This is a genomic window from Clostridiaceae bacterium HFYG-1003 (assembly GCA_024579835.1).
GTDB lineage: Bacteria > Bacillota > Clostridia > Clostridiales > Clostridiaceae > JG1575.
The window spans coordinates 2,710,562-2,768,232 of the sequence record CP102060.1 but is presented as its reverse complement, the minus strand read 5'-3'; the positions used below and the strand labels follow the sequence as shown (position 1 = coordinate 2,768,232).

Below are 57,671 nucleotides of genomic sequence, written 5' to 3'. Positions count from 1 at the left end.
CATATTGTGGACAAGAAATGCCGGGCCGGCGTCTGCCAGGCGCTTAAGACGATCAAGATTGATCCTCAGCTGTGCAAGGGCTGCAGCAAGTGTTCCCGGATTTGTCCGGCGCAAGCGATCCACGGAAAAATCAGAGAACCCTATGCCATTGACCAGGACAAATGTATTAAATGTGGCGCCTGCATCGAAACCTGTGGCTTCGGTGCCATCGCGGAGGTATAAATCATGGGAAGCATGATCATTGATAACAGAAAAGTAGAATTCAGCAGCGAGAAAAACGTGCTGGAAGTAGTGCGCAAAGCCGGCATTGATCTGCCGACCTTCTGCTACCACTCAGAACTGAGCATCTACGGCGCCTGCCGGATGTGCATCGTGGAAGATGAGCGCGGAAAGGTGTTCACCTCCTGCTCCACCCTGCCCAAAGAGGGCATGACCATTTATACCCAGACCCCGAAACTGCGCAAGTACCGCAAGACAATTCTGGAGCTGCTCCTGTCCAACCATGACCGGGACTGCACCTCCTGCAACATCACGGGACGCTGCGACCTGCAGAAACTGGCCCGCCGCGTTGGCCTGGAAGAAATCCGGTTTGAGGAACTGGACCGCAATCTGCCCATCGACCGGTCCAGCCACAGCATCGTCCGCAACCCGAACAAGTGCATCTACTGCGGTGACTGTGTCCGGGTCTGCGAGGAAGTCCAGGGAGTCGGTGCCATCAGCTTTGCCAATCGCGGATCCAACCTGCTGATCACCCCTGCCTTCAACAAGGGCATTGGAGAGGTCAACTGCGTGGACTGCGGACAGTGCCGCGTGGTCTGCCCCACCGGAGCCATTACCGTCAAGGATGACCGCAAGAACTTCTGGGCTCTGCTGGAAGATAAGAAGAAGCGCGTAGTCGCTCAGGTCGCTCCGGCTGTCCGGGTCGCCCTGGGAGAACGTTTCGGAATGGATGGCGGAGAAATCACCATTGGCAAAATCGTCGCGGCCTTAAAGATCATGGGCGTCGACGAAGTCTATGACACCGCCTTTGCCGCGGACATGACGGTCATTGAGGAAAGCGCCGAGTTTGTGGACCGCCTGACCAAGGGGGAAAACCTGCCGCTCTTTACCAGCTGCTGCCCGGGCTGGGTGAAATTTGCCGAAAACAAGCATCCCGACCTCTTGTCCAACATCTCCACCTGCAAATCGCCGCAGCAGATGTTCGGCGCTGTGGTCAAGGAGTATTACAAAGCCAAGGATCAGGCCGACGGCCGGGAAACCGTCATTGTCTCCATCATGCCCTGTACTGCCAAGAAAGCCGAGGCGGCCCGCCCGGAATTCGAGACCGAAGGCATTAAGGATGTCGATGTCGTTCTCACCACTCAGGAACTGGCCAGCGCCATTAAAGAAATGGGCATCGTCTTTGACGAGCTGGAGGATGAAGCCTTCGATATGCCGTTTGGACTGTCCAGCGGAGCCGGTATGATCTTCGGCGCCACCGGCGGTGTCACCGAAGCGGTGGTTACCCGTCTGCTCAGCCAGAAGCCGGATCAGCATGCCAAGCCTGTCATCTTCAAGGATGTCCGCGGTCTGGAAAACATCAAGGAAGCCACCTTCAATGTGGACGGACTGGAAGTTCGCCTGGCCGTCGTCCATGGACTCAAGCACGCCGATGAACTGGTCCGCCAGATTAAATCGGGTGAAAAGAACTACCACTTCGTGGAAGTTATGGCCTGCCCCGGCGGCTGCGTTGCCGGCGGCGGACAGCCTTCACCGGTCAATCATGACTTAAGAGCTCAGCGCGCCAGCGGACTGTACAAAATTGACCGCGGCTCCCTGATCAAGAGCTCTGAGAACAATCCGGAAGTCACTCAGATGTTTGAAGACCTTCTGGCCGACAACAAGCACCTGATTCACGTACACAAGCACTAAGCCCGAGCGCTGGAGACCTGACCATGCATACCAAAATCAACCGCTGCATTGAACTGATTGATCGTCTGGATGAATCCCATACCCTGACGGGGGAAGAAATCCAATACCTTCTGGAGCATGTCGAGGAGACCAGCCGGGACTACCTGACCCAAAAAGCGGATGCGACCCGTCGCCGGATTTACGGCGACCGGGTCTTCCTGCGGGGACTCGTGGAAGTCTCCAATTTCTGCATCCGTCATTGCCAATATTGCGGAATCAATGGGCTTAACCCCAACATTCGCCGCTATCGACTGAGCCAGGAGGAGATCCTGGCCAGTTGTCGTGGCGGCTATGAAATGGGCTTTCGGACCTTTGTCCTGCAGGGGGGAGAAGACCCCGCTTTTACCGACGAAGTGCTGACGGAGCTGATCCGGACCCTCAGACGGGATTTCCCGGATGCCGCCGTCACCCTGTCGCTGGGAGAGCGCAGCCGCGAGTCTTACCGCCGTCTGCGTGAAGCCGGAGCTGACCGATACCTGCTGCGCCATGAAACCAGGAACCGGGATCTGTATCAGAAAATCCATCCCAATTCTGACTTCGACGAACGGACCCAGTGCCTGAGGGATCTGAAGGAGCTGGGCTACCAGGTGGGAGCCGGCTTCATGGTCGGCATTCCGGGCCAGACCAGGGCCGACCTGGCCCAGGATCTGCTGTTCGTTAAGGAGCTGGACGCTGAAATGGTTGGCATCGGCCCGTTTATGCCGCACCATGACACGATATTCAAGGCGGAACCGGCGGGAAGCCTGGCCGATACGCTGCTCCTACTGTCACTGACCCGGCTGCTGCTGCCGCAGGCGCTCATCCCGGCTACCACCGCCCTGGCCAGTGTGGCTGACGACGGGCGGGAACTGGGACTCAAGGCCGGCTGCAACGTCATCATGCCCAATCTGTCCCCGCCGGGGGTTCGGGCCAGCTATTCGCTGTATGACGGAAAAGTCAGTTTCGGCAGTGAGGCTGCCGAAGGAAAAACGTTACTGGAACAAAAAATCAAGGACGCCGGTTATCAGACCGACCTCTCCAGAGGGGACCATGCCACATGGAAAATAAAATGATTATCAATGAAGCCTATATTAACGACCTGCTGGACTCAACCCAGAATCCGACGTTGGAAGATATTCGCCAGGTTCTGGCCAAAGCCGGCAAAAAGCAGACGCTGACCCACCGGGATATCGCCCTGCTCCTGCAGACGGAAGATCCGCAGGTCATGGCTGAAGTGTTCCGGATTGCCAGCCAGATCAAGCATGACATCTACGGCAACCGCATTGTCATCTTTGCCCCGCTCTATTTGAGCAGCTACTGCGTCAACAACTGCCGGTACTGCGGCTACAAGGTGACCAACCAGATGCCGCGGCGCAAGCTGACCCGGGCGGAGATACAGGAAGAGGTCCGGCTGCTGGAGCGGATGGGCCACAAGCGGCTGGCGCTGGAGGCCGGTGAGGATCCGGTCAACTGCGACATGGACTATCTGGTGGAGGCCATCAAGGCAGTCTACGACACCCACAGTGATAACGGCGCGATTCGCCGGGTGAACGTCAACATTGCGTCCACCACGGTGGAGAACTACCGCCGCCTCAAGGATGCCGGCATCGGAACCTATATCCTGTTCCAGGAAACCTATCACAAGCCCACCTACGAAGCCATGCATCTGGGCGGACCCAAGCGCGACTACAACTATCACCTGACCGCCTTCAACCGAGCGATGGAAGCGGGCCTGGACGATGTGGGCGCGGGAGTTCTGTTCGGCCTCTATGACTATAAGTTCGAAGTGCTGGCTCTGATGCTCCACAACAGCTATCTGGAAGAAACCCATGGCGTGGGCTTCCACACCATCTCCGTGCCTCGAATCAAGCCGGCCAAGGGGATGGATCTGGCCGAGTTCCCGCACCTGGTCAGCGATGACCAGTTCCGGAAAATCGTCGCCATCCTGCGCCTGGCCGTTCCCTTTACCGGAATCATCCTGTCCACCCGGGAGAGCCATGCCATGCGCCGGGAGGTCATCGAGTACGGCGTATCCCAGATCAGCGCAGGATCCTGTACCGGCGTCGGCGGCTACAAGGAAAGCGACGCCCGGAAAGAGGAGAGCCAGTTTGAGGTGGCCGATGACCGCAAGCCCATGGATGTGCTCAAGGAGCTCATTCTGGAAGGCCACATCCCTTCCTACTGCACCGCCTGCTACCGCACCGGCCGGACCGGGGACCGCTTCATGAGCCTGGCCAAAAGCGGCGAAATCCACAATGTCTGTCAGCCCAATGCGCTGATGACCCTGCTGGAATACGCCCTGGACTACGGCGACGCGGAATTCCGCAGTGCCGTTGACGCCCTGGTAGAACAGGAAATGGATCGGGTGACCCGCCCGGCGATCCGCGAGAAGCTCGTGGAAAACCTTGATAAAATCCGTCAGGGACAGCGCGACCTGTTCTTCTAGACGCCCGTGACGCCTTCCTTAAATCATTCCGAGAGCATTTCTCGGATGATACCGCGCCCCGTCCTCGGATGATACCGCGACCGTCCTCGAATGATCCCGGGGCGGAATCACGGGACAGCCAAACGAAAGAATAAATAAATAAAGACGGACCAAAGCCCGGCAAGCTTCGGTCCTGATGGAAAGCAGGTGCCTCTAAGTGGAAACACCCAAAGCCAATCGAAAACATATCGTATTATACGGAAAAACCAATGCCGGCAAGTCTTCCCTGATGAACCGGCTCATCGGCCAGGAGATCAGTCTGGTGTCCGCTCAGAGCGGAACCACCACCGATCCGGTGGCCAAGGCCGTGGAGCTGATCCCGTACGGACCGGTGGTGCTGGTTGATACCGGCGGCATGGAGGATGAAAGCAGCCTGGGCGAGATGCGCATGCACAAGACCAGGCAGGCACTGGAGCAGGCGGACCTGATTCTGTACGTTATGGAGATCAGGGAAAATCCCGCCCGGCTGGCCTCTCTGCGGGAAGAAATCGCCCGGCGGGACATTCCGGCCGTTCTGGCCATCCATAAAACGGATGAAGCCGATGAAGCGGAACTGACCGCGGCGGTGCAGGCTGCCAGGGCACTCTGGTCCGGCTGGGAGGTTGTACCAACCTCCATTCATGATGACCAAAGCATCGAAACGCTGCGCCATGCCCTGGGTCGCCGCCTGGGTCCGGCGGATGGAGAGGAACCCCTGGTGGGGGACGTCATCCCCCGGGGCGGAAGCTGCATCCTGGTGATTCCCCTGGACGCGGAAGCGCCCAAGGGTCGGCTGATCCTGCCCCAGGTGCAGGTGCTGCGTGATCTTCTCGACCATGGCATCCGTACCACGGTGGTGCGGGAGACCGAGTTGCCCGCCGCCCTGGCGGAACTGGGGCCGGTGGATCTGATTGTAACCGATTCCCAGGTCTTCCACCAGGTGGAAGCCATGGTTGCGCCGGAGCAGAAGCTCACCAGCTTCTCCATCGCCCTGGCCCGGCAAAAGGGTGACCTGCGGGAACTCCGTGAGGGCATCCGGCGCCTGAGTGAACTGTCGGAGATCGAACAGCCCAGCATCCTCATCATGGAAAGCTGCAGCCACAATGTATCCCATGAGGACATCGGCCGGGTGAAGATTCCGGCACTGATCCGGAAGAAACTAGGCCGGGAGGTCCGGTTCGACTACGCCATGGGCAATGATTTTCCGGAGGAGCTGGCCCGGTATGACCTGGTGGTTCACTGCGGTTCGTGCATGTTCAATCGCCGGACCATGCTCAACCGGATGCGCCGCTGCCGCGAAGCCGGCGTGCCCATTACCAATTACGGCATGGTATTCGCCTACGGCACCGGCATTCTGGACCGCGCCATTGAGGTGTTCCTGCCCTAGCTTGGGGCAAGGCGCAATCCGGTTAAGATCCCGGCACCACCGGTGAAGCAGCATCAGATATGCGCCGATCCCCCCGAACCGTCAAATCCCTTCAGAAACTTCATGAAGAAAATCCAACCATAAAAATCAACCAGAAAACTTAACCAGAAAACCCCTGCGCCTTTCCACCGAAAGGGCAGGGGTTTTCTGGTTGGGTTCAGCGAAAGACTCGTACGGACAGCGCTTTGAAGACGGCATACAGGGAATCGCCGACCGCAAAGCCCAGTTCACGGAGGGACCGCGGGGTGATATGGGCGGTCAGCGGGAAGCCGACATCCAGGAGGATCCGAACCTCTCCGTCCTCCTGCTCAATCGACCGGACAATGCCCGGGAGCACATTGCGGGCACTTGATTTCAGCGGGTTCAGGCTCAGGATGACATCATCCGGGGAAATGGCAATCCGGCCGGGCCCCGTCAGCGGAGTGCTTACCCAGATCCGGACATCCTGAACCAGCGCCAGGGAATCGCCTTCCTCCCGGATCAGTTCGGCGGCAAAGAGATTGTCATATCCTCTGGCCTTCATCAGGTAGAGCTGAAACTGGGCATCGGAGATCCGCAGGTGGCGGCCCAGGCGGTGTGCGGACAGCTCGCCCCGCTTGATCATTTCATAGACGGTAAATTTGGTGATTTTCAGCCGGTCGGCGATTTCTTCGGGAGTATAGAGGACATCCTGAATCATGTTACGGTTCTCCTTGAGAATTGATTTCCTTCAGCAGCAGGATATGCTCCGGTGCAATATGAACATACAGGGGCCGGTCCGGAGCGCGGAATCGATGCATCTGAGCCGGGGTGAGGGGCAGTCGGAGGAACAGGGGGGAACAGCCCGGGGCATCGCCGGCGGCAACCTGGATCGACCCGGTGAAGGGGTCCGGTTCCTTCTCCGTCAGCCGGACCGGGAAGCAGTTGACCTCAACCGGTGCCTCCAGAAGCTGAAGCGCCTGTTCCGGCAGAGAGACATGGCAGGCACCGGATGGAATGTCCCGGGCGGTGGTCAGCCGGATGCCCCAGGCGGGGGCTTCCAGCGTCCGGGAATCCAGAACCTGGATGGGCGAGATGTTTTTATGACCCGTCAGGCGGGCTGTTTCAACCCAGGCGGGGTGCCGGAACATGGCCTGGGTTGGACCGATTTCGACCAGGGTGCCCTGATGCACCAGGGTGGTGTGCTGGCAGAAGCGCCAGATTTCGCGGATGCTGTGGGAGACATACAGAACCGTGCCTTGATACTCCTTCAGAATCGTCAGGAACTCCGGTTCCAGCTGATCCCGCAGATGGCTGTCCAGTGCCGAGAACGGCTCGTCCAGCATCAGAATTTCCGGATCCCGGGCCAGCATCCGGGCCAAAGCCACCCGCTGCTGCTGCCCGCCCGAGAGCTGCCAGGGGTAACGATCCCGCAGTTCTTCGATCCGGAGCAGTACCAGATAGCGGTCGAGCAGTTCCCGGCGGTTGGCTTCCCTGCGGTCAGACAGACCCAGGGTAATGTTCTGCGCCACCGTCAGATGGGGGAACAGCGCATAGTTCTGAAACATCAGGCCGATGCGGCGCTGCTGGGTCGGAAGATTGACTCCCGCAGCTGAATCATACAGGGTTTTTCCGTTGAGGACAATCCGGCCTTCATCCGGCGTCAGGATCCCGGCGATGCAGTGCAGCGTCATGCTTTTGCCGGATCCGGACATGCCCAGCAATCCGATCCGCTCATCCTCGACGTCCAGGTCGACGGTCAGGCGAAACTCGCCCAGATTTTTTTTGAAATGGGCCGACAGACTCATGAGCGCCTCCCCCGGGTCCGATCTTTTTCCCGCGCGCTGAAATAGTTCAGAATGCCCAGAACGATCAGAGAGATGATCAGGATGATTCCGGTCCAGCGAATGGCAATTTCATCCTTGCCGGCGGCATTGGCAAAATAAATGGCGAGGGGAATGGTCTGGGTCACCTTCGGGATATTTCCGGCGATCATCAGGGTTGCTCCGAATTCTCCCAGAGCCCGGGCAAAGGCCAGGATGGCGCCCGAGATCAGACCGGGCCAGGCCAGGGGCACCAGAATTCGGAAGAAGATCCGGGTTTCGGTCAGTCCCAAAGTCCGGGCGGCCCAGATGTAGTGGGGGTCGACCTGTTCAAAGGCTCCTTTGGCGGCACGATACATCAGGGGAAAGGACACCACCACCGAGGCGATGACGGTGGCCGGCCAGCTGAAGATGACCGTTGTGCCCAGAGCGGCCAGAATCTTTCCCAGGAAGGAGTGCCGGCCAAACAGGATCAGCAGCAGAAAGCCGATGACGGTCGGCGGCAGGACCAGGGGAAAGGTGAAGAACACATCCAGCAGCCACTGGACTCTTTTTCCCGACCGCATGGCCAGGCGCGCGGCAGCCACCCCGAGGCAGGCCGTGATGATGACCGCCAGCAGCGAGGTTTTCAGCGAGATAAGCAAAGGGGAGTAATCCAGTTCCATCATGAGCAGCCTCCGGGTTCTGATCCAGCGTCCGAAGCGATGCCCCGGAGAAGAATTCGTTTCTATTATTATATCAATACTGAGGGGTGAAGCCATACTTAACAAAAACGGCTTTGGCTTCGTCGGTGAACAGGAAATCCACAAAGGCTTTGGCCAGATCCGGCTGCTTCGCCGCCTTGACTGCGCCAGCCGGATAAACGATGGCCTTGTGGCTGCCTTCCGGTGCTTTCAGGACAATCTGGACCTTGCTGCTGATTTTGGCATCTGTTTCATACACGATGCCATAATCCACCGCCTCGGTTTCGACCCAGGCAAGCACTTCCCGGACATCCTTGGCAAACACGAATTTCGGTGTGAGCGGCTCAAACAGCTGCAGGTTCACCAGGACTTCCCGGGCATACTGTCCGGCCGGCACGCTGTCGGGATCGCCGATGCCGATCTTTTTGACGCTGTCCTGGCCAAGATCCTTGAACTCCTTCAGGGAAGCGGCGGACCAGGGAGCAATCAAAACAACCTCATTCTTTAAAAGCGGCTTCACCGTAGATGGATCCATCAGACCGGCGTCAGACAGGGCGGTCATCTGCTTCTGACCGGCGCTGACAAACACATCAACCGGAGCACCCTGTTCAATCTGCTGCTGCAGAGCTCCGGAGCTGCCGAAGTTAAAGCTGATGTCCGCACCGCTGTGCTTTGCCAGGAACAGGGGCTTGAGCTCTTCCATGGCATCGCTCAGGCTGGCCGCGGCGGAAATCTGCAGTGTGCCGGAAGCAGGCGTGCTCGTCAGACCGCTTGCCGGGACCGATCCCCCGGTGGTTGACACAGTGGCAGGGCTGCAGGCTGTCAGGGACAAACCGAGAACCAGGAGCAAAGACAGGGTGCTAAGACGTTTCATACGAAATCCCTCCAGTTGAATTGACCAAAACGTAACCGATCCTGTTTCATTGATTTGAGTCCATTTTAGTTCGGTTTTGTTTTGTTTATTTGAATAATACAAGTTTAAAATACTCCAACTCCAACGCTCTGTCAATCACATCGCCCGGTTCTTGCCAATGGTCGGAAGCAGCCAGGCAGTCAGTTGAATTTCCCGTCTCAGTTTTGAGCTCGCCCCAGAATGCCGGGCTGGAAGAACCCTTCGGAGGGCGTTCCGTTTCCCTTCTGTCGGATCCAGGTTCCATTTGTCGTCGGACTCCAGTAGAATGAAACTGACACCATGGGAACGGGAGTCTTCTTCACTCGCCGGGATCCCTTGTTTCGCAGACGATTTTTTACCAGAAGCAGCTCTGAAAACTTCATTTGCTAATGAGACTCAGCTCTGAAAATTTCATTCATTAAGGAGAGACGCATACCATGGAAGAACGCCTTATTTCACTGGCTCAGGAACTGATCCGGATTCCCAGTCCGTCAGGACAGGAACAGCAGGCTGCCCTGGCCATCGAACGGACGATGAAGGAACTTGGATTTGATGAGGTTGTCATCGACCGGTACGGCAGCGTAATCGGCCGGATCAGAGGGCGGTATCCCGGTCCCACGGTCCTGCTGGACGGCCACATCGACCACGTCGACGTCATCGATGCCGCCGAGTGGCTTCATGATCCCTTCGGCGCTGAAATCGAGGAGAACAGGATTTATGGCAGGGCGGCCTCGGACATGAAGGGGAGCGTGGCGGCCATGATCATCGCTGCCGCTGAGTTTAACCGGTCCACCGGCGGGGCGTTTGGCGGCAGTGTATGTGTGGCCGGAACGGTCCATGAGGAATGCTTTGAAGGGGTGGCGGCCCGGGAGGTCAGCCGGGTTCTCCGTCCGGATCTGGTCATCATCGGGGAAGCGACCTCAGGCACACTGAAAATCGGACAAAGGGGCCGGGCGGAAGTCATTGTTGAGGCGGAAGGCCAAAGCTGCCACTCGTCCAACCCGGAAAAAGGCATCAATGCGGCTTATCATATGGTCAGTGCGATCCAGGCACTTCGCGGTCTCACACCGCCAAGCCATCCGATCCTGGGGAAGGGCATATTGGAACTGACCGACCTGATTTCATTCCCTTATCCCGGTGCATCTGTCGTCCCATCCCGCTGCCGGGCCACCTTTGACCGACGGACGCTCCCCGGTGAGGATCCCGAAGCGATCTTAAGCCCGATCCGGAAAATTCTGGAAACCGTCAAGCAGCAGATTCCGGAGCTGAAGGCCACGGTCCGGCTCGAGCAAGGTCAGGCCACATGCTGGACGGGTGAAACCATTGCGGCTCAGCGGTATTTCCCCGCCTGGCTGATGGAGGAGGACAGTGAACTTGTCCAAAAGTGCCGAAAAGGCCTGCGTCAGGTGGGAATTGACGCACCCCTTTCCCACTTTTCCTTCTGTACCAACGGCAGTCACTATTGCGGGGAAGCCGGGATCCCCACCATCGGATTCGGACCTTCGCTGGAGAGTCTGGCCCATGTCCGGGATGAATCCATCGAGATCCGGGAACTGGTGACGGCCTGCCGCGGGTTCATCGGTATGCTCTCCGAGCTTCTGGCCTGTCCCAAAGAAGAACCGGAACAGTAAACCAGTGAGACGAATGGGGGGAGAACTTGATGCCCCGGCCGATCACAGCGATCGGCCGGGGCATTGAAATGGGACCAACCCAGGGGCAAAAGAATGAATGGGAGATCGGATCAAGACGAGATGGAATCAAAGGGCGAATGCCTCAAGGATTGATACCGTTCAAGGAAATCAGCGAACCTTCCGGCGCCACTGCCAGAATTCATCCTGCCCCTCCGGAACAAAGCCCAAGGTTTCATAAAACGGCTGATCACCGCCCAGCATTCCCCGTGCCGGACCGATCTTGCGCACCCGATTGGCCGCTTCCCAAAGCAGAGCCTTTGCAACCCCTTTGCGCCGGTGCCACCAGACTACTCCCAGCGGTTCCAGCTCACAGTAGGGCATGGCCTCATGGTACCAGATGATCGCCATGCCAGCCGGCTTGCCCTCGGGATCCAGTGCCACCAGTTCCAGTTCCGGACGATAGTCCGGCATCTGCCTCAAATGGTTGAAGGCGGCTTCTCCTGTCTCCGTGTGGGGAAGGCCGTACTGAAAGGAAAAGGCGTGGACATTGGACAGGTAGAAGGCAGGGGCCGTTGTGCCATCAATGATTCGAAATCCCGCGGGCAATTCTACTTCAAACGGTCCTTCCGGGAAGGTCAGAATGTTCTGACGGTCATGAATGCCTTTGAACTCATAGCCTCGTTCCCTGGCATAATCACGCAGGACGGGGCACTGAACCGGCACGTGCAGATCCAGAATCCGTTCCCCCGTGGTTGATTCAAAGCGGGCAATGTGGGTTTCGGCATGGAAAAGCATCCGGTCCAGAAGTTCGCGGTCATTCATTCGGCTGACCCGGTCAAAGAGGAGGAACGCGCCGCCATCGTAATTCCCCTCACTGACCACCGCTGCCGCCAGATGTTCCCCTTCAAACCAGAGCCCGTTGGTGTGGCGCCAGCTGCCGGGAGCTCCGACAAACGCCGGATGCAGTCCCCGGCAGAATTCATGGCGGCTGATGCTCCAGGCCGGAACCGACCATTGATAACTGGCCAGCACCAGTTCCCGGACCTGTGCGTCATCAGATTCCCGATAATAACGGAATGAATACTTCATCAGATTCACCTGCTTTCCATCAGATTTCGTTCCGGCAGGCCAGGTCAGAGACCAAACACAGCCCTGCATAGTGATCCCCTAAATCGAATTTGAAATCGGCCTGCTTTTCTCCTTTATTATCCGTTTCCGAATTCAGGAGTACAAGAGAACAGTTGATGAAAACCTGTCAGTTCAGTTTCAATTCCTGCACCGTCTGTTCCACGCGTAAGCTGACACGACCCTAACCCGACCCTCAATCGGGATCTCCGGATCCCGGACCCTCAGGCTTTCAGGTTCTCTGCCATTACATGTAATCTGCTCATACTTGACTTGCTCTCTGTTTCCTCAGCAGGACATTTTAGACATCGAACCCTTTCCGGTCACCGGGACTGGATCTATTCTCACGGATCTTTATCACCAAGCCACGCGATCAACTATAATAATAGTAGAGATACCATGAAGGATGCGCCGGTGGGCGCTGTATTGAACCAAAAGGAGCAGCCATGGTCTACCTGAAATCTTTCTATGCATTTTCCCGGAAACTGAAAATTCAAGCCATCATAGGGCGGAGTCTGCTGATTCTGACCCTGGCTTTTCTGATCCTCTCGGTCTGGCAGGCACCCGATACGATGACTTTGCTGGCGGTTCTCAGCTTTCTCCCTGGAGTGTTCCTGGGCATTGTGAAGGGAGACAAATATGTCGTGACCAGAGATTCTTTGGACGTCCTGAAGAAGAACTTTCCGCCGGGCTTTGACACCAGGGATCTGTACCTGCACCTGGACTGGGTCTGGCCAACCATTGAAACCCATCTGAAGGATAGCCACCTCTTTATTATTCAGCCGGATCATTTTCTGGTGGAGGATCTGAACGAAATCGACTGGATCTACACTTCCTATGGTTCAGGCCGTTCCATGTATTACTTTTTTCTGGAAATCATCCGGAAGGATCAGCGGCATCGGATCGTTCGTCTGCCGCATACGACCGATATGGACTGGTCCGGGGTTTCGCGCACCAAGGATGATCTGCTGGATCTGATGGAGTTCCTGCGCCGCAACTACCCGCATATCCGGATCGGCTATACCAGGGAGCGACGGGAAGCTTTTCTCAGCGGACTGCCCTGGTATCGCAGGCTGCTCGAACGGCCCCGCTTCGCAGGTGCGAAGGATTTCATCGCCTTGAACCCGGATCCGGCCAGCGGAAGGGATGCCTGATTCGGCGCATGGTCAAATAGGATTGAAACAGGAGCAGGAATCACACGTACAGTCAAGAGATTGAACTTCAGAATTGGTATGATGAACTCAGACACAGGGAAAAGAGGTGACGGGAATGGGATCCCGGGATACAGTGGAAGCGGTACAGCGGATGCAGGATTATATGGAGGAGCATTTATTGGTTCCCATTACGATGAAGCAGCTCGCCCGGGCGGCGGGGTATTCTCCCTGGCATGCCGCCAGGATCTTCCGGGAGGAGCTGGGCAAATCACCCTTTGAGTATCTGCGGGCGCTTCGGCTCAGCCGGGCCGCACTGAAGCTGCGGGATGAGCCCGTGCGCGTTCTGGATGTCGCGCTGGAGTTTGTGTTTGATTCCCACGAGGGCTTTACCAGAGCCTTCAGCCGGACCTTCGGCGTGACGCCCAGCCGGTATAAGGCTCACCCCCAACCCATCGGGCTGTTCATGCCCCATGGGATTGCGGACTACTATCGATTCCTGGAAAATGAGGTGAAACAAATGAAATCGGATCACAATGCTGCCGTTCAGACTGTGTTCGTTCAGATCGTGGAACGGCCGGCCCGAAAACTCATTCTGAAACGCGGCATCAAAGCGGAACATTATTTTGACTACTGTGAGGAAGTCGGCTGCGATGTCTGGGGGCTGCTGACCAGCGTCAAGGAGGCTCTGTACGAACCGGTTGGTTTGTGGCTGCCGGATTCCCTGATCCGGCCCGGCACGTCCCGATATGTGCAAGGCGTTGAAGTCCCGGCAGACTATACGGGCATTGTGCCTGAGGGGTATGAACTCATTGATCTGAAACCCTGCACAATGATGGTCTTTCAGGGAGAACCCTATGAGGACGAAACCTTCGGTGAGCGGATTCAGGAAATCTGGCTGGCCATGGAGAACTATGACCCCACGGTATACGGCTATGCCTGGGCAGATGATGAAGCACCCCGCTTCCAGCTCGAACCCCAGGGTTTTCGCGGATACATCGAAGCTCGCCCCGTTCGCCGACTGATCCACGATCAGACCGGAATGACAGCCATGACACCGTAATCAGAATTAAAAATCCTTGAGCTTTCGCAGCGGGCGGAGAACTCAAGGATTTTTTCTGCTTTTGACTATTTCACGAAGTAGTTTTTTCGTTCATTCAGTAAAATTTGGCTTGGACGAAGTGCCAGCCCCAATCTTCCGGACTGTCGGAGTGCCGGAGTGCATCAGAGTCTAAAACGCTCATAGGATAAAAGATACTCAGCAACAGCAGTATAAGGAAGGTGGAAAAAATCGATTAAGAGTCGTTTGTCCGTTTGTTAAGTTCCTTTGATTTCCCTTCGGACGAATGACGGTTATTCCGGAAAGGATGGAGGATCGGTTTACCCGGTCGAACTGGAAGATGAAGAAGGACGGCACGGAACCTGACTTCCTTAAGTCAAGGCAATCCAGTCCGCATCTATCCAGAGAGGGGACCCGTATAGCAGTGACTAAGAAATAGGAGTAATATAAAGGTGTAAAAGTATCCGAAATGGAACCAAACTCCGGAAAGTATTTGTACCAATACGAACTTACTTAAAACCAACCACATGAAGATTCGGTTTGCTTTTTTCGACCATTACGCCCGTGCTTCCTTTCTATAGCAATATTTCGTGGAATGTGCACACAGTATGTAGATCCTCTGATGAAACGCTCTGTTCAATATCTATATTATGAGGAGAGATTCCCATGAAACGGAAACCTATGAGAGCCTGCTCTGTTCTTCTGGTTCTCTTCAGCCTGCTGATCGTCGGATGCAGTGGGGAACCGAAGGAGCAGACCAAATTCGGCAATTCAAACCAGAACATCGACAATGCCGGTCTGTCCGTCACAGAAGGTGACTGGATCTACTTTACCAACATCTCAGCCAAGAATGCTCTGTACAAGATAAAAAAGGATCGCACCGGGGAAGCCATGATCACGCCGGAGGGAAGCTACAGCCTTAATTACTATGATGGCTGGATTGTCTATTGCAGCGCAGAGGACAATAAAATCTACCGGATCAAGCCGGACGGTACGGAAAAACAGAAACTGGGCGAACAGGCTGCCCAGAACACGATGGTGTATGATGGCTGGATCTATTCCATTAACCGGACGGACGAGACAAAAACCGAAGAGTACTCCAGAATCTACAAAATGAAGCTGGATGGCACCTCGTCCCAGACGGTCGGATCCGCCAAAACCGGAAAGTTCAATATCACGCAGGAAGGGATCTACTATTCGGATGGAGAGACCATTCACCGGATGAAACCGGATGGCAGCGAGGATACCGAGTTGGGGAAGGCGTCCTTCATCTCCCTGCAGGTGGTAGGAGATCACATTTATTACATCACCCAGGAAGCAAACAACATCTGGCGGATGAAACTCGACGGAACGGGTCCCCTCAAATTGTCGGAGGATAAAGTCAGTGCCATGAACGTGAGCGGGGATTGGATCTACTATGGCAATACAAAGGCAGAAACCATGGGGATTGAGTTCAAAAAGATGAAGCTGGACGGATCGGAGCCAACCGTAGTCAATAACGAAGGACCATTAATGCTCAACATCCACGAGGACATCATGGTATACCTGACCATGGATTTTGCCAGCTTCAGCATGAAAGAAACCATCATGAACACGGATGGGACCAACCGAAAAGACTACCTCATGACGCCGCCGACCTCAGAGAATACGGAAACCTCCTATGAAACATACGGGCTGAATGAAACGATTCCCTTCGATCAGCTCACCGCAAAGTGTCTGTCGGCATTTACGTCCAATGTAATGGCCAGGCCGGATGAAAATCGCGATCCCCTCAATGATCGGATCACGGGCGACCGGTGGCTGTGTGCTGCCTTTGAACTGACCAATCAGTCAAGTGAAGCGGTGATTCTGAAGGAACAGCTCCGCCTGATGCTGCCCGATGGCGGCTGGATTGGAGGGCGGTTCGCAGTCCTTGAAACGGCTGACAATCAGCCGCCGTCTCCGGTAAGCGATCTGCTGCCGGAAGAAGACTACCAGGACAGCATGATTCTGGAACCAGGCAAAAAGAGTCTCATTCAGGCCATCTTTCTGATCCCTGAGTGGGACAGTGAACAAGAGGCGAGGATCGGGCTATACGGGGGAGCGGAGCACCCGATGGCTGCCGTTGCCATGACTCCGGTGCAAGGCCACAACCTCATTCCCCACGAGCAAATCAATGACATGGTTCAGAGTAAGCTGTTCCCCAAAAGTGAAGTATATGCAGACGTGCCGATCACCGTTCCGAATGATGATACCGGGAAACTGGAAGTCTATTATGTCTATATCGTCACCCGGCCCGAGGGCAAGAAAGAGTATTATCTGATCAGGCGGGGGAACAATGAGCTGTTTGAAGGAAAACTGGACGGCAACTCCATTGTGCCGGTGAAGCAGCTGGAGTTCAAAAATTACGATGATTAGCGGGTGAAACGGCAATGACTCGGTCCTGATGAGGCGATAGCGAGAAACGGGTTATTGAACACGAATCCGGGGTCCGGGAGAAAGCAACTTAGCTCCGGAGTTCATAGGTCGCCGGCAGGAACGATATCGGGTAAATCAACCGGTATCGGACAGGATATCAGCTAATTAAGCCAATAGAACGGATATGAGATGAAAAACTGGTGACCAGTAAAAAACAGGATCCTGAGATCAAGCCAGTCTCGGGATCCTGTTTTCAAAGTGATTCAAAGTGATTCAAAGTGATTTGGAGTGAGTTGGGTGAGATGATATCCATCCTGCTCGGGCAGAGCTTATTTCACTTTAGAGCTAATGATTTCATAGCCGACTTTGCGGATGGCAGCTTCGATGGTTTCGATGGACAGCTTGGTTTCATCAAACTTGAGCTTCGCCTTGCTGGTGTTGAAGGATACACTGGTAGCGTCCTGGTCGATGCCGTCCAGGGTTTTCAGAGCACCCTCAATTTTCAGCATACAGGATGGGCAGGTCAGAGTTTCTAACTGGATGGTTGCAGATTTCATTTTTTTCTCTCCTCTTTCGAATTGATGTAATTTTATGATAAATGGGCTGGGGATGCAAGCGGGATCTGGATTCAAGCGGGAGTCCGTTCAGTTGGTCAGATTGATAGCAGTCCGGATTAGTTCAGCTGATAGCGCATGAGCCGCATGCCGTTGAGGATAACAGCCAGGATGCTGGCCTCATGAACGAGCATGCCGATGGACATGCTGACCCATTCACTGAACAGCACGCCGGCCAGCAGCAACACGACGACGCCTACCGCGATGAGGATGTTCTGCTTCATGTTCCGGGCGGTGGCTTTGGTCAGTCCCAGTGCATGGGGCAGACGGCCAAAGTCGGAGTTCATTAATACCACATCCGAGGTTTCGATGGCCACATCCGTACCGCTGCCCATGGCGATGCCGATCTGGGCGAGAGCCAGGGAGGGGCTGTCATTGACGCCGTCGCCGACAAAGGCGACAATCTGATGTTCCTTTTCAATCAGATTGCGGACATACTTGGACTTATCCTCCGGCAGGAGATTGCCGATGGCTCGGGTCAGTCCCAGATCGCGGCTTACGGCATCCACCGTGCCCTGGTTGTCGCCGGAGAGCATGATCAGATTCTTCACACCCAGTTTTTTCAGCCGGGCCAGGTCTTCGCGGATTCCGGGCCGGAGCTGGTCCCGGATTCCCATAAGGATCTTCAGTTCGCCGTCCACTGCGGTCAGCACCAGGGAGTTTCCATTCCCTTCGAAGCGCCGGATATCCGACCGGACCTGCTCGCTCAGAACAACTTCTTCTTTTTCCATCAGGGCGACATTGCCAACGGCCACGCGGTGTCCGTCGACACTGGCAACAATGCCTCCGCCCTTGAACACTTCGGTATTGCTTACGGGATAAGTCTTGATTGGCCCGATCTCCTGAAGGACAGCCTTGGCCAGGGGGTGGTCGGATTCGTACTCGACACTGGCCAGATAGGCCAGGGACTCGCCGGGTTCACCGTACCCGGCTTTTTCAGCCACCGTCGGATTGCCGACGGTGAGGGTCCCGGTCTTATCAAAGACCATCGTCTGCACCCGGCTGAAGTCACCGATGACTTCACTGCCTTTGAGCAGAATGCCGTGACGGGCTCCGTTGCCGATGCCTGCTACATTGGATACCGGGACTCCAATGACGAGAGCACCGGGGCAGCCCAGGACCAGAATGGTGATGGCCAGCTCGACATCTCTGGTTGCGAGCCAGACGATGAACGCCAGTACCAGAACCGCGGGGGTATAGTATTTCGAGAAGCGGTCGATGAACCGTTCCGCTTCGGATTTGGAATCCTGGGCTTCTTCCACCAGTTCGATGATCCGGCCAAAGGTGGTATCTTCACCCACCCGGTCAGCCACGATCTGAAGGGTGCCGTTGTCGAGGATGGTTCCCGCAAAAACGGTGGAACCCTTCTCCTTGCTGACCGGAAGGGATTCTCCGGTGATGCTGGCTTCGTTGATGCTGGCTTCGCCGCTTTGCACGGTTCCGTCCACCGGTACCTTGGCTCCGGTTTTGACCAGGAGAACATCGCCCACATCGACCTCATCCACATCCACTTCCTCGAACTCGCCGTTTTCCATTTGCTTCAGCGCGCTCTCCGGAGCCATTTCCGTCAGCTCACGGATGGCGGATCTGGTTTTATTCAGCGTCCGCTGCTCCAGGTATGCTCCGAACAGGAAGAGAAAGGTTACGATGGCAGATTCCTCAAAGTTACGGATGACAAAGGCACCGGCCACAGCGATGGTAACCAGGACATCGATGCTGACCACCTTGACTCGCAATGCCTGATAAGCCTGGATTGCAATGGGAGCCACTCCGATGAGGGATGCGATGATCAGCGCCCAGACCAGGACGATTTCCTGATGAAAGAGCCATTCAGCCAGGAACCCGATCGCGATCAGAATCCCGCTGAGCCATGTGATTTGATTTTTGTGTTTTAGAATATACCGCTGCATAAGCGCAACTCCTTTCCTTCTCCAGGCGATGTCTTCATTGACTCCACTTCAAAAAAGTTCCTCTTCCCGGCAGATGCAAAGAAGAGGAGTCCCGCTTTATCCGTGATAAGCTTCATCCAGCTCGGACAGCATGACATAGACCGCTTCATAGCTCTCACAGACATCACCGGGAACGGTATAGCGGTCCGTGAGTTCCCTCAGGCGGCTGAATTCAGACTCAAGATCCGGGGCTTCCGAATCAGATTGATTGATTTTTGCGATCATCTCATCGTATACTTTCCGAACTTCATGGAATTCAGGGTGATGTTCCCCGTGAACCCGGGCGACCACCGGTACAAAAAGCTTGAGCTTGTCCAGATTCCGTTTTTTTGCTTGTGCGAATGTCATCATTTTTTATTCCTTCCTTTATTACCTGTATTTTTATCAGAGCGGCTTTTCCGCGTGAACCGAAGGAATAGGCCTGTCTCTGATATCCGATCTTCTGATTCTATTCTAGTCGAACTCTGCCCGGTAAACTATGATTCAAATCAACTTTCAACCAAGTTCTAAGGATAAAACAAGTTGAGGCGGACTGTAGTACTGAATTCAGCGGGCTGTCGTCAGCTTGGGAAATAATCAGAGGATTCATGAAACCGGAAGTAAATCCTATTGTAGGATACCTAGGATCAAATGATTGTAAAGTAAAAATCTCCGGCGACTGTTTCGATCAGCACAGGAAACCTATTCCGGTGTTATCAAGGTAATTAGTATACTACCTGGAATATGCAAAAGCTGAACTTAAAAAGGAGGAACGAGTCATGATTGATTCTGCTGTCAGCATTGAACTTCCCAATAAAGTAAAGATTTCCTGCTTTGAGAGGGGGTCATCGGAAGGCGTCCCGATGATTCTGCTCCATGGACTAGGCGACTCCTGGCATATCTTTGAACTCCTCATGCAGGATCTGCCCCAGTCAATCCATGCGTTTGCCCTGTCGCAAAGAGGCCATGGGGATTCAAGCCGGCCGGACTCAGGATATGACACCGGGGATTTTCAAGGGGATTTGGAGATGGCCATGGATGCCTTGAATCTTGAGAAAGCGGTTATTCTGGGGGCTTCCAGCGGAGGTTTTCCAGCCAGAAGTTTTGCACTCAGTCACCCGGATCGCACCCTGGCCCTGATTCTTCTGGGAGCTCCGGCAACCCTTCAGGGTAATCCGGCAGCTCAGGAGGTATGGGAGTCCACCCTTTCAAAATTGACAGATCCGGTGGAAAGGGATTTCGCAGAACGCTTCTTATTGAGCACTCTGTCAAAGCCGATTGCCCAAGATTTCCAGGAGATGTTACTGAGGGAAAATCTGAAAGTGCCGGCAAGGGTATGGCGGGATACGATGGAGGGCATGATGAAGGAGGCATTCCCAGGGGGGTTAAGCAAAATCAGTTCGCCTACCCTGATTATCAGGGGAGACCAGGACAGACTTCTCACCAGAAGCAGTCAGGAGGAGCTGGCGAAAGTGATCCCCGGGTCTCGGCTGGTTGTACTGAAGGACGCCGGGCATTTGCTTTACTGCGAGGATCCCAGAGGCGCTGCAACGGCTATTGCCCGTTTCATCGATAAAGTGAACCAGAATACAAGGTGAGATAACCCGGTCTGAATCAGATCACCGAGGATCAGCTGGCGCTGGTTCACATCTCGTCCCAAGAAGGAAATAAAAGGGAGTTCGCCGGAGGGAAATCTGCCTGGAATCAGATTCAATCAGACTTCTGTGGACCGTCAGAGGAGAGAATTCCTGCAGATTTCACAGGGATGAACACTGTTATCTGATCCATGCTTCCGTGGGAGCATAGGTGAAAATAGGACATGGCAATGCCTGAATGAGTAGGATCATGGTGGAAAGTACTTTTCGCAAGGTGTAAGCTTAAGGTGAAAAAATACACCATACGAAAACATATGCATCTTGTGGTTTGCACTTAATGTTTGTAAACGCTTGGTTATGTCCATATCAAATGAGGAGATGAAGATCATGAAACGGATGAAATGCCTCCTGGTCGGGATGATGGGAAGCATACTGCTGCTCACAGCCTGTCAGGGAACTCCTGTTTCAACGATCGGAGGTACTCAGCCGGTAATCTCCGGATCAACCCGGCCGGCGACCGTTCCGGGCACCCAGCCGGCGACCATTCCGAGCACCCAGCCAGGGACGAGCCCCACTTCCACTACTCCTGGAACGACAGTTCACAACATGGGAAATCTCAACCGAAACTATTCGAACAGCGGATTGTATGCTGAAAACGACGAGTGGGTATGGTTCTCCCAATTGCCGGAATATCGGCTGAGCCGCATGATCAAATCAGGCTCGCAGGTGACATCCTTTGAAGCGGTGCACGTCATGCATATCAGTCTCGTTGGTGAGGCGGTCTATTATGTCGCAATGGATGAGGAAGGCGTAGAGATGGGCGGATCGCTATTCCGGATGAATCAGGACGGGACGAATCTGACAAAGATCAGCCCGGTCCAGGTGAATGTCCTTGGAACCTGCGTCATCCTGGATGACGGGATCTACTTTACGAATGCCGAGGATGGAGATCGCCTCTATCGAATGGATTTGGATGGGAAGACTCTCACGAAAGTAAATGACTCGCCGACCTGGATGGCCAATATCGATGAGGAATGGATTTTCTATCTGACGAGCGTCATGAATCAGGGGGAACAAGTGCTGGAAATCCATAAGATGAGGCTGGATGGGTCTGAAGATTCAGTTCTGGTTAGACCGGCCGGACGAAATCTGATGGCCGATCGCGGCTGGTTGTATTATGCGGATGACGCAGGCAGCCTGTTCCGCATACCATACGATAAAGCCCAGAGCAGTAAAATCGTTGCGGGACCCATCATCGATTACACCATCGATGGAGATACTTTGTATTTCATTGATCAGAAAACCGGAAACCTTATAACAAGCAGCTTGGATGGCTCTAAGGTCAGAGAACTGCTGACTTATCCAGTCCAAGGAGTTCAGATTACCGAGTCCTGGATTTATGTGCTTCATCGGAGCGGTCGATTGTATCGCATCAAGGCGGATGGCTCCAATTTAATGGAAAAAGCCTATGCGCTGAAGATGGTTCAACCAGATCCCCCTGGAACTCCGGTGGTGGAAGGACTGGGTTCCCTGAACGCCAATCAGAAGTATCGATCAATGTTCGTCTCTCAGGGAGACTGGATTTACGGCATTGATGTTACATCGCCGGAAAGCAGTCTGTTCAGGATGAAGCGGGATGGTTCCCAGCGGAGCGTGCTTGCTCCCAAGAGCGTGAGATATTTGAATCTGGTCGGAGACTGGCTCTACTTTATTGATGGTGATGCCTATAGCAGCATTGCCCGCATGAAAATCGACGGGACTTCCTATGGAGTCATCCATGACAGCAGTGTTTCCGGAATGATTGTGCGGGACGGGTGGATTTACTTTACCGACCGGGATCAAGAAAATCAGATCTGGAAGATCCAGACCGACGGCACTGAATTGACAGTTCTAAACAAAGGGCAGGCCATTCTTCTAGCCCTGGAGGGAGACTGGGTCTACTGGTCTCATCCCCGAGAGGACAACTGGGGCGTTAAGGATATTTATCGGACGAAGACCGACGGCAGCGAGGAAGAAATGCTGCTGAAGGGAATCGTCCAGCACATGACCGTCGGCGAAGGCTCGATGTTCTATGCGCCCGATGAAGACTGGATGGGAAAAATCAAATCCGACCCGGCGGGGATCTATCGCTTGAATCTCGACGGAACCGGAAAAGAAAAAATTCTGAGCGAGGATACCCTGACTTTAATCGGAGTTTACAAAGGCCATGTCTATTATTACAACGGGATGGAGGCAGCCGGGCTCTACCGGGCAAAGCTGGACGGAAGCAAACGCGAACGGCTCATCGGTCCGGGAGATTTCACCTGGGTACACTTCCTGGACGATCAGATTCTTTTCTTTGACAACTCCACCGGAGCCTACCGGATCATGAATCTCGATGGATCGGATGTTAAGAATCTGAAAAAATAGAGGACGACAGCAGCTATGTCCTGACAAAGAACTAGCATTCTCCGGGACAAAAGATCGTGTTCATCTGAAGATCTCCTTGACACGAAATCAGTCTCTGCAAAACAAGGCATGAAGTCAGGCAGCCGGGATATGAAGTCAGGCGGCAGGTGGTTTGCAGAGCTTATTTCAGCCACTTTGTGCAGAGTAATCTGACCTTCCGGTGGAACATTGGAGCGAACAATGACAAAGACCGTCGAATCGACCGCCTGCTTCAGGTGATCGATTCGACGGTCTTTTTACTTCATCCGATGCTCATCAGGCACCATGCGATTCGAAAGCTATTCGAGGATTTCGGCTTTGCGCAAAAAGAGCTTAGTTGACCGGCACGCCGTAATAATGGGTGTTGATGGAATTCTGGCACATCTGGAGGCAGATGCCTTCTTCCTTGCCGCCGTTGTAGTAGATATCGATGAGACTGACCCCGTTATTGAACTTGAGATAGAAATCATTATTGGGATTGCTTTTCACATCGATGATCTTGTAGGTTCTGACCTTCCCGTTCAGATCAGAGACCGATACCAGGGAACCTGTCTTGACATTGATCATATAGTTGAAAACCCCCGAACCATGACCCAGGATCATTGTGGTCTTGTTGTCGTAGTTGTACAGAGCCGGACCCCAGGTTACCAGAAGTCCTTTGTCCAAGTAAGTCTGCAGGGTGGATCCGCTCATATAGTTATGTTCGCCCCAGGACGGATCAAAGTAAGGCCGCAGATCGGCGATTTTTTTGTGCAGCCCTCCCAGGTAACCGATGCTGTGCACCGGAACGCTGGTCGTACCGGTGGACTCACTGGCGAGTTTCAGATAGGAAGCAGAAAGATAGCCAACGGTGCCATTGACGCTCACTTTGTACCAGGTGGAGCTGTATTTGGAAATTAGTGTGGCGGAGGTGCCGGCGGATAGTTTGCGGATGACAGAATAGGCAGTGGAAGGCCCGGTCCGGAAGTTGACCGATCCAGTGGTTACATAGACAGAAGCTGTTGTCGGCAGTGCTGAGGTTGTTGCTGCTTTCAGATAACTGGCGGAAAGATAGCCGACGGTTCCATTGACGCTTACTTTATACCAGGTGGAACTGTATTTGGATATCAGTTCCACCTTTGTGCCGGCGGACAATTTACGTATGACGGAGTAAGAGGTGGAGGGCCCGGTCCGGAAATTTACAGAACCCGTGGTCTGGTAGATCGCACCGGTATCCGGCAGGGACGGGACTTCCTGAGTTCTGGCGACCGGAGCCATCATCGGGGCGTTTGTCTGTGACTGACCCGCGGGAAGAGCAGTCTTGACTGAGTTTGTCTGAATGACTGAACCAGGATCCGTTGGCGCTGACTGAGGCGCGGAGAGTACAGCGAACTGTGAGATCCCGAGTATGATGGCCAGGGTGACAAGTGATTTACGATGTTTCATTCCATTAAACCTTCCTTAAGCGTATTCTTTTGATTAGTAAATTAGGTTAATTTCACATATCTCAAATAATACCATGTTTTGTAAATAGAAATTCCGCATTTAAATATGGATTTTATTAGTTATATAAAGACTTGAAGTAAAATTAAATAGAATTAAAATCTATAATGAATCCAACTTGCTGTGGCTGCTGGCTCAGGATAAGGACTGAAAGAAGTGTCATCCGAGAGAGTTTTCTAAACCTGAACAGAAAACTGCTGTATTGATCCTTGTTATTTTTTAAAAGAGGAATATAAGTCAAACGGATCGATCGAAAAGATTAAAAGAAAGATTATATGCATCATCCAGACACCGTTCAACATATCCTCACTGAGAATTGTATGCCAGGAGCGAAAAAACAGGAAAGCAGTCGATATTTACAAATGGCCAAAATATAAGAGAGAGGTCTTAGGTAATGAATCATTGCTGAAAAATGAGGTAAGCAAAAGACAGCAGAACCAAGAAATGTCATACTTTCTCGGTTCTGCTGTTTTGGTTTTTGGTGTGGTGGAATAGCGTTCAGGTGTAGATTGCTGATTGAATTTAAGTTAAATAAAGGAAAGACGACTCATGCGAGTCTTCTTTCCAGTCAGTGGTTATTTGTTCAATCATGTATTTTCCCCAGTAAGGAGCTGTTACTGCAATAAGTTGTTTAAGCCATCTTATTTCCGCTTGATCGTTATCGATACGGTTGCAGTATTGGAGTATGTACTTCCATCCCGTACCCGACAGGTGAATTTATCCGTGCCTGTAAAACCGCTATTCGGAACATAGGTGGCAATATGATCCGCAAGGGTGACACTGCCGCTGCCAGGTGGAGCAACAATTTCGTAAGTCAGAGGATCCCCGTCCACATCAGCACCCTTCAGTGTGACTTGAATGGTTGCGTTTCTTTTTGCAGTCACTGAAACATTGCCGGCAGTGGGGGGATCATTGACCGGCGTTACCGTAATGCTGATTGTGGCAGAATCGGAGTATGCTTTTCCGTCATAGGCTCTAAATGTAAATGAATCATCTCCGAAGTAATTCAGCGCTGGTGAATAAACGAGATTCGGAGCTGTTCCTTTCAGAGTGCCATGAGAGGGTCCCGAGGCAATCTGGAACGAGATAGTATCTCCGTCAGGGTCGCTTCCCGTCAGAACAATGGATTTTGGGATGTCTTCAGGGGACGCAACAGACTGGCTGACTGCGAACGGCCGATTATTAGGGGAAGGTGCGCCGCTTAGCGCGGCAGCAGCATCGATGAGGCCCCAGCCGAAGGTATTGTCTCGTCCGGAAGATCCAAGGTCATAAGCAGTACTCTGGAGGATATTCTGCACTTCAAGGGGCGTCACTGCCGCTCCGTACGCAATTACCAGAGCAGCGGCGGCTGCTGCATGTGGAGTCGCCATGGAGGTTCCCTGGAAGAAATAATAATTGAAGCTGGACGGATTCTTGGAGGTCGGATCAAAAGTATTCTGCAGGATACCGTCCACATAGCCATCTCCGTTTTTATCTGCACTGGTGTCTCCGCCTGGAGCAACCAGATCGACACTGGATCCGTAATTGGAATATGGTGCCAGATAACCGCCATAGCCTGTCGCGCCGACTGCGATCACGTAATCATCATAGGCTGCGGGATAACCGGTGAAGCTTGATCCCTCATTACCGGCAGCCGCTACGATGGTAACGCCTTTGACATCATGGGCATATCTGATAGCATCCAGGAGGATCGAGGAATCATCTGGCCCGCCCAGACTCATGTTAATGACCTTGGCTCCGTTGTCAGCAGCATAATAAATTCCGTTCGCAATGGCAGCATAGGATCCTGATCCTCGTTTATTCAGTACTTTCACCGGCATGAGAGTGACTCCGAATGCTGCGCCGGCAACGCCCAGGGAGTTGTTGGTGCTTTGGGCCACCGTTCCGGCCACATGCGTTCCATGACTGTTATCATCATTGGCATGAGCATCATTGTTGATGAAGTCATATCCCTGCATAAATTTGGTGTCGGCGAGATCCGGAGCTCTGTAATAGTTTCCGTAGTTTTCGTAGGCAATGCCCGTGTCCAGGATCGCGACAACGACATTGCTGCCCGTTGTTTTTTCCCAGGCCTGCTCCAGCTCGATGCCGCCCTGTGCTTTGTCTTTAAAGTTCCACTGATAGCTGTAGTAAGGATCGTTCGGAACCATGTATGCCTGAGCAATATAATTAGGTTCAGCATACTCCACATTGGCTTGCTTCGAATATTTGGCCACTTCGTCCTTCACTGAACCGGCCGCAACTTTGATTGTTCGGAAGGGATTCTTGTCATTACGGAATTTCACATTGATTTCATCAGGCACGAATTTCAATTCATTCTTTCCCAGAGAGTCGTTCACTTTGAACTCTTTGTCGGCGGCTCTGGTAGGGAGTCCCATGAAGGTCATACTAAGCAGGATTGCAGTAATCGCGGATAACCATCGTTTCATCCAATTCACCCCCAGGCTTGATTTTTTAAAGACATCCAGCTGGTTACAGAAGACCCTGTTCAAGGGATATCTATTTGTAAAGAATTATAAGTCTAAGATGTGAATTAAACAGAAATAATTGAAGATCACTAAACATTTGGTTAAAATGAACTTATGATCCTGTCAACTTGAAAAAATGATAATAAACCGACCTTCAGAATATGATGCAACCTTCAGGATCGTAATTTGAGGAGTGTAGTAAAAGTGTAGTAAAAGTAAAAAAATAGCTGAATCCTTGAAATCGTTGATACGACAAGGATTCAGCTATTTTTATCAGTATTCTATGGCGGAGAGTCAGGGATTTGAACCCTGGGATGCTTGCACATCGCCGGTTTTCAAGACCGGTGCCTTAAGCCACTCGACCAACTCTCCATGTGACTATATTATATTACCAATTGGAAAGTTGGATGTCAATGATAATGATTTTAGGGCTTTATAGCAGTTTTTATGGCTGGAACTGGTGATGGGTAGCTGTGTCGTATCGGATGAAAGCATCAGCTCATAAGCAAATTAAGGGAAACAGGAACTGGAGCGTTAGATGACAGTTCCTGTTTCCCATTTTCATGCCGGTGAGTTCATTGTTATTGTCAGATGGTCAGGCGCGATCGACAGCGACCAGCAGATCCATAACCGTTTTTCCCTCGACTGTCAGAACTTCTTCCAGGCAGGGGGCCTGGGAATCATGCTTGAAATCCGGATCTTTGAAGTCGTGCTCTTCGAGCCAGGCGACGAGTGCCTGCCATCCGCCTGGAATCCGTTCAAAGGGAGCGGCAAAGGGATCGGTGATGCGTAGGATAGCGTACCGCAGAGAGGGAATCTGCTTTATTGTCAGGGGTGTATCTTCAAAGACGAGTGAGGCGGGAAGCTGACCGACCTGAGTCGGGTCGATCACCAGCCAGGCTTCGTATCTCCGCAGGGCAGTAACATCTTCCGATCCCTCAACCGGTGAATCAAAACCAAACCGACGGCTGACCTTCAGATTCCAGGCTTTCGCCAGACGATCCATGCGGCCGAGGATCTCGTCTTCTGGTTCTGAACCCATGGCGATTCCACAGACAACAGTCATGGCTGGCAGAATTTCATAACGGACATCACTTAAATAATCTTGCATGCTTGATACTCCTTGTTCAATGGTGGGCAGCAGCGGGCGAAAGGCAGGGGGTAAGCCCTTCAAAATTCTTTGCGGATCGATTTGAAGGGTTCTGTCATAGGACTTCAGACGTCGGATCCGAATGGGCGGATCCATTCGAAAGGCACTGGGAGGCTGACCGAAGGTTCTCCGAACTGCCCGGGAGAAGGCTTGTTCCGACCCATAACCGGCATCCAGTGCTGCATCCAGGATGCGGTTGCCGTCTTTCAAGCTGATCAGGGCTTCCTCCAGACGACGGCGTCGGAGGTAGTCCATGACGGTATATCCCGTTTCAGCCTGGAACAGGTGAATCAAATAATACTTCGAGAGTCCGGCTTCGGCGGCCAGCTGATCAAGAGTTACCGGATCATTCAGGTGATCCTCCAGATGTTGAAGAATGGATTGAAACCGATGATTCAAGGGGAACCTCCTTTTCGGTCTGATGTTAGGATAACCCGTCTTATGAAAAGATACCCAACCAAAATTGCTATTACCGGTCGGTTGAAGAATTTTTTTTCGCTTTTTACGTCGTCGGATCAGGATTCTCATCCCTGTCCCAGACTTGCTTCAGCAGAAGCCGTTCCTTGAAAGCGCCGCGTTCTTCTGCTTTCTTCTGACGCAGAGCTTCCAGTTCTTCCATGGAACAGTCCTGGAGTTGGGCCAGAGCCCGGATGACTTCCAGGAGATCGGCCAGCTCCTCGGTGTTTTTGGCTTCCAGGTACTCTTTGGTTTCTTCCATAAGTTTTTCTTCCAGTTTGGCAGCGTATCCTTTTTCCGACAGGATCTCAAAGTCAGCGGATTTACCGGTCGCCTGGATAATCTCCGGGATCCGGTCGCGCACCAACTTGTTGTAAAGTTTCATCAGCAAGGTTCCTCCGTTTCAACTGCTTGCAATACAGCTATGTTCACTCTGATATTATTATACCCCTTGAACCATCCATGGAGCAGCGCCCTGGTGAGAACCATACGCTGGTGAAAACAGCCAGCAGGCTGCCCATGGGGCAGCCTGCTGGAAATCATTTTTTTGTGAAGTCAGTTTATTGGACGACATAGGCTGATGCGTCAAAGGCATGGATCAGCGTCTGTCTCGGAAGGCTCCGAATATACTGAGCCAGCTTGTCACGGACCGGAATGAAAGTATCCACAACATCAATGGCACCGGTGAAGTTGTACTTGTCTCCGCCGGTGTATACAAAGTCCAGCGTGGAAACGGAGTACAGGGCTGCATTGTCGATGGGATCACCGTTTTGCAGAGTCATCTCCACAATGCGGGAACCATATGGTTTGGACAGATCTACTTTGACCTTGACGCCATAGAACTGTCCGTCCTTGAAGGTTCCTTCCTCAATGCCATGCTCGATGAGTTCGTACAGCTTCGCTCCGGTGACTTTTAGGGTCACCAGTGTATTGTCAAAGGGGAACAGTTTATACATGATGCCCATGGTGATTTCTCCGGCCGGCATCGGTTCACGGATTCCGCCGCCGTTGATGATCGCGATCTGAGTGCCGCCTAGTTCTGAGAGAGCTTTGGCAGTCCACTGTCCCAGCGGGGTCAGTCCAAGAGGTCCAGTTGTATCATGTTCCAGGAGCTGGGCATTCATTCCGACATACTCATTCAGGACATCTGCCAGATCGGCCTTGTAACCGGCTACCAGATCCGCTACTTCCTGGTTCACCGGAAGGCTGGCGATCCGGGTGGAGATCGGGTCGATGAACCCGTCAATGGATTCAAGCTTGGTGTTGCGATTGTTAAAGGTGAGTCGGGCCACCTGGAGAGAGCGCCCGTTATATCGGCCCTGCAGAATCTGAATGCCATTTACGACGGCATCGATGGTCTGGTGGGTGTGTCCTGAGAAAATCAGGTCGACGCCGGAAATATGATCAGCATAGTCCTTCAGTTCTCCGGTTACTTCACCGGTCGAGCTGTCCTGGTATCCGCCAAGATGAGTCAGAGCAACCACCGCGTCAACTTTTTTAACTTCTCGCAGGTATTTGACCCAGTGTTTTGTTGCCTTGACCGGGTCGGTAAACTCGATGTCAGCTACGTTGGCGGCAGCGGTCTTGGTGGCCGTTTCCGGGGTGGCGATTCCAATAATTCCGATTTCTACGACTTTGCCGCTGGTGAGGCGGACTTTCTTGATCATGTAAGGATCCGCATAATCCACCGGCTCGCCACTGTCCTTATAAACAATATTGGAAGCCAGGAAAGGATAACCGCCCTCTTCGGACCAGTCATACATCATATCCTTGCCCCAGTCATATTCGTGGTTGCCGATTGCAGAAGCTTGCAAATCCATCAGCTGGAACGCGTCATTGACGACTTTGCCGTGGGTCAGATTGGATATGGCCGTACCCTGGAAATTGTCTCCGGCTGAGAAGAAGAACGTGGGATATTCGGTCTTCATTTGATCGAGCACACCGGCAATCTTGGCGATTCCGGGGTTGCTTCCAAGAGACTCGACATTTCCGTGAAAATCATTAAAAGCGACAAACTGAATGGTTTCGTATTTTGAGCGCTGTCCATTCGAATAGGCATTTCCGCCCTTGGCAATGGCATTTTCGGTTCCGGTGGCGGCATAGGTGTTAGAAATTCCGGCAAACAAAGAAACGACGAACGCAAGAATCAGCAAGAGTGACTTCAGTACCGTTTTCCTGTTCCTCATTACGTACCTCCTGTCCATATCAATGGAATAGATTGGATTCAATTGTAAAATCATCATAACAAACAAATGTTAAGCTTCCGTTCAATCTTCGTTTACATTTTAAGAATATCGCAGTGTAGAACCTTGATATCACGGTTCATTTTGGAATTATCTATGGCAGAAGCCATTTTTGTGCGTTATTAATGAAAAATTTTCCGTAATTTTTAAACAGAAATGTTTTCATAAATTATTTATTTTTTTCAAGATAAAAAGATCGAATTATGATTGGAAAATAACGAAAGTCTTCGATATAGTTTACACTATCGCTTATAATAAAAATATGTATAGCTATTAGAACTGAAATTTGTTATTATTAATTTTAAATACATCTACAGTCACAGAATAACATCAGATTATTTCTGCTTGATTATTTGAAAAGGTAGTGAGGTCTCTTCCACGCTATCGCAACCGGTATTCTTGAAGCTGATAAATTCTAATGATTCACTAAAGTTGAAAAGCTGTTAAATCAATGCTTTGATAAGTGTGTTCCCCGCGTGTGCGGGGTGATCCTAAGTCCATGATGTTGTCTAACATCGTCCCCGCGTGTGCGGGAGGTACTTTACTGGGAAATGATCCCGAAAAATCACAATGACAAAGAAGGCAGGGTGTATATCCCTGCCTTCTTGCTGTTTGTTGTGTGGATTTCATTGGTTGGAGCTTAATTGAGGTACTTTTCGAACCAGTTGGTGATTTCGGTGAGGCGGCGGATCCGGCCTTTGGGTTTGCCGCTGCGGGAGAGTTCGTGGGTTTCACCGTGGAAGACTGCCATGCGGGCTTCACAGCCGTGCAGCTTCAGAGCGATGAACATCTGGAAGGCTTCGGGGATCCAGCAGCGATAGTCCTGATCGGAGTGGATGAAGAGGGTGGGGGTGGTGCACTGATCAGCGTATTTCAGGGGGGAGAGCTCCCACATCTTTTCCGGATTCTTCCAGGGCCAGGCATCGTTTTCGTTGGGGGCAAAGAAATAGCCGATGTCGGAATTGCCAAAGAAGGACATCCAGTTGGAGATGGAGCGCTGGGATGCAGCACAGCGGAAGGCCTTGCTGTGGCCGATGATCCAGTTGGTCATGAAGCCGCCGTAGGAACCGCCGGTCACTCCGACGCGCTTTTCATCGATATCCGGATAGGTATCCAGCACTTTATCCGTGAAGTCCATCAGGTTTTCATAGTCGACGGAACCGTACCGGCCGCGGATGTCGGCAAATTCATTGCCCTTGCCGTCCGAGCCCTTGGGATTGCAGAAGAAGACAAAGTAACCAAGGTTTGCCCAGACCTGCATTTCATGATAGAAGACGGAGCCATAGGCAGTTTTGGGGCCGCCGTGAATGACCAGGATGCCCGGATATTTTTTGCCTTTTTTGTAGTCGGCCGGTTTCAGCACGAATCCATTGACGATGTCATCGCCTTCGCCGCGGGAGCGGATGGACTCAGGAATCAGAACCTGATGGTTTTTCAGGTAGTCTTCGTTAAAGCTGGTGAGCCGGACCCGGGAACGTTTCTCCACCCGGTAGAGTTCCTGCAGACCCGAAGTCTCCATTCCGACAAATACGATGGTGCCGTCACTGGATACATCAAAGGCATCCACGGAGCCCGGTTCATCCATGAGCACTTCAATCTTCCCGTGACGGTCCATCCGCTTCAGAAGGGAATCCGTGTCATTGGTTTCGACATAGTAGATCCAGCCGTTTTTTACGATCAGGGAATGACCGCCGCCGTAGCGCATGTCGGAATTAATGGAGGAGCCGATGGAGAAATCCTGGTCTTCCAGAATCGGCTGGAGCTCCAGGCTTTTCAGGTTTAGCAGGAAGAACTTGGGGTTTTCGTTCAGTCCGAAGCGTTTTCCTTCGCTGATCAGAAGAACCGCCGTTTCATCATCCAGGAACTGAGCGTCATAGATCCGGTGCTTGCCGATTTTTACCTCGCTCACTTTTTTAGCGGCGACGTCGAGAATACCCAGCTTGGATTCCAGAGCAGCAACGCCCTTGTTTTCATCGATGGTCACCAGAGCCAGCGTTTTGGCCTCATTGAGCGAAAAGTCATGGATGGACGTTTTGCCCTTATTCAGAGCGGTGATCTTCCTGGTTTTGGCATCATAAAGGCACAGGCGTCCGCGTTTGCCAGCCGTAAAGCCGCCGCCGTTGCTCCAGAACGGAATCTCTTCGATGGTCTCAAAATCCTTTTCCGCTTCCCGGCGGTCCAGTTCCTTCTTTTTCTCGGCTTCATCCTTCAGGATGTGCAGGTCCTGACCCTTCAGGTCGGTGGACATGGTGAACAGGTAACGGGATTCGTCGATCCGCTCGACTTTTCCGGCTTTGGCCGGAAGCGTAATGAATTTCTCCGCCTCGCCGCCCTTGAGGTAGATGCGGTAGAGATTGGTGAAATCATCCTTCTTGGCCTGATCCTTGTCTTTTTGCTTGCGATTGGCGGAGAAAATCAGGTGGTCATTGCCGTCCCAGACAAAGCCGGTGACTTCGTCGGAGGCGGTGAGGCGCCAGCTCTCGCCCTTTTTTACATCATGGAGCCAGATGTCCGACTGATAGCCGTTCTCCTCCAGATCGGGCTGGGTTCGGATAAAGGCCAGCCAGGTGCCCGCTTCATTAAATTCCGGAGCGGATAAAAAACGAATGTCTTTCAGGTCTTCAATTAGTACTTTCTGCATGGAATACCCTCCGTACTGCTTTGCGCATGATAACTCCAGTGTACTACAAAACGGCAGTGCCGGATGCCTGCCCGGCTCAGGTTCTGTTCTGATTCAGTCGCTTTGTGATGTGTTTCACCAGACCGGAAACCCGGCCGTCTTTCGACAGCCGGGTTTCGGATCGGACGTTCTGCCGATATTTTTTGAGTTTTGACTTATTTGCTGTAGTTGTCGAAGTACCCCTGAATGTAGATGACCGGGGTGCCCTTGTCGCCCGAACCGGAGGTCAGGTCGCACAGGGAGCCGATGAGGTCGGTGAGACGGCGCGGCGTGGTCCCCTGGGATTCCATGCTGCCGGTCAGATCCGCTTCCTTGTGGTTGATGTGGTTGGCAATGGCCGCCTTGAGCTCGGTACCGGACAGGTCGCGGAAATTGTTGTCTGCCAGATACTTGATCTTGATCTCATTGGGCGTGCCTTCCAGCCCGTCGGTATAGCCGGGAGATACCACCGGATCTGCCAGTTCCCAGATGTAGCCGACAGGATCTTTGAAGGCGCCGTCTCCGTAGACCATGACTTCCGGCCGTTTGCCGGTCAGTTCTTGGAGCTTGGTCTGGATGCCTTCGACCAGACGCTTGCTGTCCCGCGGGAACAGCTTGACTTCCTCTTCCGTGGACTTGTTCGAGCCCAGCAAACCGTATTCCTCATTGTAGCCATGGGCATCGGACGGTTCGCTGAGGATCTCATCCAGGGACAGAACCCGGTCGGCGCCGGCCTGAAGCAGAATCCGCTTGGTCCGCTTGCGCGTATGGATATCGCAGTTAATGACGGTTTTGGTGTAATCCAGGATGGTTTGGGCATTGTTGGCGAAGACCACTTCACACTCACAGCCTTCGCCTTCGATGATGCTCCGGTAATACTGGACATAATCGACGCCGGTGAAGGTATGCTTGGCCTGACCGAAAGCGGTCCGGAAATCCAGCTCGGACAGGACATCCGTCCACGGATTGACTCCGGATTCATCCAGCTTGTCCAGATAGATCAGGTGATTTCCGACTTCATCCGCAGGATAGGACAGCATCAGAACGATTTTTCTGACCCCCCGGGCAATGCCCTTGAGGATCATGGCAAAGCGGTTGCGCGAGAGAATGGGGAAGATGACGCCGCAGGTCTCGCCTCCGGTTTTTTCCCGGACATCCCGGGCAATGTCATCCACCGAGGCGTAATTGCCCTGGGCTCTGGCAACAATGGATTCGGTCATGGCGACAATATCCCGGTCCTGCATCTGCAGGTGCTCGGACTCCAGAAAATCCATGACCAGCTTGGTGACCAGCTCGCTCAGATCGTCACCCTTGCGGATAATAGGGGCTCTGAGCCCACGTACGGTAGTTCCAACGATTCGTTCCAATGGTAGTTCCTCCTTAAGGAAAGCATATTTTCGTGATCGATCCTACAAGAACAGGATCAGACTGAGCGCCATCAGCATCATGCCCAGGACAAAGCCCAGGATAGAAAGGTGGTGCTGGCCGTATTCTTCGGCCGTGGGCAGCAGTTCATCAATCGAGATAAACACCATGATTCCGGCCACGGCGGCAAAGACAAACCCTTCCACCGTATCGTTGAGAAATGGCATCAGGATCAGATAACCCACCAGTGCGCCCAGCGGTTCGGCCAGGCCGGACAGAAATGAGTAGAGGAAGGCCTTGCGCCGGGAGCCCGTCGCGAAGTAGATCGGTACCGAAACCGAAATTCCTTCCGGAATGTTATGGATCGCAATCGCCACCACAATCGGAATGGCCAGAGTCGGATTATCCAGGGCTGTAATAAAGGTGGCCAGACCTTCCGGGAAGTTGTGGATTCCGATGGCCAGGGCCGTGAATACGCCAGTGCGCATCAGGCTGCTCTTGGAATGACGCTGGCTTTCGTGATGCTCCATGAACGAAGCCGGATCTTTGATTTCATGAGGGTTTTCTTCTTCCGGAATCAGCTGGTCGATGACGGCAATCAGGGCGATGCCGACAAAGAAGCCAATTACCGTAAGGGTTGTCGCTGTTTTCGGACTGCGGCCGTGACTCAGGGAATCCAGCGCTTTGGGAAATATTTCCATGAATGAGACATAAACCATGACTCCGGCGGAAAATCCCAGACTAAGCGACAGAAACTTCGTGTTCGTTTTTCTCGATAACAATGCAATCAGACTTCCAAAGCCGGTGGCCAAACCAGCCAGAGAAGTCAGTAAGAATGCGAGCAGAATATTTTTTTCCATCGTTTATACTCCTTCTGCTTCCATTTTACACGCCCAGTCCCTGGGACACAATATCACCCGGGGACTCACGGCAGACGTTCCCGCCTGGGACATGCGAAAAAATCAAGGAATCCGCATCAAATTGTCGCCGGATGCTTGAGGATTCTCTCCCGGCCGGACCGGACAAATTGCCCAGGCAAGGAAGCGGGGAGTATAATGGAAGCAATCAGAAAAGGAAGGGGCACAGAACCGGAAGCAGCCGGATCCAGGGGACGGTTGTCAGGGGTTTCCAGGTGACGGCCGCCTCGAAACGATCCAGGGGAATAAGGGGCGCAAGCCCAACGGAGGAATGAAATTGGAAAGACAATGGTGGAAAGAGGCGGTAGTCTATCAGATCTACCCGAGAAGTTTTCAGGACAGCAACGGCGACGGCATCGGGGATCTGGCCGGAATCAGTTCCCGGCTGGATTATCTTAAGCATCTGGGGGTGGATGTCCTTTGGATTTCCCCCTTCTTCAAGTCGCCCAACGATGACAACGGCTATGACATCAGCGATTACCGGGAGATTATGACGGAGTTCGGCACGATGGCGGAGTTTGATGAGCTGGTGGCCGGCATTCATGCCCGCGGCATGAAGCTGGTCATGGATCTGGTCGTCAACCACTCCTCGGATGAGCATGCCTGGTTTCAGGCATCCCGCCAATCCAGAACCAACCCCTGGGCTGATTACTACATCTGGAAAGATCCCCGGCCCGAGGGCGGTCCCCCCAACGACTGGCAGTCGATCTTCTCCGGATCAGCCTGGGAGTATGTTCCCGAACGCGGTCAGTATTATCTCCACCTCTTCTCCCCAAAACAGCCGGACCTGAACTGGGACAATCCCGCGGTGCGCCGGGAAATCCATGAGATGATGAAATTCTGGCTGGACAAGGGAGTGGACGGCTTCCGCATGGATGTCATCAACCTAATCTCCAAGTCCTTTGCCGCCGACCCCGAGGGGGAGGATCTCTACTTCCAGGGACCGCGCCTGCATGAGTACCTGCAGGAAATGAACCGAAACGTACTGGCGGGACGAAATCTTCTCACCGTCGGCGAATGCCCCGGAGCGAGCCCGGAGGATGCCATTGACTTTACTGCACCCGAACGGGGAGAACTGACCATGATCTTTACCTTCGAGCACATGGATCTGGACAGCGGCCCCGGCGGCAAGTGGGACTTCAGGGAGTTTGCGATGCCTGCTCTGCGGGAGAATCTGTCCCGGTGGCAGCTCAGCCTGCACGAACGGGGCTGGAATTCCCTGTACCTGGACAACCACGATCAGCCCCGCATGGTCTCCCGCTTCGGCGACGACCGCCGCTACCCCAAAGAATCCGCCAAGCTGCTGGCTCATGTCGTCCATTTCCTGGAAGGTACCCCTTACATCTACCAGGGGGAGGAGCTGGGCATGACCAATCTGAACATCGAGGGCCTGGACGATCTGCGCGACCTGGAATCCATCAACGCCTGGCATGACCTGGTGGAAGCCCGCTCGCTTTTTACGCCGGAGCACATGATGGAAGCCATCCGGCGCAAGGGGCGAGACAACGCCCGCACGCCCATGCAGTGGGACGACTCCCCCCAGGCCGGCTTTACCACCGGACAGCCCTGGATTCGGGTGAATCCGAATTATCAGTGGATCAACGCCGCCCAGCAGCTGTCCGACCCCGATTCCGTGCTGCAGTATTACCGCCGGATTCTGTCCCTGCGCCGGGAGCTCCCGGTCATGGTCTACGGCCGGTTTGAGCCCCTGTTCCCGGATCACCCCAGTCTGTTTGCCTGGGAACGCATTCTGGGAGAGGAACGGCTGATCGTGGTGAACAACTTCTCCGCCGAGCCCACTCCCGTGGATCTGTCAGGCATTGCCCGGCAAGGCGAATTTGAACTGTTCCTGGCCAATTACTCTGATTTCAGGCTGTCCCCGGAGGGGCGGTATGAACTGCGGCCCTATGAAGGCTTCGTCCTGTATAACGAAGCCCATGAACGGGAGGATCAGGATGTATCGGGTCGCTGATTTTCCGCAGGCCATTCAGGATTACATGGTGCGGCAGCGGCGTCATTTTCACGCCCATCCTGAACTCTCGCTGAAGGAAGAGCGCACCAGGGACCATATCCTGGCGCAGCTGGACGCCATGGGCATCGCCTGGCAGATCGTGGGACTCACCGGCGTGCTGGCCAATCTGAGCGGAGACCGGCCCGGACTGACGACTCTGATCCGGTGTGAGATGGATGCGCTGCCCCTGACCGAAGAAACCGGACTGCCCTTTGCCTCGCAGGAAGCCGGTGTCATGCATGCCTGCGGCCATGACGGCCACATGGCCATCGTGCTGGGCTTGATCAAATACCTGGCGGAGAAACGGGTTTCCTTCTCCGGTAAAGTGCTGTTTCTGTTTCAGCCCGGGGAAGAGATCGGCAAGGGAGCCAAGCTGGTGCTGGAGGACATGGAGCGCCTGGGCATCGAACCGGATGAAGCCATCAGCGTCCATACCGGTTCCGAACTGAAACTTGGCCTGATTTCCGTCCCGTCCCGCGCCGTCATGGCCGGAACCCGGACTATGAAGGCATTGATCAGGGGGCAGGGCGGCCACGCTTCCCGACCGGATCAGACGATTGATCCCATCAATGCGATGGTCAGTTTTCTGTCCGAAGCCCAGCGCCTGAAGGACCGGACCATCTCCCCCTTTGAGGAAGCTATTCTGTCCTTCACCGGCGTTCATGCCGGCACGAAAACCAACATCGTGCCAGAAACCTGCGAAATCTGGGCTTCCATGCGCTTTTTCAACGATCGGGTCGGCGATCAGCTGCGGGATATCCTGGAACGGACCGCCCGGGCCGTCATCGAAGCCACCGGCGTTGACATCGATCTGGTGTTTTCACCCGGACTGCCCCCGGTCTGGAATGACGAAGCCGTCACCAGAAAATGCCGGGCCGCTGCCCGGGCCACCTTCGGTAACGACAACGTCCAGGAAAACGAACGCATCATGGCTTCCGACGACTTCGGCAAACTCCTCCAGCGCTGGCCCGGCTGCTATGCCTTTGCCGGAGCGGGCAGCGAAATCACCGGCATCTACCCCGGCCACTCCCCTAAATATAATGTGGACGAGCGGGTCTATCCCTACATCGTGACCTACTACCTCAATTATCTGACGTCCCAGCCGGATCAGGCAGTGATTTCTTCCGACTGAACAGGGTCAGCATAAAAGGACCAGCATAAAAGGACCAGCATAAAAGGACCAGCATAAAAGGACCAGCATAACTGGATCAGCATAACTGATCAGCAGAACAGGATCAGCAGAACAGGATCCACATCACATGAAGAACAAACCCCGGACCGGTCTCAGTGGAGAACGTCCGGGGTTTTCGTCCGCTCGTCGAACAATCAGTCTCGGAATATGCAGCGGGAGCAGTGGAGGAAACTGCCGGAAATGAGCGGAATTTCGTTATGACCTGGTGTTATATTGCATAAGTGGCAATCCGGGGAATCGGAGAAGGGGTGTGAAGTCGTTTTCCCTTGATCTGCAAGGATATTTTTGATAATTCGGCGATAAGAGGGTTGACAGAAGAAAAAGCGATAGGGTATATTATTAACAATAAATGAATAAATATACAGACTGAGACGAGAAGAGTAGCCAGGGGTGATTCAGACAGCGAGTCCCGTGGGTGGAAGGGGATATGGAATTTCCTGGCGAACAGAGCCTCCGAGTCGTGCCGCTGAAATTGATGAGGCGGCGACGGGATGTCCCGTTACCGATTGAATAATTGCATAAATATGTAATTATAAGTGAGGCCGGAATCCTCTGGAATCCGGTGAATTAGGATGGTACCACGAGAGAGCTGCTCGTTCCTGAATCGATGATTCGGAACGGCTTTTTTAATTGAAGCAAACAAAAGAGGAGAATGAAAATGAAGATTGTGAATTCCTGGAATGATTTTGATCCCTTGAAGCATGTGATTGTGGGGCGGGCGGACAACTGCTGCATTTCCCCGTCGGAACCCGCTTCCAAAGCCAAAGTGCCGCTGGACAGCCCGATGCGCGGCATGACCGGACCCAGACCGCTGGCCACCGTGGAAAAAGCCAACGAACAGCTGGAAGGCCTGGTCAAGCTGCTGGAGAGCCGCGGCGTCAAAGTGGACCGGCCCGATGCCCTGCAGTGGAATCAGGCGGTGGTGACGCCGCATTTCATGATCGGCAGCATGTTCGGCTGCATGCCCCCGCGGGATGTGCTCCTGACCATTGGCAGCGACATCATCTCAGCCCCGATGTCCTTCCGTTCCCGGTATTTTGAATTCTATGCCTATTCCCGGATTCAGAGAGAGTACTTCGACAAGGATCCGAACTTCCGCTGGATCGCCGCTCCCCGCCCGGAACTGTCGGACGCTTCCTACGACATGCATTACTTCGATGATGAAGTCACCGAGGAAATTCTGCTGGAGCGGACCGCAAAGCTCCATATGGTCACCAAGGAGCATGAGATCCTGTTTGACGCCGCCGACGTGCTCCGCCTGGGCAAGGACCTGTTTGTCCAGCATGGCCTGACCACCAACCGCAAGGGCATGGAGTGGCTGCGCCGGATGTACCCGGACATGAGAGTTCATGCGGTGAACTTCCCCGGCGATCCGTACCCGATCCATATTGATGCCACGTTCGTACCGCTTCGTCCGGGTCTGATCCTGAACAATCCCGTTCGGAAACTGCCCAAGGAACAGCGGAAGATCTTCGAAGCCAACGGCTGGGAGATTGTGGACGCTGCTCAGCCGGCCCACAGCCAGCCACCTGAACTGTGCTACTCCAGCGTCTGGCTGTCAATGAACTGCCTGGTTCTGGATCACAAGACCGTCATCGTCGAAGCCAGTGAAACCGCTCAGCAGGAGCAGATGGACAAGCTCGGCATGAACGTGATCCCGCTGCCCTTCCGCGATGCCTATGCCTTTGGCGGCGGATTGCACTGCGCCACGGCGGATGTATACCGCGAAGGCGTCTGTCAGGATTACTTCCCCCATCAGGTGGAGGATCCCACCCTGGTATCGTTCCAGGAAAAATAAACCCGGCCGGATGACAAACGGACCGCGCCGGAATCATGTGAACAAAAGAAAAGCTCAACGGAGAAAGGAGATTCTTATTATGTCAGGTTCATGGACTATGATTTCATTTTTGATTGGCTGCGGACTGCTTCTGGTCATTCCGACCCTGGTCACGATCTACAGTGAGTGGATGGCACACCACGGAGGAACTCATGTGGTTTAACTGGACCGTTTTGGTGGTCACGGCCATCGTTCTGATCGGAGTGGGTGCCTGGTCCGGCCGCCAGATTAAGGGAGCGGCTGCCGAAGGCGCCGGCTTCCTTCTGGGCGGCCGCCAGATCGGCCCCTTCATCGGCGCCGGCACCCTCATTGCCACGGGCTACAGCGGCTGGGGCTTCATCGGCTCCCCCGGCACGGCCTACCGCTATGGTACTGTCGAGATTCTGGCTAATTTCCTCTTCGCCCCAGCCATTGTCTTCGGCACCATGCTGTTTGCCGGATTCATGCGCCGGCGGGCCGAGCGCAGCGGCGGTCTGACGATCCCGGAGTACCTGGCCAACAGCCATCGCGGGACCCCCGGTCAGCGGCGCCTGGTCCATTTCATTGCCGGCTTTGCCACCTTTCTGTTCCTCTCGGTCTATCTCATCGGTCAGATCCGGGCCATCGGCCTGGTGGCGTCGCAATGGCTCGGAATCCCCGAAGTAGCCGCCTCCATGCTCCTGATGCTCCTGATCACCGTGTTCACGATCCAGGGAGGCCTGCTGGCCGTCGCCCTGACGGACACCCTGATGTGCATCGGCATGCTCATTGCCACAGTCATTGTCGCTGCCGTCATGTTCAGCCATGTCAGTCCGACGGATCTCCTGGCCGGCCTGAGCCGGATCGATCCGGAGCTGGTCAATCCCACAACTTCCGTACCCTATGGCAAAAGCCAGCTCAGCGTATTTCTGGTATTCATCTACGCGCTGCTCTTCACCACAACGCTTCCCTACATGTCGGTGCGATTTCTCTCCCTGAAGGAAGACATCAAGATTCACCGGATGGCTCTGTACATGGCCCCCATGGGCGTCATCCTCAGCCTGATCCCCCTGGTCGGCCTGTTCATGCGCCAGCAGGGCTACGTGCTGGCCGATCCCGACAGCGCTATGCCGGTTTTTCTCAATACCTATCTGCCCCCAGCCATTGGCGGGGTGATCACGCTGTTTATCCTCTTTGCCATGCTGTCGACCATCAGCTCGGTGCTGCAGACCCTGGCTTCGGCGCTGTCCTATGATATGACTGTTTCCCTGACGAATCGCCAGGAGAACGTGTCGCTCCGGATGAACCGGATTATGGTCGGGCTGACCACCGCCTGGGGATTGTTCCTGACCTTTGTTGCCCCCGCCGGCATGCTCAATCAGATCGCCTACATCGGAACCGGCGGCCTCATCGCTATGCTGGTCGGACCCACCATCATGTCCAGCCTTGTCGAGGGCGACCTGCGCGCCTGTCTCGGTTCCATGAGTGCCGGACTCCTGGCTCAGATCCTCCTGGTCCTGCGCTTCAATGTCGGCTGGGTAGAAGCTCCGATCCTGGCCGGACTGGCCGGATCCGCCGTATACATCGTTCTGGCACTGGCGGCCAACGGCGGCCATCGCAAGCCTCAGCCCGCACCGGTGAACTAGCGCTCATTCCCCACCGGACACTTCGACCGCAAAGCCAGAGCGAATGAAGCACAACAAAAAGCACTGCTTCCGTCCAAAGACGGAAACAGTGCTTTTCTTATGGGGGAGAGGAGGTGAGAACTCGAAGGGGATACGGAAAGGTTGAATTAGTGGATCCTTTCGGATGCCTTTCTGTTTTTTATCCGAGCAGCCTCTCCACCGGTTTCTTCATGCTGTCGGGCTCTGCGGCCAATCCATGTTGTCATTCCCTGATGAGCTGCACCATGCGGTCATGCGTTCCCTTGCAGGGTCTGCCCTGCCGGAATCCTGAAAATGGGGGGTGTAAGCAGTGTTGAGGAGGAGTGTGGTGAAGTGAGCAGTTACGGAAGGACGTAAACTTCCTGATTTTTATCAATTGTACTAAAAATCTGTGGCTGTTCGCCACTGGATCTATTCGGTAACCGGTCCGGCTGCCCTCTGGTTCGGGACTGCGCCGCCAGTTACTGCCTGTCGCTGTAAAGCCGTTCGACTTCCTTCCAGTTTACAACGTTCCAGAAAGCCTTGATGTAGTCCGGACGTCTGTTCTGGTAGTTCAGGTAGTAAGCGTGTTCCCAGACATCCAGGCCCAGCAGCGGATGTTTGCCCAAAGACAGGGGACTGTCCTGATTGGGGGTGGAGAGGATCTCCAGCTCGCCGCCGTCATTTCGTACCAGCCAGGCCCAGCCGGAACCGAATCGGCCTGCCGCGGCATTGCCGAACTCTTCCTTGAAGGAATCGAAGGAACCAAACTTCTGCCGGATGGCTTCGGCCAGATCGCCGGACGGCTCACCGCCCTGATTGGGTCCGATCACTTTCCAGAAGAAGGCGTGGTTGACATGGCCGCCGCCGTTGTTGCGAATCTGAGTCTTAATATCATCCGGTGCATCCAGCTGATCCAGGTTCCGGATCAGTTCCTTCACCGCTTCGTCGTCATATTCATCGGCGGCCTTGCCGGAGTTCCACTTGTCCAGTGCTGCCACCAGCTTATCGATGTAAGCCTGATGGTGCTTGGTGTGGTGGATTTCCATAGTTTTGGCGTCAATGTGGGGTTCCAGTGCGTCATAAGCATATTCTAATTCAGGTAATTTGATCATGTGTCATTCTCTCCTTTAGTGGTTTGATCCATCGCCAGTCCCCGGATCCGACGACCCGAAGTCCGATGGACTGTTTCATTCATTAGCTTCATTATAGCCAATTGATAAGGATTATCAATTAACTGCCTGTGAATAAACCGTGAAGGTTCCGGATGGCCGGCCGCACGCCCGATTGCGATTCATCGACCCCTAGTTGTCCGCACTGCTCCATCGGAAAGAGAACAGGCTGCCTGAGGCAGCCTGTTCGAGCAGGATCGGGTATTTCCTAGAAACAGGAATCCCCATGATTCGGGTATCCCCATGATTCGGGTATCATGGGGATTCGGTGCTATTCCGTAATTCGGTCATTCTGTGATCGTTTCTCTTTGAGGTGAAATCAGGTTACTTAACCTTGCGATCCCAGAACCGGTGATTTGCCAGCAGCTCGATGAACGCGGCTGAGTCGAGGGGGTCGCCGGTCAGAACGCCGGGTTCTTCCAGGGAGACTTCCTGCGGAATCCAGTCCGCGATGGCGGAGTGGACGGCAAGGGGCTTGAAGTGCTGGAAGGTATCCTTGACGAAATCTTCGAAATGGGGGAGGAAGCTCGGATCCTTGACGGGTTTTCCGCCCAGGAAGATTCCGGCGTCATACAGGACAGCTGCCGCGGTCAGGTGGCTTTTCTTCGCTTGTGCGGTCCCATCGCTTCCCTGGATGGTGCCGATTCTGGCGGAGACAATTTCCGGAACCGCTTTGGCTTGTTTCAGGGTGCTTTCCAGGTCCTTCAGCTGCGCCGAATCGAAGCCATCGGTGATCCAGATGGCAACTTTCAGGGTATCCGTCTTTTTAACCGTATGTTCCTGACTGAGGGCCGGGGATACTTTTTCGTAGGAGGTGCCCTTGGTTTTCACGGTCTTAGTTCCGATTTTTTCAGCCACGGCTTTTGCCAGCGGGAGGTCAATCTCACACAGCATTTCGGTGATCTGCTGCCGTACATCCGGCGATTCCACCATCTGAAGCTCAAAGATGAAGGCATCCCGCAGGTGCTCCTGCTCCACCTTTGACAGGGACCGATAGAACATCACGGCCTGGGAATAGAAATCCTTAAAGCTCTCGCTGCGGCTGCGCACCTTGCGCCCCTCCACCTTTTCCTGGTAGTGGACAAATCCGCCCTGATCCCCGGGAACCGGGACAGGAGCATTGGCATTGAGCGAATTGCGGTGATAGCTGGTCTGACCCCGATGGATCTCCATCTGGTGGTAGCCGTCCCGCTGATTGTTTCGAATGGGGACAACCGGACGATTGATCGGAATCTGATGGAAATTCGGACCGCCCAGCCGGATCAGCTGCGTGTCGGTGTAGGAGAACAGCCGCCCTTGCAGCAGCGGGTCGTTGGTAAAGTCAATGCCTGGCACCAGGTGTCCCGGGTGGAAGGCGGACTGCTCGGTTTCGGCAAAGAAATTGTCCACATTCCGGTTTAAGGTCATCCGGCCGATGATCCGGACCGGAACGTCCTCCTCCGGCCACAGCTTGGTCGGATCCAGAATGTCGAAGTCCAGGGAGAACTCGTCCTGTTCGGGCAGGAGCTGAACCCCGAGTTCCCATTCCGGGAAGGCGCCCTGGTTGATGGCATCGGTGAGGTCGCGCCGGTGGAAATCCGGATCCTTGCCGTTGGTTTTCTGGGCTTCGTCCCAGACCTTGGAATGGACGCCCAGCAGCGGTTTCCAGTGGTATTTGACAAAATGCGCCTCTCCCCGCTCATTGATCCAGCGGAAGGTATGGATGCCAAAGCCCTCCATCATTCGCAGGGAGCGCGGAATCGCCCGATCCGACATGGACCACATCATCTGATGAGCGCTTTCCCGATTGTTGGCGATGAAATCCCAGAACGTATCGTGAGCCGAGGATGCCTGGGGCATCTCATGATGAGGTTCCGGCTTGACCGCGTGAATCAGGTCCGGGAACTTGATCGCATCCTGAATAAAGAAGACCGGCATATTGTTGCCCACCAGGTCGTAATTCCCTTCCTGAGTATAGAACTTCACCGCAAAGCCGCGCACATCCCGCACATTGTCTGCCGAGCCGCGGGACCCTGCCACCGTGGAGAACCGGGCAAACACCGGCGTTTCCAGACCGGCCTCCGACAGGAAATGGGCCCGGGTAAATTCCTTCATCGATTCATAGACCGTGAAGACACCATGAGCTCCGGTGCCCCGGGCATGCACGATGCGCTCGGGAATCCGCTCATGGTCGAAATGGGTGATCTTCTCACGGAAATGGAAGTCCTCCATCAAGGTCGGACCCCGGTCTCCGGCCGTCAGGGAGAATTCATCCTCCGAGACCTTCACGCCCTGATTGGTCGTCATTTCGGTGCCTTCCGATTCTACTCTCACCTGGTCCAGCTGGGCCAGCTTTTCATTGGTTTTGGAATCAGTTTCCGTCGGATCCGTCCGCTCAGCCGGCTTCTTTGCTTCCGGTGACTTTTTTGGTGTTGAACTCTTTGCCTCTGCTTTTTTTGAACTTGCTTTTCTGGCCATACTTTCCCTCCGTAAACGTTGTTATCTCCATCATACAAACTCGAAAAAAGTGGAATGGATTATTTTTGCATTGTTCATAAGCCGTTCGAGAAACCTTCAAGGAATCCCCGATTTATGAATCGGAAGTAACAGAAGTTAAGGAAGGATTTCCGAACGGGCGGCATCCGATCCCGGGACCAGGCAAATTGGATCGGGAGGTCCCCATCCCGAGTCGGGGCAGGCCGCCTTGAAGTGAAACCCGGCGGAGAAAGAACGGTATCCTTCGCAGAAAAGTGCGCAAAGAACCCCCTGAATCCCTGCCGGCAGGGGATTCAGGGGGAAGCAATCGGTGTTTCTACTCGACAGCGGGCAGCAGGCGCTGTTCTGTGACAGAGAAGAGTCCTTCCACTGTGAGCTTGACTTCGGGAATGACGGGCAGGGCCATGAAGGCCAGGGAGAGGAAGGGGTTCATCGCTTCGGGAATGCCCAGGACCTGATGGGCGATGCGATCCATCTCTTCCAGGCGGCCGGCCACTTCCTCGATGGGGGCTTCCGTGAGCAGTCCCGCAATGGGCAGCTCCAGCTCCGCCAGGACCTGGCCGTTCTCAACCAGGACGATGCCGCCGCTGATTTCCCCAACCCGCTCGATGGCCCGGAGGATATCGGCATCGCTGGCTCCGGCGCAGATCAGATTATGGGCATCATGGGCAATGGTGGAGGCGATGGCGCCTTTCTGAATGCCAAAACCGTCCAGGGCACAGACCCCGGCCAGGGGCAATGCCCGGTGGCGTTCCAGGCTGACCAGCTTGGCCATGGCCTGGCCGTAGGGGAAGTTCTCCGATTCGATCCGGCCCTGTTTCAGTCCGGTGACCAGGCTGCCCGGCGACATCACCAGGGCGCGGTAGGTTGTGCCGGTCAGGTGCAGCGACTCTTCCGTCAGCGGCTGAAACCGGACGGAAGGGTCGGGCCGGTCCAGCAGCGGAAGATCGAAGTCCGTGATCTGCCCCTGGCGGCAGACCAGTCGGCCCCCGGCATAAACCGCTTCGATGGAGACATCGGCCAGATCATCGAGGATCAGGAAATCAGCCCGCCGGCCCGGCGCCAGCGCACCGCGATCCTCCAGGCGGTATGCCTGGGCTGAGTTGAAGCTGGCCATGGCATATGCCCGGGCCGGGTCAATTCCGTGGCGGATGGCCAGTCGGATCAGGTGGTCGATGGTGCCGTCGCGCAGGATATCAAAGGGTTCGATGTCATCGGTGCAGAAGAAGCAGCGGCGCCAGTTATGGTCATTGACCGCCGGCAGCAGCGCCAGAGCGTTCTTGGCGGCCGTGCCTTCACGGATTTGAATGTACATCCCCAGCCGGATCCGCTCTTCCATTTCCTCCCGGGTGGAGCATTCATGCTCGGTCTGGATGCCGCTGCCCACATAGGCATTCAGGGCTTTCCCCGTAATGCCCGGAGCGTGGCCGTCGCGGGGCCGGTCGGAAAAGGCCGCCAGCTTCTGAGCGATGGCTTCGGATCCTTGGAGCAGCGCCGGAAAGTCCATCATTTCCCCCAGACCGTGCGCCGCTTCATGGGTTTTCAGGCGGCTCATCTGCTCCGCGGTCAGTTCGCTGCCGGCATGGTCAATGGGCGCGGCCGGCACGCAGGACGGAATCATGAACCGGAAATCCAGCGGCAGGCCCCGGGAGGCGTCCATCAGCCAGCGCACGCCGGCTTCCCCCAGGACATTGGCAATTTCGTGCGGATCCGCCATTACCGTGGTGACGCCGTGGGGCAGCACCCCCCGGGCATACTGACCCGGGGTCACCATGGCCGATTCGATGTGCATATGGCCGTCCAGAAAGGCCGGGACAATCCAGCGGCCGGAGCAGTCCAGCTCCGTGACGCCTTCGTAGTCACCGATGCCGGCGATCCGCCCATGGGCAATCGCCAGGTCGGCCTGAAAAAACTGGGCATTGAATACATCCAGCAAATACGCGTTCTTAAGGACCAGGTCAGCCCTGACCCGCCCGGCTGACGCCTCCAGCAGTGTTCTGTAGTCCATGGGAGATCCTCCGTTGGTCGATTTCTCATTTTTCTTATGACTATTATAGCTGATTCCATTGAATCAGACGGATATTTTTTCCGGAAAGTTAAAACCGGCAGCCGCGCTTTTGACGCGGCTGCCAGCCATTACTCCCGCAGCCGGGGTTCGGGCAGAATCTCCCCCTCCAGCATGCGCCAGCGGATTTCCGCGGGATCCCCCGCGAACACAAAGCGCGACAGCCGGTCGGTGAGACTCATGGCCTTGATCCGGCGGGCAGCCGAATCGTCGATGACCAGAAGGTCGCACGAGGAGCCTTCCCTGAAATCGCCGCAGTCGCCGAAGAATTTTCCGCCTCCCCGCGTGCCCATCCAGAAGGCTTCCGCCAGACTCAGCGGCGTCTGTGCCGGATCCTGACTGAACAGCACATTGGATGACTGCATGGCCGCCACCATAACCCGGGGGATGGACAGGGTATTGCCGCCGGCCACGTCCGTGCCCAGCGCCAGATGGATATTGCCCTGCCGGAGCAGCCGGGCCGCCGGCATGATGCCGGAGGACATGTTCAGATTGGCGGTGGGGCAATGGGCCACAAAGACCTCGTCCCGGGCAAACCGCGCCACTTCCTCCGGTACATTATGGATGCAGTGTGCCATGATGGTCGCCTGATCCCGGATCAGACCGTGATCACCGTAGACGTCCAGGTAGTTGTCCGATTCGGGATGCAGCTGCTTCACCCATTCCACTTCATCCCGGTTCTCGTTGAGATGGGACTGGACCGGCACGTTGAATTCCCGGGCCAGTTCCCCCAGTCCGTCCATCAGCGGCGCCGTCACCGAAGGGACAAAGCGGGGCGTAATGATGGGCTTCACCTTCGGCGAAACCCCGGCGTACTGCTCCAGCCAGCGCCGGGTTTCGGCCAGCGACTCTTCCGTGGTTTCAGTCAGTGCCTCGGGCGCGTTGCGGTCCATGTTGATCTTGCCGACGAAGGCGGCCAGACCGGACTCGAGGAAGAGATCCATCAGAATGGCTGTGGCCTCTTGGTGCACCGTGGAGTAAACACAGGAACGCAGACTGCCGTTGCGCCACAGCTCCCGGACAAAGCGCGAATAGACCAGATTGGCGTACTCCGGATCCTGGTAGGCCGCCTCCAGCGGGAAGGTGTAGCGCTCGAGCCAGGGCAGAAGCGGCATATCCATGCCCAGCCCCATGTTGGGGAACTGGGCGGCATGGACATGGAGATCGGTGAAGGCGGGAATGATGAGCGATCCGCTGTAATCAAGGACCGGAATTCCAGCCTCGGACTGCGCAAAGAAGCCGGCGCAGCGGCCCTCCCGAACCAGCAGACAGCAGTCCGGCTGTTCCGACAGGTGATCGGGCCGGTCGGCATGGATGAAATCCCCTTTGATATAGAATGTCTTCATGTCAGTTACCTCGCTTCGGTGGGAGAGAGCGCCAGCGCTTTCAGCACCCGGTCGGGCGTCGCCGGGATTTCCCGGATCCGGACTCCCGTGGCGTCATAAATGGCGTTCAGGATGGCCGGGGCCACATAAGTCATGACAGGTTCGCCGATTCCCTTGGCGCCATAAGGCCCGGTGGCTTCCGGCTGCTCTATGATGACCTTCTTCAGATCCGGCATATCCATGGAAGTGGGAATGATGTAGCCGGTAAAACTGTTGTTCTTGATCCGGCCCTGGTTCAGGCCCAGATCTTCCATCAGGGCATAGCCCAGTCCCATGGCGAAGCCCCCGTCCATCTGGCCCTCGACCATAACCGGATTGATGGCCCGGCCGACATCCTGGGCGGAGATGGCGTCTGTCACCCGGACCTTGCCCGTGGTGATGTCGACCTCCACTTCCACACCGCAGGCGCCGAAGGTGTAAGGCCAGTAAGGATTGCCCTGGCCCGTGGCCGGATCCATCTTCGTGGTCTGGGCCGTGAAGACGGCTTCCGCGCGCAGCGGAAGCTCCGGAGTATTCTTCGCCAGCTCTTCCCAGCTGCAGTGCCGGGTCGTGTCAAAGCACAGCTGCACCCCGTCCGCCGTCAGATCCAGCCCCACCTGTGTGTTCAGCTTCAGGCAGATCCGGGCGGCCTCGGCCAGCTGAGCCTCCATTTTCTGAGCCGCCAGGCGGATGGCGTTGCCGGTATTGTAGGTCTGGCGGGAGGCGGCGGCGGTGCCGGCATCCGTAGTCACCCTGGTATCGCAGGTATAGGCATCAATCCGGTCCACGGAGCAGCCCAGCGCTTCGGCCGCGATCTGACGCATGGCCGTATCCGAACCCTGACCGCACTCGGCGGCAGAGACGAACAGGTTGAACCGGCCGTCGGCCTTGAATTCGATCTGAGCCGTGGAAACATCAGGGAAGCCGTTGCCGTAACCCGTTCCATAGAACGCCAGGGCGATGCCCCGGCCTTTGCGCAGGGCCGGATCCGAAGGCGGCGTCATCGGCCGGCCGCGGAAATAGTCCTCCACCGCGTCCAGGCAGCGGTCCAGCGGAACGGTGTCCAGCAGGTTCTGGCCTGTGGCGGTGACGGAATCCTTGCGGTACATGTTGATTCGCCGGATCTCGGCGGGGGAGATGCCAGCCTGCCGGGCCAGATCGTCCATCTGCGGCTCATAGGCCAGGGGCGACTGAGTCGCTCCGAAGCCGCGCATGGCACCGGCATAAGGATTGTTGGTATAGATGGCGTAGGACTCGATGTCCACATTGGGGACGTGGTAAGGACCGGTGCCGTGAACGCCGCACTTGCGCATGACATTCACCGCCCAGGACGCATAGGCACCGGTATCGCCGTAGAACCGGGCCTTTACCGCCGTCAGCCGGCCCGACTCGTCACAGGCCGTTTCGCAGTCCATGCTCACGGCATGGCGCTTGGAGTGGGCATAGAAGGATTCATCCCGTTCCAGGACACACTTGACCGGCGCGTTCAGCCGGTACGAGGCCAATGCCAGGTGGATCTGCAGGGAAATGTCTTCCCGGCCGCCAAAGGCCCCGCCGATGGCGGGATTGAGATAGCGGATCCGATCCTGGGGCAGATCCAGGGCTTCGGCGATTTCCGTCACGTCAAAATGGGGGTACTGGGTCGATACTGAGATATGCAGGATCCCGTCCTCCATCCAGGCCAGTCCGGCTTCCGGCTGAAGAAACATGTGCTCGACCGAGTTCAGATGATAGGTGTTGCGCGCCACGTGGGCGGAGGCGGCAATGGCCGCGTCGGCATCGCCCTTTTTCAGATTGTACTGATACAGGAGATTGGGCTGACCCTCATGGACCAGATTCTCGGTGTCGGCCATGGCTGCGCGGGCGTCAAACAGTCCGGGCAGGATGTCGTAGTCCACCCGGATGCGGTCCCGGGCCGCTTCGGCCTGTTCCCTGGTATCCGCCACGAGGAAGGCCAGGGGATCGCCAATCCGGCGCACTTTATCCCTGGCGAAGACATCGTGGTCTTTGAACATCACGCCGTGTTTGTTCAGACCCGGCACATCCTTCCAAGTCAGAATCAGGCGGACGCCGGGCATGGCGGAGGCTTCCGCCAGATCCATCCGGACGCGGGCATGGGCTTCGCGCGAGCGCAGGGTGACGCCCCAGAGCATGCCGTCGCGGTACAGATCCTGGGGGTATAAGGTCTTTCCGGTGACTTTGCCCGGGGCATCCACCCGGAAAACCGAAGCACCGACGCTGTTATGCTTCATCTTCGTCACCTCGCAGACGGCGGGCAGCCAGCCGGACGGCCTGTTCCATCTTCAGGTAGCCGGTGCAGCGGCACAAGTTGCCGGAGAGCCCTTCTTTGATGGCAGCGGCATCCGGGTCGGGATTCCGATCCAGGATGGCTTTGGATGAGAGCACCATGCCCGGGATGCAGTAGCCGCACTGGACGGCGCCGACCTCGATGAAGGCCTGCTGCACCGGATGGAGCGTATCTCCGTCCGACAGGCCTTCAATGGTCAGGATCTCCCGGTTTTCACACTGGAAGAGCAGAACTAGACACGAATCCACCGGCTTACCGTCCAGAAGGACGGTGCAGGCGCCGCATTCCCCTTCGCCGCAGCCTTCCTTGGTTCCGGTCAGGTGCAGTTCCTCCCGGATAAAATCCAGCAGGCGCATTTCTCCCGGTCCATCCGTGGTCACCGGTTTGCCATTGACAGTCAGATTCATTGGTTGTCCCTCCTCAAGTTGAGTGTGCGCAGCGCGTGGCCCAGCAGGCCCATGACAGCCTCCCGCTTGAACGGCAGGGTCGAGCGTCCCGCCAGCCGGCGGGCGCAGGCTTCGCTCAGAACGGTCTGAGCCCGGGCGATGTGTTCGTCGTCCAGGAGCTGGTTCGTCAGAACATCCTCGGTTTCCGGCTCGCGCTGGCCGGTTTCGCCCAGAGAGCCCGAAGCGATCCGGACCTTGCCCAGACCGTCGCCAGCCGGCTCGGCGTAAACGGCCAGGCAGATCCGGGAAATGGCCAGCGCTTCGCGCAGGCCCAGTTTTTCAAAGACCAGCTCCGCGCCTGGCGCCACCGGTCCGAATTCAATTTCCCGCAGCAGTTCCCCGGGAAGCAGGCAGTTGTGCCCTTTGCCGGTAAAGAACCCGGACAGCGGAACCACCCGTTCCACGGTCTGGCCGCTTTGGCGCGATGCCAGCCGCAGCCGGGCATCCAGGGCCAGGAAAGGCGGTACGATATCCGCCGCCGGCGAGGAGTTGCAGACATTGCCGCCGACGGTGGCCGTATTGCGGATCTGGGGTGATCCCACCTGTCGGGCGGCCTGCTTCAGACCGGACAGCCCCTCGGGCAGCGCGGCTTCCAGCAGCTCGCCGTAGGTCAGGGCCGCGCCCAGACGCCAGCGGCCGTTCTCTTCGGTCACCGTTTTCAGTTCCTCTACCGAAGAGATGTCCAGCAGCGCCGCGGGGTGTGCCTTTTTTTTGCGCAGTTCAATGACCAGATCGGTGCCGCCGGCCAGAATTCTGGCACCGGGGTGAGCTTCCAGAAAATCCAGGGCCTGTTCCAGCGAAGCGGCTTTGAGTAAATCCATATTAATACCCCCATAAGTGAGTGTCGGTTTCAAATGGCTTTCTGTTAAAAAGATTCCGTCGACTTTATAATAATATGAAAACGGAAAAGATTCATTAGAGAAAATCACCAAATCACCCCGACCCGGTTTATTTGCAAACCGGACCCGGCCGGCACCGGTTCCTCTGGCGCCGGGCAAAGACCCCGCAAAGCCGCAGGCAAGCCATTAGCTGGTCTGGGGCAGCCAATGGCGGGTCCGGGACTGCCGACCGGCGGGCGTCCGGCGAGGCCGGTCCGGGATGGCGGGGCTCCGGGGGAAGGAATGGGAGCGGATCCGGTCCATTCGGCCGGCAGTAAGGACCTTCGGGATAAATGGCTGTTTTTTCAGTGATTTGAAGTTGTTTGTAAGAATTCTATAAATACAAACGGTTACAACTGATGTAAAATGTAAGGGAACGGAGAGTTGATTATGAGTAAATATGTGGGACTGACCATCAAGGACATCCTGGGTCTGCCTGCGATGAAGGATGCCCGGCTGCTGGCCGGCGATCCGTCGGGCGGGGATCGGATCCAGCTGATCAATATCATGGCGGACCCGGAGATCCTGGACTGGATCGACCGGGGCCAGATGCTGGCCATGACGGCCTACATCCTGCCGGGCATGTCCGGCGAGGAGCGCCTTCACTTTTTCCGGACCTGCCGGGACAAGGGCGTGGTCGCCGTCGCCATCAAAATCAAGCCTTATCTGGAGCAGCTGGATGAGGCCATTCTGACGTTTCTGGAAGAAACGGGCTTCCCCGTCATCGAAGTGCCGCAGGATGTGCCGCTGGCCCAGGTCAACGCGGAGGTCGCCGGTGCTCTGTTCAGCCGCCAGGCCAACATCATCGAACGCTTTGAAAACATCCACCAGCGGTTCATGGATATCATCCTGTCCGGGGGCGGCCCGCCAGAGATCGTATCGATTCTGTCGGACTACATTAATAACCCGGTGATTTTTGAGGTGAGCTATTCCAGGGAACTGATCACCAGCTGGCGCTCCCTGCGGGACGAGGAACAGGAACTGATCCGCAAGGACTACGAACGCTTTCGCAGCGACCGCATCCGGCGCAGCGAACGCCGGATCACGGAACAGGAATTCGCCCGGGACGGGCGCCGCATCCGGCGCAAGAGCATTCCCATCGTTCTGCGGGACAACATCTACGGGTATCTGACCAGCTGGTCCTATGACTCGGACCTGACGGGGTCGGACCTGTCCGTCATGGAAGTGGCAGCCACCGTGCTTAGTCTTCTGATCATGCAGTCGCTGTCGGTTCGGGAGGTCGAGGTCAAATACGCTTCGGAATTCTATGAGGACCTGGTGGCGCAGGATCCCCAGCGGGTGCGCCGGGCCATGGAGTCCCACTCCTATTTCGATCCGGCCGCGCCGCTGCACTATGCCGTGCTGCGGGCGGAACTGATTCCTCTGGGCGGAGAGGAAGTGGAGGAGCATCTCAATCTGGCGGTGCGCCGACTGATCCATTACCTGACCCCGGAACTGGAAGGGCTGCGCTACGCCTTTGAACTGGACGGACTCATCGCGACCCGGGCCAATGCTGTCAGCCTGCTGCTGGCCTTTGGCCAGAGAAACGCCTACCGGCCGGTGATGACCCGGCTGGCAACGGCGGTGAACGACATCATGCTCCGTCATTTCCCCGGGTTCGGGGTCAGCATCGGCATCGGCCGGCTCAAGGAATCCTACGAGAACATCCGGGACAGCCACGAGGAAGCCCGGCGCAGCCTGGCGGTCAGTGCCCGCTCCGGTGATTCGGGGATGAGATTCTACGAGGATCTCGGCATCTACAGCCTGCTGCTCGGTCCGGGACAGGAGGAGGAGATCCGGGATTTTGCCCGGCGTTACCTCGGTCCGCTCGAGGCCTACGACGACCGGATGAAGGGCCAGCTCTTCGACACTCTGGAAGCCTATTTCAAGACCGGAGGCAATCTCATGGAGATGTCCCGGGAACTCTATCTGCACTACAATTCGGTTTTATACCGGTTAAACCGGATCCAGGAGATTACCGGCCTGAATCTGGAAGAGGAAGACCAGAAACTCAATCTGGCCGTTGCGCTGAAAATCAGAAAATTGCTCCCATTGGAACAAATCAAGGAGGGACAGGAATGACATCAAAGGTCGTTGGGACCAGTCCGGTCCGAAAAGACGCGGTGGACAAGGTAACCGGAGCCGGGCAGTATACGGATGATTTCTTCATCCCGGGCCTGCTGACGGGCCGGCTCGTCCACTCACCCCACGCCCATGCCAGGGTCGTGCGGGTCAACAAGGAAAAAGCCCTGGCGCTGCCGGGCGTCGTGGCGGTCATCTGCCACACCGACCTGCCGGATGTTAAGTATCCGACGGCAGGCCATCCCTATTCACTGGATCCCTCCCACCGCGATGTGGCGGATCGTAAAATCTTTGCCGATGTAGCCCGCTATGTCGGCGATATTGTCGCCGGCGTCGTGGCGGAGGATGAACTCACCGCCCGCCGGGCCGCCCAGCTGGTCGAAGTGGAGTACGAAGTGCTGCCCTTCGTCCTGGATCCCAGGCAGGCCATGGCGGATGGCGCTCCGCAGCTCCATGAGGGATTCCCTCGTAATGTGCTGGCTTCCTTCGGCAATACCTACGGCGATACCGCGGCGTTCATGAAAGAAGCGGCCCATTGTGTGGACGCCACCTATTCCACCAACATCGTGCAGCACGCCCAGATGGAAAACCAGACAGCCACGGCCCACGTCGACAGCCACGGCCGCATTGTCATCACCAGTTCCACCCAGATCCCCCACATTGCCCGGCGCATCGTCGGACAGGCCCTGGATCTCCCGTGGGGTCAGGTTCAGGTGATCAAGCCCTACATCGGCGGCGGTTTCGGCAACAAGCAGGATGTCATTGCCGAGCCGATTGTGGCCGCCATGACCCTGAAATGCGGCGGTCGGCCGGTCCGTCTGACCTATGACCGGGAGGAAGTATTCACCGACACCCGCACCCGCCATGCCGTGGAGATTACCTTCCACAGCTGCCTGGATGCCAGTCACAAGCTGCTGGCGACCCATGTCGAGGGCATCAGCAACAACGGCTCCTATGCCTCCCACGGCCATTCCATCATCATGGCCGCCACCAGCAAGTTCCGGCCGCTCTATCACTGGCAGGCCTTCCGCATCGAGCCCAAGACCGTGTACACAAATCTGCCCACGGCCGGTGCCATGCGCGGCTACGGCGCGCCCCAGATGACCTTTGCCCTGGAATGCCACATGGATGATCTGGCCCGTCAGTTCGGTCTGGATCCCATTGACTTCCGCCGGCACAACCTGGTCCGGGTCGGCTATGAAGATCCGGTAACGCATAACCGGGTTGCCAGCTTCGGCATCCCCGAATGCATCCGCCTGGGCATGGAGCGCTATGACTGGACCAATCGCCGGCGGGCGCTCGAGAACCAGACGGGTTCCAGACGCCGCGGCCTGGGCATGGCTCTGTTCAGCTACGGTTCCGGCACCTTCCCGGCCGGCCTGGAAATTTCCGGTGCCCGGATCTCCTTGAACCAGGACGGTTCGGCCACCCTGATGGTGGGCGCCACCGAGATTGGTCAGGGCGCCGACACCGTTTTTGCCCAGATGGCCGCCGAGACCATGGGCATTTCCTATGACAAAGTCCACGTCCGGTCCACCCAGGACACCGACCTTGCCCCCTTTGACACCGGAGCCTATGCGTCGCGCCAGACCTACATCGTCGGCTTTGCCATTCATAAGGCCGCCACTCAGGTCCGGGACAAGATTCTCAAGGTGGCATCCCGCATGACGGGACGCTCCATCGAGAACCTGGATACCGAGAATGACCAGGTGGTGGATGCCCGCACCGGCGAACCGGTGATCTCCATCGCCGATGTTTCGCTCAACGCCTATTACGATCTGATGCACGCCGAGCCCATTACGGCGGATGTGTCCAACAATGCCCGGATCAATACCTTCTCCTACGGCGCGACCTTCTGCGAGATCGAAGTGGATCTGCGCACCGGCAAGATCGAAGTGCTCGATATCACCAACTTCCACGACTGTGGCACCGTGATCAACCCCAAAACCGCCGAAGGCCAGGTTCTGGGCGGCATGCACATGGGCATCGGCCAGGCGCTGACCGAGGATCTCAAGTTTGACCCGGCCACCGGCCGCTGCCAGAACCCCAACCTGCTGGACTACAAAATCGGGACGGCCATGGACAACAACGGCCTGCACTGCGTCTTTGTTGATTCCTATGATCCCACCGCGCCCTACGGCCAGAAATCCCTGGGCGAACCGCCCACGCTGTCTCCGGCTCCGGCCATCCGCAATGCCCTGCTTCATGCCACCGGCGTTGCCATGAACTCACTGCCGCTGTCTCAGCAGCGGGTGTTTGAAGCCATCAAGGCGGCCGGCCTGCTGATGGAAAAGGAGGAAGACCATGCTTGATCTGAAAAATGTCTATACGCCCTCCAGCCTGGAGGAAGCACTGGCGCTCATGGCGGAGCAGAAGCTCCGGCCGCTGGCCGGGGGT

44 protein-coding genes, 1 tRNA gene and 1 other annotated feature (2 of these 46 running past the window's edge) are annotated in these 57,671 nt (G+C 55.4%); of the genes, 20 read left to right on the top strand and 25 right to left on the bottom strand.

Translation table 11 applies throughout. The features are described from left to right. The 5 genes from NQU17_12370 to hydF form a co-directional block, all read left to right on the top strand. Window positions 1–222 carry the end of an NADH-quinone oxidoreductase subunit NuoF gene (locus NQU17_12370; protein ID UUM11435.1) on the top strand. It extends 1,662 nt beyond the left edge of the window, so the window shows 222 of its 1,884 coding nt (coding positions 1,663–1,884); its start codon lies beyond the left edge, outside the window; its stop codon occupies window positions 220–222. A 3-nt stretch (window positions 223–225) separates the two neighbouring features. Beyond that, entirely contained in the window at window positions 226–1,911 is a 1,686-nt protein-coding gene (locus tag NQU17_12365) for a [FeFe] hydrogenase, group A (protein UUM11434.1), read from the top strand. Window positions 1,912–1,934: 23 nt separating this feature from the next. Continuing rightward, complete coding sequence (hydE, locus tag NQU17_12360) at window positions 1,935–3,002, top strand: [FeFe] hydrogenase H-cluster radical SAM maturase HydE (GenBank protein UUM11433.1); 1,068 nt, start codon at window positions 1,935–1,937, stop codon at window positions 3,000–3,002. Next, a complete protein-coding gene (gene hydG / locus NQU17_12355) occupies window positions 2,999–4,375 on the top strand; it encodes a [FeFe] hydrogenase H-cluster radical SAM maturase HydG (protein ID UUM13512.1) in 1,377 nt (458 codons plus the stop codon). Before hydE ends, hydG begins: the two co-directional genes overlap by 4 nt. A 196-nt stretch (window positions 4,376–4,571) precedes the next feature. Then, entirely contained in the window at window positions 4,572–5,780 is a 1,209-nt protein-coding gene (hydF, locus tag NQU17_12350) for a [FeFe] hydrogenase H-cluster maturation GTPase HydF (protein UUM11432.1), read from the top strand. Window positions 5,781–5,976: 196 nt separating this feature from the next. On the opposite strand, the gene NQU17_12345 is transcribed toward hydF, so the two are convergent. The 5 genes from NQU17_12345 to NQU17_12325 all read right to left on the bottom strand — a co-directional run bounded on the left by NQU17_12345 (window position 5,977) and on the right by NQU17_12325 (window position 9,558). Continuing rightward, window positions 5,977–6,498, bottom strand: coding sequence for an excisionase family DNA-binding protein (locus NQU17_12345; protein UUM11431.1), 522 nt, complete (start codon window positions 6,496–6,498; stop codon window positions 5,977–5,979). 1 nt (window position 6,499) lies between these two features. After that, window positions 6,500–7,585 carry an ATP-binding cassette domain-containing protein gene (locus tag NQU17_12340; GenBank protein ID UUM11430.1) on the bottom strand — a complete coding sequence of 362 codons (1,086 nt, stop codon included), beginning with the start codon at window positions 7,583–7,585 and terminating at the stop codon, window positions 6,500–6,502. After that, the gene (gene modB, locus NQU17_12335) at window positions 7,582–8,265 is read right to left on the bottom strand and encodes a molybdate ABC transporter permease subunit (protein ID UUM13511.1); all 684 of its coding nucleotides are present in this window, start codon (window positions 8,263–8,265) and stop codon (window positions 7,582–7,584) included. The genes NQU17_12340 and modB overlap by 4 nt, the downstream gene beginning before the upstream one ends. A 73-nt stretch (window positions 8,266–8,338) precedes the next feature. Continuing rightward, entirely contained in the window at window positions 8,339–9,157 is an 819-nt protein-coding gene (gene modA, locus NQU17_12330) for a molybdate ABC transporter substrate-binding protein (protein UUM11429.1), read from the bottom strand. 197 nt (window positions 9,158–9,354) lie between these two features. Then, the gene (locus NQU17_12325; GenBank protein ID UUM11428.1) at window positions 9,355–9,558 is read right to left on the bottom strand and encodes a hypothetical protein; all 204 of its coding nucleotides are present in this window, start codon (window positions 9,556–9,558) and stop codon (window positions 9,355–9,357) included. Between the two features lie 54 nt (window positions 9,559–9,612). On the opposite strand from NQU17_12325, the gene NQU17_12320 reads away from it, so the two are divergent. After that, window positions 9,613–10,806, top strand: a complete 1,194-nt coding sequence (locus tag NQU17_12320) for a YgeY family selenium metabolism-linked hydrolase (GenBank protein ID UUM11427.1) — start codon at window positions 9,613–9,615, stop codon at window positions 10,804–10,806. Window positions 10,807–10,974: 168 nt separating this feature from the next. Here the strand turns inward: NQU17_12320 and NQU17_12315 are convergent, their stop codons facing one another. Beyond that, window positions 10,975–11,895 carry a GNAT family N-acetyltransferase gene (locus tag NQU17_12315; protein UUM11426.1) on the bottom strand — a complete coding sequence of 307 codons (921 nt, stop codon included), beginning with the start codon at window positions 11,893–11,895 and terminating at the stop codon, window positions 10,975–10,977. 482 nt (window positions 11,896–12,377) lie between these two features. Here NQU17_12315 and NQU17_12310 point away from each other — a divergent pair, with 482 nt between their 5' ends. From NQU17_12310 to NQU17_12300, 3 genes are all read left to right on the top strand, one after another. Beyond that, on the top strand, window positions 12,378–13,085 hold the full coding sequence (locus NQU17_12310; GenBank protein ID UUM11425.1) for a hypothetical protein: 708 nt from the start codon (window positions 12,378–12,380) through the stop codon (window positions 13,083–13,085). A gap of 115 nt (window positions 13,086–13,200) precedes the next feature. Next, window positions 13,201–14,145: an AraC family transcriptional regulator gene (locus NQU17_12305; GenBank protein UUM11424.1), complete on the top strand. Its 945-nt coding sequence runs from the start codon at window positions 13,201–13,203 to the stop codon at window positions 14,143–14,145. 663 nt (window positions 14,146–14,808) lie between these two features. Further along, entirely contained in the window at window positions 14,809–16,539 is a 1,731-nt protein-coding gene (locus tag NQU17_12300) for a DUF5050 domain-containing protein (GenBank protein UUM11423.1), read from the top strand. A gap of 329 nt (window positions 16,540–16,868) precedes the next feature. Here NQU17_12300 and NQU17_12295 read toward each other — a convergent pair whose 3' ends face one another. From NQU17_12295 to NQU17_12285, 3 genes are all read right to left on the bottom strand, one after another. Beyond that, window positions 16,869–17,096 (bottom strand): cation transporter, encoded by a 228-nt coding sequence (locus NQU17_12295; protein UUM11422.1) that lies wholly within the window; start codon window positions 17,094–17,096, stop codon window positions 16,869–16,871. Window positions 17,097–17,212: 116 nt separating this feature from the next. Beyond that, the gene (locus tag NQU17_12290) at window positions 17,213–19,063 is read right to left on the bottom strand and encodes a heavy metal translocating P-type ATPase (GenBank protein UUM11421.1); all 1,851 of its coding nucleotides are present in this window, start codon (window positions 19,061–19,063) and stop codon (window positions 17,213–17,215) included. A 96-nt stretch (window positions 19,064–19,159) separates the two neighbouring features. Continuing rightward, window positions 19,160–19,453: an iron-sulfur cluster repair di-iron protein, ric gene (locus NQU17_12285; GenBank protein ID UUM11420.1), complete on the bottom strand. Its 294-nt coding sequence runs from the start codon at window positions 19,451–19,453 to the stop codon at window positions 19,160–19,162. Window positions 19,454–19,860: 407 nt separating this feature from the next. On the opposite strand from NQU17_12285, the gene NQU17_12280 reads away from it, so the two are divergent. From NQU17_12280 to NQU17_12270, 3 genes are all read left to right on the top strand, one after another. Beyond that, window positions 19,861–20,679: an alpha/beta hydrolase gene (locus NQU17_12280; protein ID UUM11419.1), complete on the top strand. Its 819-nt coding sequence runs from the start codon at window positions 19,861–19,863 to the stop codon at window positions 20,677–20,679. A 384-nt stretch (window positions 20,680–21,063) separates the two neighbouring features. Continuing rightward, window positions 21,064–23,085 (top strand): DUF5050 domain-containing protein, encoded by a 2,022-nt coding sequence (locus tag NQU17_12275; protein UUM11418.1) that lies wholly within the window; start codon window positions 21,064–21,066, stop codon window positions 23,083–23,085. A 176-nt stretch (window positions 23,086–23,261) separates the two neighbouring features. After that, on the top strand, window positions 23,262–23,444 hold the full coding sequence (locus NQU17_12270) for a hypothetical protein (GenBank protein ID UUM11417.1): 183 nt from the start codon (window positions 23,262–23,264) through the stop codon (window positions 23,442–23,444). Here NQU17_12270 and NQU17_12265 read toward each other — a convergent pair. The 9 genes from NQU17_12265 to zupT all read right to left on the bottom strand — a co-directional run bounded on the left by NQU17_12265 (window position 23,437) and on the right by zupT (window position 35,786). Next, entirely contained in the window at window positions 23,437–24,528 is a 1,092-nt protein-coding gene (locus tag NQU17_12265; protein ID UUM11416.1) for an SH3 domain-containing protein, read from the bottom strand. The genes NQU17_12270 and NQU17_12265 overlap by 8 nt on opposite strands. A gap of 698 nt (window positions 24,529–25,226) precedes the next feature. Further along, window positions 25,227–27,014, bottom strand: a complete 1,788-nt coding sequence (locus NQU17_12260; GenBank protein UUM11415.1) for a S8 family serine peptidase — start codon at window positions 27,012–27,014, stop codon at window positions 25,227–25,229. Window positions 27,015–27,337: 323 nt separating this feature from the next. Next, window positions 27,338–27,425, bottom strand: a tRNA-Ser gene (locus NQU17_12255). Window positions 27,426–27,648: 223 nt separating this feature from the next. Then, window positions 27,649–28,602, bottom strand: coding sequence for a helix-turn-helix domain-containing protein (locus tag NQU17_12250; GenBank protein UUM11414.1), 954 nt, complete (start codon window positions 28,600–28,602; stop codon window positions 27,649–27,651). 103 nt (window positions 28,603–28,705) lie between these two features. Beyond that, a complete protein-coding gene (locus tag NQU17_12245; protein ID UUM11413.1) occupies window positions 28,706–29,044 on the bottom strand; it encodes a nucleoside triphosphate pyrophosphohydrolase in 339 nt (112 codons plus the stop codon). A gap of 175 nt (window positions 29,045–29,219) precedes the next feature. Beyond that, the gene (locus NQU17_12240) at window positions 29,220–30,845 is read right to left on the bottom strand and encodes a 5'-nucleotidase C-terminal domain-containing protein (protein ID UUM11412.1); all 1,626 of its coding nucleotides are present in this window, start codon (window positions 30,843–30,845) and stop codon (window positions 29,220–29,222) included. 697 nt (window positions 30,846–31,542) lie between these two features. Further along, entirely contained in the window at window positions 31,543–33,543 is a 2,001-nt protein-coding gene (locus NQU17_12235; protein UUM11411.1) for a S9 family peptidase, read from the bottom strand. A gap of 194 nt (window positions 33,544–33,737) precedes the next feature. After that, window positions 33,738–34,928: a coenzyme F420-0:L-glutamate ligase gene (locus tag NQU17_12230; GenBank protein ID UUM11410.1), complete on the bottom strand. Its 1,191-nt coding sequence runs from the start codon at window positions 34,926–34,928 to the stop codon at window positions 33,738–33,740. A 42-nt stretch (window positions 34,929–34,970) separates the two neighbouring features. Then, window positions 34,971–35,786 carry a zinc transporter ZupT gene (gene zupT, locus NQU17_12225; GenBank protein UUM11409.1) on the bottom strand — a complete coding sequence of 272 codons (816 nt, stop codon included), beginning with the start codon at window positions 35,784–35,786 and terminating at the stop codon, window positions 34,971–34,973. 334 nt (window positions 35,787–36,120) lie between these two features. Between zupT and NQU17_12220 the strand changes: the two genes are divergently transcribed. From NQU17_12220 to NQU17_12200, 5 genes are all read left to right on the top strand, one after another. Then, window positions 36,121–37,815, top strand: a complete 1,695-nt coding sequence (locus NQU17_12220) for an alpha-glucosidase (protein ID UUM11408.1) — start codon at window positions 36,121–36,123, stop codon at window positions 37,813–37,815. Further along, window positions 37,799–38,986 carry a M20 family metallopeptidase gene (locus NQU17_12215; GenBank protein ID UUM11407.1) on the top strand — a complete coding sequence of 396 codons (1,188 nt, stop codon included), beginning with the start codon at window positions 37,799–37,801 and terminating at the stop codon, window positions 38,984–38,986. Before NQU17_12220 ends, NQU17_12215 begins: the two co-directional genes overlap by 17 nt. Before the next feature lie 419 nt (window positions 38,987–39,405). After that, window positions 39,406–39,650: a binding site (T-box leader), on the top strand. A 54-nt stretch (window positions 39,651–39,704) separates the two neighbouring features. Next, window positions 39,705–40,844: a serine/threonine protein kinase gene (locus NQU17_12210; GenBank protein UUM11406.1), complete on the top strand. Its 1,140-nt coding sequence runs from the start codon at window positions 39,705–39,707 to the stop codon at window positions 40,842–40,844. Between the two features lie 79 nt (window positions 40,845–40,923). After that, on the top strand, window positions 40,924–41,046 hold the full coding sequence (locus NQU17_12205) for a hypothetical protein (GenBank protein UUM11405.1): 123 nt from the start codon (window positions 40,924–40,926) through the stop codon (window positions 41,044–41,046). Further along, window positions 41,036–42,487 (top strand): sodium:solute symporter family protein, encoded by a 1,452-nt coding sequence (locus NQU17_12200; protein ID UUM11404.1) that lies wholly within the window; start codon window positions 41,036–41,038, stop codon window positions 42,485–42,487. The genes NQU17_12205 and NQU17_12200 overlap by 11 nt, the downstream gene beginning before the upstream one ends. Before the next feature lie 479 nt (window positions 42,488–42,966). On the opposite strand, the gene NQU17_12195 is transcribed toward NQU17_12200, so the two are convergent. The 7 genes from NQU17_12195 to NQU17_12165 form a co-directional block, all read right to left on the bottom strand. Continuing rightward, window positions 42,967–43,599: a superoxide dismutase gene (locus NQU17_12195; protein ID UUM11403.1), complete on the bottom strand. Its 633-nt coding sequence runs from the start codon at window positions 43,597–43,599 to the stop codon at window positions 42,967–42,969. A 381-nt stretch (window positions 43,600–43,980) separates the two neighbouring features. Further along, complete coding sequence (locus tag NQU17_12190; protein UUM11402.1) at window positions 43,981–46,113, bottom strand: catalase; 2,133 nt, start codon at window positions 46,111–46,113, stop codon at window positions 43,981–43,983. Between the two features lie 334 nt (window positions 46,114–46,447). Further along, complete coding sequence (gene ade / locus NQU17_12185) at window positions 46,448–48,139, bottom strand: adenine deaminase (protein ID UUM11401.1); 1,692 nt, start codon at window positions 48,137–48,139, stop codon at window positions 46,448–46,450. A 128-nt stretch (window positions 48,140–48,267) separates the two neighbouring features. Next, window positions 48,268–49,542 (bottom strand): amidohydrolase family protein, encoded by a 1,275-nt coding sequence (locus NQU17_12180; GenBank protein ID UUM11400.1) that lies wholly within the window; start codon window positions 49,540–49,542, stop codon window positions 48,268–48,270. A 5-nt stretch (window positions 49,543–49,547) separates the two neighbouring features. Next, on the bottom strand, window positions 49,548–51,812 hold the full coding sequence (locus NQU17_12175; GenBank protein UUM11399.1) for a xanthine dehydrogenase family protein molybdopterin-binding subunit: 2,265 nt from the start codon (window positions 51,810–51,812) through the stop codon (window positions 49,548–49,550). Beyond that, window positions 51,802–52,275, bottom strand: a complete 474-nt coding sequence (locus tag NQU17_12170; protein ID UUM11398.1) for a (2Fe-2S)-binding protein — start codon at window positions 52,273–52,275, stop codon at window positions 51,802–51,804. The genes NQU17_12175 and NQU17_12170 overlap by 11 nt, the downstream gene beginning before the upstream one ends. Then, the gene (locus NQU17_12165) at window positions 52,272–53,135 is read right to left on the bottom strand and encodes an FAD binding domain-containing protein (GenBank protein ID UUM11397.1); all 864 of its coding nucleotides are present in this window, start codon (window positions 53,133–53,135) and stop codon (window positions 52,272–52,274) included. Before NQU17_12165 ends, NQU17_12170 begins: the two co-directional genes overlap by 4 nt. Window positions 53,136–53,582: 447 nt before the next feature. Between NQU17_12165 and NQU17_12160 the strand changes: the two genes are divergently transcribed. The 3 genes in view from NQU17_12160 to xdhB are tightly spaced (each overlapping or abutting the next) and all read left to right on the top strand, a layout consistent with a single transcriptional unit that may run on beyond the window. Continuing rightward, window positions 53,583–55,274, top strand: a complete 1,692-nt coding sequence (locus NQU17_12160) for a helix-turn-helix domain-containing protein (protein UUM11396.1) — start codon at window positions 53,583–53,585, stop codon at window positions 55,272–55,274. After that, a complete protein-coding gene (gene xdhA / locus NQU17_12155; GenBank protein UUM11395.1) occupies window positions 55,271–57,586 on the top strand; it encodes a xanthine dehydrogenase molybdenum-binding subunit XdhA in 2,316 nt (771 codons plus the stop codon). Before NQU17_12160 ends, xdhA begins: the two co-directional genes overlap by 4 nt. Beyond that, on the top strand, window positions 57,579–57,671 hold the start of the coding sequence (gene xdhB, locus NQU17_12150) for a xanthine dehydrogenase FAD-binding subunit XdhB (GenBank protein UUM11394.1). It continues 777 nt past the right edge of the window; 93 of the gene's 870 nt are visible here — the first part of the coding sequence; it begins with the start codon at window positions 57,579–57,581; its stop codon lies beyond the right edge, outside the window. The genes xdhA and xdhB overlap by 8 nt, the downstream gene beginning before the upstream one ends.

What these genes read in the sequence shown, in the direction of transcription:
- NQU17_12295 (UUM11422.1), bottom strand. Translation starts at nt 17,096, where the DNA reads ATGAAATCTGCAACCATCCAGTTAGAAACTCTGACCTGCCCATCCTGT.
- NQU17_12240 (UUM11412.1), bottom strand. Translation starts at nt 30,845, where the DNA reads ATGAGGAACAGGAAAACGGTACTGAAGTCACTCTTGCTGATTCTTGCG.
- NQU17_12200 (UUM11404.1), top strand. Translation starts at nt 41,036, where the DNA reads ATGTGGTTTAACTGGACCGTTTTGGTGGTCACGGCCATCGTTCTGATC.
- NQU17_12215 (UUM11407.1), top strand. Translation starts at nt 37,799, where the DNA reads ATGTATCGGGTCGCTGATTTTCCGCAGGCCATTCAGGATTACATGGTG.
- NQU17_12285 (UUM11420.1), bottom strand. Translation starts at nt 19,453, where the DNA reads ATGATGACATTCGCACAAGCAAAAAAACGGAATCTGGACAAGCTCAAG.
- modB (UUM13511.1), bottom strand. Translation starts at nt 8,265, where the DNA reads ATGGAACTGGATTACTCCCCTTTGCTTATCTCGCTGAAAACCTCGCTG.
- NQU17_12265 (UUM11416.1), bottom strand. Translation starts at nt 24,528, where the DNA reads ATGAAACATCGTAAATCACTTGTCACCCTGGCCATCATACTCGGGATC.
- NQU17_12345 (UUM11431.1), bottom strand. Translation starts at nt 6,498, where the DNA reads ATGATTCAGGATGTCCTCTATACTCCCGAAGAAATCGCCGACCGGCTG.
- NQU17_12310 (UUM11425.1), top strand. Translation starts at nt 12,378, where the DNA reads ATGGTCTACCTGAAATCTTTCTATGCATTTTCCCGGAAACTGAAAATT.
- NQU17_12315 (UUM11426.1), bottom strand. Translation starts at nt 11,895, where the DNA reads ATGAAGTATTCATTCCGTTATTATCGGGAATCTGATGACGCACAGGTC.
- NQU17_12170 (UUM11398.1), bottom strand. Translation starts at nt 52,275, where the DNA reads ATGAATCTGACTGTCAATGGCAAACCGGTGACCACGGATGGACCGGGA.
- NQU17_12320 (UUM11427.1), top strand. Translation starts at nt 9,613, where the DNA reads ATGGAAGAACGCCTTATTTCACTGGCTCAGGAACTGATCCGGATTCCC.
- NQU17_12290 (UUM11421.1), bottom strand. Translation starts at nt 19,063, where the DNA reads ATGCAGCGGTATATTCTAAAACACAAAAATCAAATCACATGGCTCAGC.
- NQU17_12175 (UUM11399.1), bottom strand. Translation starts at nt 51,812, where the DNA reads ATGAAGCATAACAGCGTCGGTGCTTCGGTTTTCCGGGTGGATGCCCCG.
- NQU17_12300 (UUM11423.1), top strand. Translation starts at nt 14,809, where the DNA reads ATGAAACGGAAACCTATGAGAGCCTGCTCTGTTCTTCTGGTTCTCTTC.
- NQU17_12210 (UUM11406.1), top strand. Translation starts at nt 39,705, where the DNA reads ATGAAGATTGTGAATTCCTGGAATGATTTTGATCCCTTGAAGCATGTG.
- NQU17_12160 (UUM11396.1), top strand. Translation starts at nt 53,583, where the DNA reads ATGAGTAAATATGTGGGACTGACCATCAAGGACATCCTGGGTCTGCCT.
- hydG (UUM13512.1), top strand. Translation starts at nt 2,999, where the DNA reads ATGATTATCAATGAAGCCTATATTAACGACCTGCTGGACTCAACCCAG.
- NQU17_12195 (UUM11403.1), bottom strand. Translation starts at nt 43,599, where the DNA reads ATGATCAAATTACCTGAATTAGAATATGCTTATGACGCACTGGAACCC.
- NQU17_12325 (UUM11428.1), bottom strand. Translation starts at nt 9,558, where the DNA reads ATGAAGTTTTCAGAGCTGCTTCTGGTAAAAAATCGTCTGCGAAACAAG.
- NQU17_12305 (UUM11424.1), top strand. Translation starts at nt 13,201, where the DNA reads ATGGGATCCCGGGATACAGTGGAAGCGGTACAGCGGATGCAGGATTAT.
- NQU17_12275 (UUM11418.1), top strand. Translation starts at nt 21,064, where the DNA reads ATGAAACGGATGAAATGCCTCCTGGTCGGGATGATGGGAAGCATACTG.
- xdhA (UUM11395.1), top strand. Translation starts at nt 55,271, where the DNA reads ATGACATCAAAGGTCGTTGGGACCAGTCCGGTCCGAAAAGACGCGGTG.
- hydE (UUM11433.1), top strand. Translation starts at nt 1,935, where the DNA reads ATGCATACCAAAATCAACCGCTGCATTGAACTGATTGATCGTCTGGAT.
- NQU17_12205 (UUM11405.1), top strand. Translation starts at nt 40,924, where the DNA reads ATGTCAGGTTCATGGACTATGATTTCATTTTTGATTGGCTGCGGACTG.
- NQU17_12180 (UUM11400.1), bottom strand. Translation starts at nt 49,542, where the DNA reads ATGAAGACATTCTATATCAAAGGGGATTTCATCCATGCCGACCGGCCC.
- NQU17_12245 (UUM11413.1), bottom strand. Translation starts at nt 29,044, where the DNA reads ATGAAACTTTACAACAAGTTGGTGCGCGACCGGATCCCGGAGATTATC.
- ade (UUM11401.1), bottom strand. Translation starts at nt 48,139, where the DNA reads ATGGACTACAGAACACTGCTGGAGGCGTCAGCCGGGCGGGTCAGGGCT.
- NQU17_12190 (UUM11402.1), bottom strand. Translation starts at nt 46,113, where the DNA reads ATGGCCAGAAAAGCAAGTTCAAAAAAAGCAGAGGCAAAGAGTTCAACA.
- NQU17_12235 (UUM11411.1), bottom strand. Translation starts at nt 33,543, where the DNA reads ATGCAGAAAGTACTAATTGAAGACCTGAAAGACATTCGTTTTTTATCC.
- NQU17_12280 (UUM11419.1), top strand. Translation starts at nt 19,861, where the DNA reads ATGATTGATTCTGCTGTCAGCATTGAACTTCCCAATAAAGTAAAGATT.
- NQU17_12260 (UUM11415.1), bottom strand. Translation starts at nt 27,014, where the DNA reads ATGAAACGATGGTTATCCGCGATTACTGCAATCCTGCTTAGTATGACC.
- NQU17_12365 (UUM11434.1), top strand. Translation starts at nt 226, where the DNA reads ATGGGAAGCATGATCATTGATAACAGAAAAGTAGAATTCAGCAGCGAG.
- NQU17_12165 (UUM11397.1), bottom strand. Translation starts at nt 53,135, where the DNA reads ATGGATTTACTCAAAGCCGCTTCGCTGGAACAGGCCCTGGATTTTCTG.
- modA (UUM11429.1), bottom strand. Translation starts at nt 9,157, where the DNA reads ATGAAACGTCTTAGCACCCTGTCTTTGCTCCTGGTTCTCGGTTTGTCC.
- zupT (UUM11409.1), bottom strand. Translation starts at nt 35,786, where the DNA reads ATGGAAAAAAATATTCTGCTCGCATTCTTACTGACTTCTCTGGCTGGT.
- NQU17_12340 (UUM11430.1), bottom strand. Translation starts at nt 7,585, where the DNA reads ATGAGTCTGTCGGCCCATTTCAAAAAAAATCTGGGCGAGTTTCGCCTG.